This is a genomic window from Rhodanobacter ginsengisoli, from assembly GCF_042657065.1.
Lineage (GTDB): Bacteria > Pseudomonadota > Gammaproteobacteria > Xanthomonadales > Rhodanobacteraceae > Rhodanobacter > Rhodanobacter ginsengisoli.
Genome location: NZ_JBHSNF010000001.1, coordinates 114735 through 172405, shown reverse-complemented (window position 1 = coordinate 172405; position 57671 = coordinate 114735). Strand labels below are relative to the sequence as shown.

Genomic DNA, 57671 nt, shown 5'->3' with positions numbered 1-57671 from the left:
GAGATCCTGGCGAAATGGCTGCGGCGCCAGCACACCCTGGGCAGCGGCAATCTCGAACCCACCTCATGGCGCTTCGCGCCGCTGAAGACGCAGGGCCCGGTGGTGTTCACCGGCGCCAGCGGCAAGCTGGCCGTGGCCCGCGCGGCCGGCCTGACCGGCATCCGCCAACTGAACGATCACGGTGACGGCACCGCCACCTACGCGATCGACCTGTCGCGCTGACCGCCGCGAAGCGACCGCCGTGGACGACCGGGTGCCCGCGCACCCGGTCGTCCACGGCGGCCAGTTGTTCAATCCGAGACGGCCAGCACGCATTCGTCCGCGCCGCAGCTGCGGCAGCAGACGGCGAATATCGACAGGCTTTCCGACAGCAGGGCCGGACCGAGCAGCCCCTCGAGATAACCGCCGAAAAACCGGCAGCCGGAGTGGCCGTCTTCGGTGCACAACGGGCTGTTGCGAATATGCAGCTGACCGCCCTGCTGCTCGATCTCCACCAGCGCGGCCAGCGCGGGGACGCCGATGCGTTCGATCGCCTGGTGCAGATCGAGTCCGGCACCTGCCGCGTGGTCGCGCTCGAATAGCCACGCCCCCGTGCGCTGCCCGACCAGGGCGAGCGATGACTCACGCGAGGCCTCGGCCACCGCGTGTTCCAGGGTCTGCAGCCACGGCAGGATCTGCGGATAGTCACGGGTCAGGCCCGGCAGCACTTTCTCGACCGCCTCGATGTCCGGACCCAGCGGGATCATCTCCACGAACGCGACCTCGGCCTCGGCCACGGGCGCTGGCGCGGGCGGCGGGACCGCCGCGGGCAAGGACACCGACAGGAGCTCCGCCATGAAATCCGCTTCCGGGGGCAGCGGTTCGGCCGCAGCCGCCGGCGTGGCGACGGGGTCGGGCACTACCGGCTCATCGATCACCGCGGTCGCCACCACCGGTGTCGCTGCGGTCAGGGCGGCCGGCACCGGGACGGCGGTCGGCCAGGCCATCCGGCGAGCCGCCGCGAAATGCGGCTTCGTCTCGCCTTCCACGAACGCCGATATCTCGAAACTGATGATGCGCTCATGCGCATCCAGCGCCGCTTCGAGTGCACGTTGCCTGCGTGCGGGTCCGCGCACGACGATCGTCAGCAACATGCCATTGGCATCCTGCGTCAGGCGTTGCCGCTGCAGGGTGAAGCCGCTCTCGAGGACGGACCGGCCGACGTCGATCAGCAGACCCTCCCGTCGTTCCGAGAGTGTCTGAATTTCCAGCTCGATCATCAGTCCCCCTGTATCACGATGCTGGTGAATCGGATTTGCCGGACACCTTAGATGGTTTTCGCGAACGGGAAACTTGATGCAGTTCAAGATTTTCGCACTACAGCCGGACTCTTTGGCGGGCAAGGCACGATTTGTGCTGGAATCCTCGTTGCGTCGCAGCTCACGGCTGGCAGCGTGGCGTCTGCCCATGTCCGGCCTCTGTCGTGGGACGGCGCCCGCACCAAAATGGCCCCCCGCCTGCTGTCGTCCCCGATCCACGGCCCCGACCGGGCTCTCCACGTCAGGAATGCGCCCCGAATCCCTCGCAGGCGATGCGCGCGGCCCCCTCACCACGCCCATCCCTGCTGCGGTCAATGTATTAATATGAGTACTATTGCTCTGAACAACTCATGGTGTCGCTGCATGGAACTGCAATCGGTCGAGCACGGGCAGCCTTTGCCCTTGTTGCACGATCCCTCCGATTTCGAAGCATTCGTGCGGATACAGCGCGAGGGGCTGGTGCGGTTTCTGCGTCGCCGCACACCGCTGGAAGAGGATGCCCAGGATCTCGCTCAGGAAAGCCTGGCGCGCCTGATACGCTACCGGGGGCACGCGCCGACGGCGTGGGCATCGCTGCTCTACCGCATCGCGATCAATGCCCTCAATGATCGTCTGCGCCGGGCTCACACCCACCGTGAAGCCCGACACACCACGCTCGACTCCGACCTGGCGGAACTGGCCTCGTCGGAACCGTCGCATGAACAGCGGATAGCCACACAACAGGAGCTGGCAGTGCTGCAACATGTCTTGCTCGGCCTGCCGCTGCGCTGCCGCCAGATCTACCTGTTGAACCGGATCGAGGGAATGAGCTATACCGAGATCGCCGATCATTGCGGCATCAGCGTCAAGGCCGTGGAGAAGCACATCAGCAAGGCACTCAAGCTGCTGCGCGCACGCCTGGCACCATTCAACCGAGAGATTCCCCGGCCATGACCCACATTCCACCTGCTCGTGGCTCGACCGATGTCTCGCTGAGTGCCGAGGAGTGGCTGGCGCGACTGTTCTCGCCGGACAGCGGTGCGCATGACAGCGAGGTCTTCGAGCGCTGGCGCGGGGCCGACCCCGAGCACGCCGCGGCGTATGCCGAAGCCGAACGCATCCACCGCAATGCGGCGTTGCTGTCGACCGATCCGCTGTTGCGCGCGGCGACCCGCGCGGCCCGTCGCGACACCGCCCATCAATCCAGCCCGCCCCAGCGTCACATGTGGCTGCTGGCTGCCGGGATCGCCGCCTGCCTGTTGCTGACCATCGCCCTGGTCAGGCACAGCGGGGTCAATGCGGGGAAAGAACAGCATTACGCGAATGCCGTCGGCCTGCCGCAGACCTTGCGACTCGCCGACGGCACGCTGCTGCGGCTGGATGCCGAATCGGCGGTCACGGTTCGCCTCGGCGCGGAACAACGCGTGGCAACGCTCGAGCATGGCCGCGTCGAATTCACCGTGGCGCACGATCCGCAGCGGCCGTTTCTGGTGCGCGCGGCCAACAACACCATTCGTGACATCGGCACCATCTTCCAGGTCAGCCGTGACGAGGATGGCGTGACCGTGGGACTGCTCAAGGGCAAGGTCGCGGTGACCGGCGGCAGCGGCAACCTGCAGTGGACCAGCGAGCTCAAACCGGCCCAGCAGATCCACATCGATCAGAGCGGCGTGGCGGGTACCGTCGCCCCGCTCGACCTGACTGCCGCGCGAGGCTGGACCCGCGGCGAGCTGGCATTCCGCGAACGCCGGCTGGGCGATCTCCTCGATGAAATGAACCGCTACTCGGAGACCCAGTTGCGGCTGGGCGACCCGTCGCTGGCCGGACTGGAAGTAAGCGGCAGTTTCCATGCAGGGGATCAGGATGCCCTGGCCAAGGCGCTGGCACGTGGCTGGCAACTGCGCGTGACACGGACTGCTGCGAACGAGCTCACCCTGCTGCCGAACGACGCGCAACGGCATCCCTGAACCTGAATGGGCCGGACGGGAACTTGCCGGCCTTCACGCGCCCGACTTCGACGGGCGGCGTTGCCTTGGCTGGCACTCTGCCTGCTGGGATTCTGCACGATCCTGCATGCCGCCGACAGATCTTCGGGTTACCGCATCGCCGCAGGCTCGCTCAACGAGGCACTGCGCGCGTTCGTGCAGCAGAGCGGAACCCAGCTGCTGTACCCGCCCGAGCTGACCGCGCGACGCCGCAGCAAGGGAATTGAGGGCCGTTTCAGTCCGTCCCGGGCACTGGATCTCCTGCTGCGCGACACAGGATTGCAGGCCGAGGCGGTCGCACCCGACGCCTATGTGCTGCGGCCGGTCCGGCAAGTCGCATCCCGCATCGCCAGGCCTCCCCCGCACAAACCCGCGGAACGCCACCCCACCGAACTGGGCTCGGTCGAGGTCACCGGTACGCACATCCGTCGTACCGTGCTGGAGACGGCGGCGCCGCTGACCATCATCGACCGCGCGCAGATCGAGCACAGCGGTTACCAGACCCTGTTCGAACTGCTGCGCTCGCAACCCGGCATCCGCGTCAACAGCACGCCGGTGGCGATGATCGATGGCACCGCCTTCCAGAACAACGGGCTGTCCGGCGCGATCGGTGCCGCCGCCGTGGACCTGCACGGTCTGGGCCCCACCGCCACGCTGTTCCTGATCGACGGCCAGCGCATGGCCGGCTACGGACTGGCACAGGGTGAATTCGGCCTGGTCAACGACCTGGACAGCATTCCCCTGGCACTGATCGAGCGGATCGAGGTGCTGCGCGACGGTGCCTCGGCGGTCTACGGTTCGGATGCCATGGCCGGCGTGATCAACATCATCCTGCGCAAGCAATTCAATGGTGCCGCACTGGATGGAAACACCGGTGTCTCCGCGCATGGCGACGCGCGCCAGCATCGCACCACGGCGACTTTCGGCACCACCACGGCCAGCGGCGGGCACCTGCTGTTCAGCGTCGACGATCTGGAGCGGCAGCCGCTGCTCGGACGCCAGCGTGCGTGGGTCGCGGACGCGACGCGTGCGGCAGCGACGACGACGAAGGCCAACACCGACTTCTTCTACTTCGACAACGGTCAGATCAACCACGCCGGTGGACAGCCCTGCACCCAGTTCCAGCCGGACGGCCCGTGCAGCACCGATGCCGCCAGTCAGACCAGCTTGCAGACCCGGCTGGAAAGCCGCTCCCTGCTGGGTCATTTCGATCATCCCATCGGCCAACTCTCGCTCTACCTGGGCTTCCGCTGGACGATGCTTCGCCAGCACCAGCAGATGGCGCCGGCGACGGAACAGCTGCTGCTCAGCGACACCGACCACCCCGATGATTCCCGGCAACTGACCTATGCCTTCAACGATGTCGGACCGGTGCGCGACGTCACCCAGTCGCACAGCAGCCAGCTGACCCTTGGCCTGAGCGGCTCGCCGGGTGCCTGGGACTGGGACGTGCATCTGGATGGCCAACGCAATGCGGGCACCGACCGCGTCTACGGCCTGTTGCGCACCAGCGTGCTCGATCAGGCACTGAGCGACGGCAGCTACCAGCTCGGCTCCAGCGACAACCCGCCCGAGCTGCTGGCCCGGCTGTCACCCACCTTGTTGCGCACCGGCCGGACCAGCCAGACCGGCATCAGCGCGCATATCAGCGGCCCGCTGGGAGACTGGCCCAGCGGCACGCCATCGCTGGCGGCCGGCATCGAGGGCTACCGCGAACGGCTGGTCGACCATCCCGATCCGCTGCTGATCCACAACGATGTCTTCCAGTTCCAGTCACCGTATACGCGCCATGGCGACCGCTGGATCTCCGCCGCCTACCTGGAGCTGGAGGCGCCGCTGGGTCGACGGGTGACCGCGAACCTGGCCGGTCGCGTGGACCACAGCAGCGGCTTTGGCTGGGCCGCCTCGCCCCAGCTCGCGCTGAAATGGGACATCTCCAGCATCGTCAGTCTGCGTGGCACGCTGGCACGCGGCTATCGAGCACCGACCCTGCCGGAACTCGATCGCCCGCAGGCGCTGACCCCGAGTGGCGTCGTGGTCGAGGTGCCCAATGTGTTGCTGCCCTGCCGCGATCCGATACCAGCGAGCGCCAACACCACGTTCTGCACGTTGCGGCTGGACACCGTGGGCAATCCGGGACTGCGGCCGGAACGATCGCGCAGCATCACGGTGGGACTGATACTGGCGCCGACGCCCGCGCTGGGCATCGCACTGGACGTCTTCCAGATCCGCCGCTCGCACGAGATCAATTCGCTGCCGGTCTCCTACGCACTGGAACATCCGGACAGTTACCCCGAGTTGTTCCAGCGCGATGCGGCAGGCGTGTTGAATGCATTCGACCAGCAGCTGGTGAACCTTGGCCATACCAGCGTGCGCTCGTACGACCTCGATGCGCACTACCGCCTGGAAACCGGCCGCTTCGGAGATTTCAACTTCAATCTCAGCGTGGACTGGCTGGCCGAACTGCGGCGGCAGACCCACCCCGGTGCGGCGATGGTGTCGTTTGCCGGTTTCGCCAACCAGCCACGCACCACCGCGCTCGCCGGGCTGGAATGGGAAAGGGGGGACTGGAGCAGCACCGCCAACCTGCGCTACACCGGTCACTATGCTTTCGCGCCCCACTCGAACAGCCCGATCACCTGCCCCACCGCCCAGCAACAGATCGGCCACTGCACCACGCCAGCGTTCACCGTGCTGGATCTCGACCTGGAGTACGCCGGCATCCGGCACTGGCGATTCGGTCTCAACGTGCACAACGCATTCGATCATCGCCCGGTCTACTACGGCAACCCCTTCGCGGGCTACAACCCCGCCTTCGACGACGTGGTCGGACGCTATTTCCTGCTGAGCTTCCACTACCGCAGCCAGCCGCCCGGTTGAGCCTGGCCCGCGGTCGGGTAGGGTAACCGCGCGTTGTCGCGGCCATGTCGGGCATGCCTGTCGGCTCCGCCCGCGTTCATTCGCGCCGATCGAGCAGCGGTGCAACGATCTGTTGCAGCCGTCCAGACGTCCATTCCGGCTGACTGTCCTTCCAGCCATCGTCCACCAGCGTCCCGGCGCGGTCGATCACGAAGCTCACCGGCAGACGCCAGATGCGACCGTAGCCCGGCACATGCGGATCGCCGAGCAGGCCGACCGGAAAGCTCAGCGAGCTCGCCACGGTGCGCACCTGCGCAAGTTCGTCGGGCGAATCGAGACTGAAACCGAGCACGACCAGACCCTGCGCCGCGTGTTGCCGCGCATAGCGCGAGAGCAGCGGCAACTCCTCGCGACACGGCTCGCACCAGGTGGCCCAGAACGTGACGATCACCACCTTGCCGCGCAGGTCGCCGCTGGCGATGTGCTGGCCGTCGAGTGTGGTCAGGGTGATCGGCGGTGCCGGCTGTCCGACCACCAGACTGTTCGCCCGGGCGATCGGGCCGGCCACGCACAGCAGCACGACCGCACAGGTCAGCTGCAGCCAGCGATGCTTGCGACCGGGCCGGCGCATGATCACAGCGCCATGCTGACGCCGACGGTGCCGGTCCAGCGGGGGAACAGCTGGTAACCCGACAGCCGGCTGTAGATCGGCACCTGCACGAAGGCGTAGGCCTGGATGTTCCTGCCGAGCGTGGCGCTGATTCCGGGGCTGAGGTAGGCCACCGTGCCGGCCGAATCGGTGCGGTCGGCCAGCGCACCCTGGTCGGCGCCCTTGTGCTGCACATTGATCTGCAACTGCGGCACCCAGTTCGCGTGCGCCTCGTAGCGCAGCCCGAGGCTCATGCTGGCCAGGTTGCCCGGCCGGAAGTCGGCACCCGGCGCATCCAGGCGCTGCGACACCGCGGCCTGGAACTGGCCGTTGACGAAGGCATCGAAATCCTGACTCACCGGCTGGTAGTAGTAGGCCCCGACGATCAGGTCGGTGCTGCCGGTGCCCGCCTGCAGGCTGGTGTCGAGCGCCTCGCCCCGCGCCGGCCCGGACCGGAACGAGGTCGGATGCCCGACCACCGTGCCACCCTCGGTCTCGCCGCCGTAATCGCCGGTGGCCAGCTTCACGCCCATCTGTACGCCGAAATTGTGGGTGGGCAGAAAGCCCTGGTAGCTGGCCAGCAACTTGACGTCGCCGATCCCGGACACCCGGGCGCCACTGACCTGGTCGGGCGCCGTCTGGGCCGCGACATAGGGCTGCTCGTGGTCGCCGTAGGTGGTGTGACTACGCAACACATAGGGCAGCACCAGGTTGAAACCCCAATCGGCATTGATCCGGTAGGCCACGCCGAGATTGATGTAGCGGCTGATCGTGCCCTTCTCGATCTCGCCGCCACCGGCCAACGGATCGGACGGCTGGTCGACCACCTGTTGCGGTGTCGCCTTGCCGCTGCCATGACGCAACTGGCTCTGGTCGATGAAGGTATCGTCCAGGTTGAGGCGCCAGCCCGACTCGGTGGTGTAGCCGGTCGCTGCATCGGTGCTCAGGGTGCAACCGCAGGTGGCGCAGGCCCGGGCAGCCACCGGCATGCCACCGAGTGCGACCACGCCGAGAACCGCGGCCCAGGTTTTGATGGCCATGTGCAAGAGGGATCCTCCCGTGAAAGCGCAAGCGTGCGCCCAACCCGGGATCGGGGTCCAGACTTTGCCGTGTGGCATATCGGCGCAGAGCCGGTGCCGATGGCCCAAGGCGGATTGCACCAAAGCCGATCGCACGCTTTTCCAAGCGGCAATCATTGTGCCGCCATGCGATGGATATGAGAAAAAGTTGCAAATGTATCTGTTGACCGCGGCTCGGCAATCGCCTTATGGTCGGAGCCATGTCGCCGCTTTCCACGCCAGCACGCATGCATCCCGCTCCGGCTTTCGCCGGCGCCGCATCGTTGTCGATCGGCGTCAACGCGCTTTCTCTCGCCACCACGATGACCACCACGACCACGATTACCACTTGGTCGGGGTGGGTGTCCGTGCGCGAATAGGTTCTCTACTACGCAACGGCCCCGCCCTCGACGAGGCGGGCCGGTGCACACTCCACGCACAAGCCGATCCGCCAGCGAGCACGGGCCTCTCTGGAGGTCATCGTGAACATCTGTGCATCCCCACTTGCCGAACACCCGCATCCGCTGCTGCCCTGCCTGTCGTCGTCGGCGGCAACCACGCGGCGGCGCCAGCTGGCGGTGGGCGTGATCGGCCCGGGCCGGGTCGGCAGCGCCCTGCTCGAACAGCTGCGGGCCGCGCAGCCGCGACTGGCGCGCGACAGCGGACTGGAGCTCAGGCTTTGCGGCGTGGTCGCCAGCAAGCGCATGTGGCTGGACTGCGACGACGCCGAACTCAACGGCCGTCATGGTGGCGCGCAGATCTGGCGCCCGAATGACCTGGACGCGTTTGCCGCCCATGTCCGCGGCAGCGACGGTCGCGATGCCCTGCTGATCGACTGCAGCGCGAACGACGACGTCGCCGCGCACTATCCCGCATGGCTGGCCGCCGGCATCCACGTGGTGACGCCGAACAAACTGGCCGGCAGCGGTCCGCTGGATCGCTGGCAGGCGATCCGCGCCGCCTGCGTCAGCGGCGCCCGTTTCCGCTACGAAGCCACCGTATGCGCCGGCCTGCCGGTGGTGCAGACCCTGCGCGACCTGCTCGATACCGGCGACGACCTGCTGGCGGTGGAGGGCATGTTCTCCGGCACGCTGGCGTGGCTGTGCAATCGCCACGATGGCCAGCATGCGTTCTCCGCCCTCGTGCGCGAGGCGCATGCGCTGGGCTATACCGAGCCGGACCCGCGCGATGACCTGTCCGGCACCGACGTGGCGCGCAAGCTGGTGATCCTGGCGCGCGAGGCGGGCTGGCCGCTGTCCATGGAGGATGTCGATCTGCACAGCCTGGTGCCGCCGGCACTGGCCGCGCTGCCGCTGGAGGAATTCATGCAGCGGCTGGAGGAACTGGATGCGCCGATGGCGGCCCGGCTGGCCGAAGCCCGCGCCGAAGGTGGCGTGCTGCGCCACGTGGCGCATCTGGATCGCTACGGTCGCGCCAGCGTGCGCCTGGTGGTATTGCCGACCAGCCACGCGTTCGCGCACAGCCGGCTGACCGACAACGTGGTGCAGTTCAGCACCCGCCGTTACTGCGATAATCCGCTGTTGGTGCAAGGCCCGGGTGCCGGGCCGGAGGTCACCGCCGCCGGCGTGTTCGGCGATCTGCTGCGTATCGCCGAATCGCTGGCGGTGCAGGCATGAACGCCGGCATGCTGCACGGTGACCTCATGCACACCGCCTTGCTGGAACCCGCCATGGCGTCACCCCGCAACAAGCCCGACCGACTCGCCTGCGCGTTCTCACCGGCCAGTGTCGGCAACGTCGGGGTCGGTTTCGACCTGCTCGGCCACAGCGTGAGCGGTGCCGGCGATTGCGCCGAAGTACGCCGCATCGACGAACCGGTGGTGCGTATCGCGGCGATCCGCGGCTGCGTCAGCGAGCTGCCGACCGACCCGCGGCAGAACACTGCCGGCGTCGCCCTGATGGCGCTGCGCAAGGCGCTGGGACTGCAACACGGTTTCGAGCTGGTGCTGCACAAGGGCATCGCCCTGGGCTCGGGCATGGGCGGCTCGGCCGCCTCCTGCGTGGCCGCGCTGGTGGCGGCCAACGCGCTGCTGAAGCAGCCGCTGCCGCGCGAGGCGCTGTACGGCTTCGCGCTGGACGGCGAGGCCGTTGCCAGCGGCAGCCGCCACGGCGACAACCTCGGCGCGATGCTGCTGGGCGGGCTGGTGCTGGCCACCCACGAACGACTGCTGCGCATCCCGGTGCCGGCCGAGTGGCATTGCGCGCTGGTGCATCCGCACGTAGTGCTGGAAACACGCAAGGCGCGCGCGGCACTGGCCGGCCATTACGCGCTGGGCGAGTTCGTGGCGCAGAGCAGCAACCTGGCGCTGGTGCTGGCCGGCTGCTATCGCGGCGACGCCGCGCTGGTGCGCGAAGGCCTCGAGGACGTGCTGGTGGAACCGCGCCGGGCCCCGCTGATCCCGAACTTTGCACGGGTGAAGCAGGCCGCGCTGGATCATCACGCGCTGGGCGCCAGCATCTCCGGCGCCGGTCCCAGCGTGTTCGGCTGGTACGACAACCGCCAGGATGCGGAGGCAGCCAGTGGCGCGATGCAGGCGGCGTTCGCCGAAACCGGACTGGACAGCGATGCCTGGGTCTCGCCGATCGATGGGCCCGCCGCCACGCTGATCGACTCGCTCGACGAGGTCCATGCGTGAGCAGGCTCCCACCGCTGCGCTATCGCAGTACCCGCGATGCCACGACGTTCGTGCCGATCAGCCAGGCGATCGCGGCCGGGCTGGCGCCGGATGGCGGCCTCTACGTGCCCGAATCGCTGCCCACGATCGACCCCGCCGCGTTCGACCCGCATGGCCGCCTGGCCGATACCGCCGCCACCTTGCTGGCGCCGTTCTTCGCCGGCGATGCGCTGGCCGACGCCTTGCCGGCGATCTGCGCGGAGGCGTTCACGTTCGACGCACCGCTGCGCGCCCTGCCCGCGCATCCGCACAGCCTCCTGCTGGAGCTGTTCCACGGCCCGACCTCGGCGTTCAAGGATTTCGGCGCGCGGTTCCTGGCCGCCTGCCTGCGCCGGATGCCGCGCCAGGACCAGCGACCGTTGACGATCCTGGTCGCGACCTCCGGCGACACCGGCGCAGCGGTGGCTGCGGCGTTCCATCGGCAACCGGGCCTGCGCGTGGTGATCCTGTACCCCGACGGACGGGTCTCGCCACGCCAGGCGCATCAACTGGGCTGTTTCGGCGACAACGTGCAGGCGCTGCGGGTGGCCGGCCGCTTCGACGACTGCCAGCGCATGGTCAAGGCCGCGCTCAACGACGAGGCGTTGCAGGCGGACGTGCCGCTGTCCTCGGCCAACAGCATCAGCCTGGGCCGCCTGCTGCCGCAGATGAGCTACTACGCCCACGCGGCCCTGGGCTGGTGGCGCGAACACGGCACCCCGCTGAACTTCATCGTGCCCACCGGCAACCTCGGCAACGCGATGGCCTGCCTGTGGGTGCGCGCGATGGGCTTGCCGGTCGGCGAAGTGGAGCTCGCCTGCAACGCCAACGCCACCCTGCCCGACTACTTCGCCGGCGCCGACTACGCACCGCGCGAGGCGGTCGCCACCATCGCCAACGCGATGGACGTGGGCGCACCCAGCAACTTCGAACGCCTGCGCTGGACCTTCCCCGACGAGGCGCGACTGCGCCAGCTGCTGCACGCACGCAGCGTCGACGATGCCACGATCCGGCAGACCATCGGCCGGCATGCCCGCGAGCACGACGAAGTGGTCTGCCCGCACACCGCCACCGCGATGCACCGGCTCGACCAGCTGCGTTCGGCAGGCAATCGGCTGCCCTGGGCCGTGGTCGCCACCGCCCACCCGGCCAAGTTCGACAGCGTGGTGGAGCCGCTGATCGACCGGCCCGTCACTCTGCCGGCCGTACTTGCCACGATGTTGGGGCGATCCGCATCGGCCCAGGTACTGGCCGCCGAGGAGCAAGCGCTGCGGGCATGGCTGCTGCGTTAGCACCGCTCGTGCGGCACGATCCGGCATCGCGAAGACGGCCGCGAATCCTGTCTGTGATAGGTTGCGCGACTCGAATGCACGGAGGATCAGGATGTCCATGAAGGCCAGCGCCACGCTTGCGATCATTGTCAGTCTCGCCACGTTATTGGCATTCGCCGGGCTGATCCCGCTCGGGCGGTGGCACGACGAATACCTGGCCCTGCACGACTACCATCAAGGGGGTGTCGGGTTTCTATGGGAACGGCTGCTGCACTGGAGCCCCCGTCCGCTTTCGGAACTGCTTATCTATTTTTACAGCCTGACCGTCTACCACGTCGGCTTGCCGTTGATCGGCGCGTTTATCGCACCATTCTGGATACTGCTGGTTGCAGCCATTCTGTGGCCGGTACTGCGCGGAAGGCAGGGGCTGCTCCCCGCGTGCGTGCTATTGGCCATGCTGCTGCTCGGACATCCCGTCGCCGAAGTCTTCTACTGGCCTTTCGGAGTTGTCGCCTACCTGCCCACATTGACCGCCGCCGCCATGCTGCTGGCGCTTGATTGGGGTGGCTGGATGGAAACCCCCACTGGCAACATCTGGAGGTTCGTGGCACTGACGACGGCAGCGGCAAGTTCCGAGGTTGGCGCACTGTTCACCGTTCTCTACATCGGACTGCTGATCGCCAGTGGAAGTCTGGAAAAGGCGCGCCGCAGCCTGATTTTCGCCATTCCACTGCTGTTGTCGCTGGCCCTGCTCTATCTCCAGTACACCGGGCGCGTAGCGAAGGGCAACGAAGTTTTCGGGGATCCCGCCGTGGCACATCACCCGGGGAAAGCCCTGCTTGCCGTCGGCAACCATATGTTTTTCAACTTGCTCAGAGGCGACAACAGGCATCACGCAGCGGCCCTGCTTGCCGGCCTGGCGACCAAGCTGCTGTTCCTCGCCGGCGCCTACCGGGCCATGTCCGCGCGCCGCCAGGACGACACCAGCCCGCGGGCCCAGCGCATGCGCATGGTTTTGGTCGTCGCCTCGCTGGCCACGGCAATCCTGATCATGGCTGCGGCGCTCTATAACTTTGGATCGCTCTGCTGCGAACGACACGACACCATGCGCCAGGGTTACGTGCTGGTGGCACTGGGGTCGCTGGCGACCTACCTGGCCATCCGCTCACCCAGCCGCCGTGCCCACCGCGCCGGGCCATTGCTGCTGCTCGCGTTGCTGATTCCGTTGGCTACTGCTGCGCCCAGGCTGATGACGGAATACCGCGATTACGCCACGGTGCGCCGGGCCAGCAGCGAGACCTGGCAATCCGGCCGAGCGGCCGGCCCGAGCATGCAGGTTACCCAGACCATGCCCGGGCCGATCGTCGGCGGGCTGCGCATCGAGCCGGGCGTCTACCACCGTATAGCGCAGGCCAACGATGATGTGCACTGGATGCTGCCTTTCTTCGACAAGGAAGCGGCCATCGTCACGGCACCCATCAATGCACCACACGATGCGAAGGCACCGCAGCACGGCGCCACATCGGCACCCGGCAAACAATGATCGCCGGCTCATCGCCGTGGCGTCGCCTCATTCCCAACATCCTGATACGGACATCTGGACGTCCAAAACCGGGGCTTCAAACAGATTTCAAATGAAACTGTTGACGGCGGCTCGCAAGCTGCCCTATGGTCGGTTCATGTCGCAACGCAACAGCCACCGCAGCAGCGCCGATACCTACCGTCCTCCGACGGTCGAGGCCCTGCTGCCGGCCGTCGGCACGCTCCTCCTTGCTCTTGTACTCGTACTCCTCATTACCAACGGAGGTGCGGGCTGAGGGCATGTGTCCAGGTAGATAGAAAATAACCTGAAGACTCCCAAAAAACCCCGCACCGGCAACGGCGCGGGGTTTTTTGTTGCCCTCGGCTCGCATCACGGAGCCATTCAATGAATCCCGAATCAGATGTAGCGGCATCCCCCTCCGGCAGCGTCCGCGCTGCGGCCGAGCGTGTACGCATCTTCGACACCACCCTGCGCGATGGCGAGCAGGCACCCGGATTCTCGATGGACCGGCGCGCGAAACTGCGCATGGCCCAGGCGCTGGAGGCGCTCGGCGTGGACATCCTGGAAGCGGGCTTTCCGCAAGCCTCGCCGGACGATTTTGCTGCAGTTGCGGAAATCGCCGCCACCCTGAAAACCACCACGGTCTGCGGTCTCGCCCGTTGCCAGCATGGCGACATCGACGCCGCGGCGCGTGCGCTGGAAAAGGCGCGGCATTCGCGCATCCACGTGTTCCTGTCGACCAGTCCGCTGCACCGCGAACACAAGCTGGGCATGAGCAAGGCGCAGGTGCTGGACACGGCGGTGGCGGGCGTCGAGCGGGCACTGGGCCGGTGCAACGAAGTGGAGTTCTCGGCCGAGGACGCGTTGCGCACCGAACCCGAATTCCTGGTCGAGGTGTTCAATGCGGTGGTGGCCGCCGGCGCCACCACGCTGAATGCGCCGGACACGGTCGGTTACACCACGCCATCGGAAATCGTCGAACTGTTCGAGTACCTGCGCCGCCATGTGCAGGGAGCGGATCGGGTGATTTTCTCCAGTCACTGCCACGACGACCTGGGCATGGCCGTGGCGAACAGCCTGGCGGCGGTGAGCGCGGGCGCGCGCCAGGTCGAATGCACCATCAACGGCATCGGCGAGCGCGCCGGCAACGCCGCGCTGGAGGAAGTCGTGATGGCGCTGAAGGTGCGTGCGCCGCGCTTCGGCGTGGACACCCGCATCGACACCCGCAAGCTGTTTCCCACCTCGCGCCTGCTGACCCGGATCACCGGCCAGGCGGTGCCGCGCAACAAGGCGATCGTGGGCGACAACGCGTTCGCACACGAGGCCGGCATCCATCAGCACGGCATGCTCAAGCACCGCGGCACGTACGAGATCATGCGCGCGCAGGACGTCGGCATCGCCGAAACCCGGCTGGTGCTGGGCAAGCACTCGGGCCGCGCCGCGCTGCGCCAGCGCCTGCAGGTACTGGGCCATGCGCCGGACGAGGCGGCGATGGACGCGATCTTCGCGCGCTTCAAGACGCTGGCCGACAAGAAGCGCGAGATCCACGACGAGGACCTGGACGCGATCGCGCTGGGCCACGATCCGGACGCGCTCGGCCCGTGGCATCTGCTGCAGCTCAACAGCGCCACGCATCTGGGCGGCAGCGCCTCGGCCTCGGTGAAGCTGGCCCACGACGATGGCCGCGAAGCCAGCGAGGCGGCGATCGGCGACGGTCCGGTCGACGCGGTGCTGCGCGCGATCGAGCGCGCCACCGGCAGCGAGCTGGAACTGACCGACTTCCTGGTGCGCGCCGTCAGCGAGGGCGGCGATGCCCAGGGCCAGGCCCGGCTGACCGCGCGCCATGCCAAGCGCGACTGGCGCGGCCATGGCGTCAGCACCGACATCGTCGAAGCCACCGCGCTGGCCGCGCTGGCGATCGTCAACCGCATCGAGCGACAGACCCCGGCCGCCCCGCCGGTGGCCGTCGCCCACCTGTGATCACGAGGATCCCCGCATGAACACCGCCTTCCTGTGGCACAACGGCCAGTTCAAACCCTGGGCCGAGGCCACCTGCCACGTCAGCACGCACGCCCTGCACTACGGCTCCTCGGTGTTCGAGGGCGAGCGCGTGTACGCGACGCCGAAGGGCCCGGCCTACTTCCGCCTGGCCGAACACACCGCGCGCCTGTTCGAGTCGGCCAACGTGTACGGCATCGAGATCGGCTACAGCCCGGAGCAGATCAACGCGGCGTGCCTGGAGCTGATCCGGGTCAACCGGATGGCCTCGGCCTACGTGCGGCCGATCGTGTTCCGCGGCGCCGGCGGCCTCGGCGTGCTGCCGCAGGAAGGCGCGCCGGTGGACGTGGCGATCATGGCGCTGAACTGGGGTGCGTACCTGGGCGAGGCGGTGGAGAAGGGCGCCGACGTCTGCGTGTCATCGTGGAACCGGCCGGCGCCGAATACCCTGCCGAGCTGGGCCAAGGCCGGCGGCAACTACCTGTCCAGCCAGCTGATCGCGGCCGAGGCGCGCCGCGGCGGTTACGACGAGGGCATCGCGCTGGGCCACAACGGCCTGCTCAGCGAGGGCGCCGGCGAAAACCTGTTCCTGGTCAAGAAGGGCAAGCTGCTGACCCCGCCGACCAGCGCCGGCATCCTGGCCGGGATCACCCGCGACTCGGTGATCGCCCTGGCGGCCGACCTGGGTCTGCAGCTGGAAGAGCGCGACCTGCCGCGCGAGGCGCTGTACAGCGCCGACGAGATCTTCATGACCGGTACCGCCGCGGAGATCACCCCGGTGCGTTCGGTCGACCGCAAGAACGTCGGCAACGGCACTCCCGGCCCGATCACCCGCGCGCTGCAGCAGGCCTTCTTCGGTCTGTTCGACGGCCGCACCGAGGACCGCCGGGGCTGGCTGGAATATGTGGATGTCGTGGGCGCGATCGTCCCCGACCGCGAAGGCGAAAATCCGGCCAGCCACGGCCCGTCTCTTCATCAACAACCCGCCCCCATGGAGATCCCGGCGTGAGTGCGAAAACCCTGTTCGAAAAAGTCTGGGACGCGCATGTGGTCGTGCCCGAAACCGGCGACACGCCGGCGGTCCTGTATGTCGACCTGCACCTGGTGCACGAGGTCACCTCGCCGCAGGCGTTCAGTGAATTGCGCGAGCGCGGGCTGAAGTTGCGCCGGCCGGACCGCATGCTGGCCACGCTGGACCATTCCACCCCCACCCTGCCCAGCAACCCCGATGGCAGCCGCCCCTACGCCAACGCGCAGGCGCAGGCGCAGGTCACCCAGCTGGAAACCAACTGCCGCGAATTCGGCGTCGAGCTGCACGGCTGGGACAGCGCCGATCGCGGCATCGTGCACGTGATCGGCCCCGAGCTGGGCGCCACCCAGCCCGGCATGACGATCGTCTGCGGCGACAGCCACACCTCCACCCACGGCGCCTTCGGCGCGCTGGCGTTCGGCATCGGCACCACCGAGGTCGGCCACGTGATGGCGACGCAGTGCCTGCTGCAGCGCCGGCCGAAGACCATGGCGATCCATGTGGACGGCCATTTGCCGCGCGGCGTCGGGGCGAAGGACCTGATCCTGCACATCATCGGCACGATCGGCGTCGATGGCGGCACCGGCTACGTGCTGGAGTACCGCGGCGAGGCAATCGAGGCGCTGTCGATGGAAGAGCGCATGACCGTGTGCAACATGTCGATCGAGGCCGGCGCCCGTGCCGGCCTGATCGCGCCGGACGACACCACGTTCGCCTGGCTGCAGGATCGGCCCCGCGTGCCGCAGGGTCGCGACTGGGAGGCCGCGGTCGAACGCTGGCGCAGCCTGCGCACCGACGACGGCGCCCGCTACGACCATGAAGTGCGCATCGACGCCGCTGCGGTGAAGCCGACGGTCACCTACGGCACCCACCCGGGCATGGCGATCGCGATCAACGCGCCGGTGCCGGCCGCGACGAACGCGCAGGAGCGACGCGCGCTCGACTACATGCAGAGCCAGCCGGGCCAGCCGATGCAGGGCACGCCGGTCGATGTGGTCTTCGTCGGCAGCTGCACCAACTCGCGCCTGTCCGACCTGCGCGAGGCCGCCCGCGTGCTGCATGGCCGGCACATCGCCAGCGGCGTGCGCATGCTGGTCGTGCCGGGCTCCGAGGCGGTCCGCCGCGACGCCGAACGCGAAGGCCTGCACCAGGTGTTCCTGGCCGCCGGTGCCGAGTGGCGCGTGCCCGGTTGCTCGATGTGCATCGCGATGAACGGCGACCTCGCCCAGCCCGGCCAGCTGGTGGTGTCGACTTCCAACCGCAATTTCGAGGGTCGCCAGGGCAAGGGCGCGCGCACGGTGCTGGCCAGCCCCGCTACCGCGGCCGCCTCCGCACTGGCCGGGCGGATCGCCGATCCGCGCGAGTACCTGGTGGAGGTGGCGGCATGAAAGCTCATGCTTTTCTTCCTCTCCCCCGCGGGGAGAGGACCGAGGTGAGGGGACACGCTCGCGCCGTGCTCGTATCGGAGCGCGCTTCGATGAACTTCCTGGCGAGCACCCACCCCTCATCCCAACCTTCTCCCCGTGGGGGAGAAGGGGCAAACGCAAGAAGCGAGGAGTTTCATTGATGCGCCCGATCACCCGCCTGCACTCCCGCACCGCCGTACTGGCCGACGAGAACATCGATACCGACCGGATCATCCCGGCGCGCTTCCTCACTACCACCACGCGCGATGGCCTGGGCAAGCTCTGCTTCCACGACTGGCGCTACCGGGCCGACGGCAGCGACAACCCGGCCTTCCCGCTGAACCAGCCGCAGGCGCAGGGCTGCTCGATCCTGGTCGCGGGCCGCAACTTCGGCTGCGGTTCCTCGCGCGAGCATGCGCCGTGGGCCCTGCTCGACTACGGCATCCAGGCGGTGCTGTGCAGCGAGATCGCGGACATCTTCCGCGGCAACGCGCTGAAGAACGGCCTGCTGGCGATCGCGCTGGAGGAGGCCGAGCACCAGTGGCTGCTCAGGCATCCCGGCATCGAATTGTCGATCGACGTGCGCGGGCAGTTCATCGCCCTGCCCGACGGTGGCCGCATCCCGTTCCGGCTGGAACCGTTTGCCCGCCACTGCCTGCTCAACGGCATCGACCAGCTCGGCTACCTGCTGCAGCACGCCGATGCCATCACCGACTACGAACGACAGCACCAGGAGCTGGCCGCATGAAAGCCCATATCGTCACCCTGCCCGGCGATGGCGTCGGTCCCGAGGTCACCGCCGCCGCGGTGGCCGTGTTGAAAGCCGTCGCCGCGCGCTACCAGCACGCGTTCTCCTTCGATGAACAGCTGATCGGCGGCGCCGCGATCGATGCCTGCGGCGAGCCGCTGCCGGGCACCTCGCTGGCCGCCTGCCAAGCCGCCGACGCGGTGTTGCTGGGCGCCGTGGGCGGACCGAAGTGGTCCGACCCGAACGCCGCGGTGCGGCCCGAGCAGGGCCTGCTGGCGCTGCGCGCCGCGCTCGGGGTCTACGCGAACCTGCGCCCGCTGCAGGTGCATCCGGCGCTGGCCAACCTGTCGCCGCTGAAGAACGAGAAACTCAGGCACGTCGACGTGCTGTTCGTGCGCGAGCTGACCGGCGGCGCCTACTTCGGCGCGAAGACGCGCAGCGCCGATGCCGCCACCGACGAGTGCCGCTACACCGTGGGCGAGATCGAGCGGGTGGTGCGCCGCGCGTTCGAGCTGGCCCGCGGCCGGCGTCACCAGCTCACTTCGGTCGACAAGGCCAACGTGCTGGAGACCTCGCGGCTGTGGCGCAGCACGGTGCAGCGCCTCGCCGCCGACTACCCCGACGTGAAGGTCGAGCACCAGCTGGTCGACTCGATGGCGATGCTGCTGCTGACCCAGCCGAACCGCTACGACGTGGTGGTCACCGAGAACCTGTTCGGCGACATCCTCACCGACGAGGCCGCCGCGCTGGCCGGCTCGCTGGGCCTGCTGCCGTCGGCCTCGCTGGGCGACGGCAAGGCCGGCCTGTACGAACCGATCCACGGCTCGGCGCCGGACATCGCCGGCCAGGGCGTGGCCAATCCGGTCGGTGCGATCCTCTCCGCCGCGATGCTGCTGCGCCATTCGCTGGAGCTGGAGACGGAGGCCGCGCTGATCGAGGCCGCGGTCGACCAGGTGCTGCGCGACGGCCCACGCAGCCGTGACATCGGCGGCAGCGCCGGCACGGCGGAAATGTGCGGTGCCGTGCTGGCGGCGATCGCCGAACACGCCGACAACAACGCCGCGTTCTTTGCCGGGATACGCGCATGCGGCTGAGCGCCACCACCCCGGCTCGCGCGACCCTTTTCCCAAGCGGACACAGGGACGTGTCCGTATTTTCTGCCGCCCCCCGTGTGCTTCCGGCAACGGATCCACTGCGCGCGCCCCCGCGCCGCCAGACCGCATCCGCCTCGCCAACCTCCCCGGCACACGGGGGGCGCTTTTTTTCTTGCCTTTCGATCAACACCACGGCGAGCACCCATCCCTCATCCGCCCCTTCGGGGCACCTGTATTCGGTGCCATCCATGGCCCTCACCCTTCGGGCGGCCTACGCCGCACAAATTGGCAATCCTGCCAATTTGTCTCCCCGGACGGGAGAAGGGATTCTGTCCTTCGGAGATTTTTGATGCGCAGTGACCTGATCAAGAGCGGCCCCGACCGCGCTCCCGCCCGCGCCATGCTGCGCGCCACCGGACTCGACGACGAGGCGATCGCCCGGCCGCTGGTGGCGGTGGTGCATACCTGGTCGAACGTGAGCCCGTGCAACCTCAACCTGCGCGAACTGGCCGAGCACACCGCCGCGGGCATCCGCGCGGCGGGCGGCACGCCGATCGAGTTCAACACCATCGCGGTCACCGACGGCATCGCGATGGGCACGCCCGGCATGCGCGCGTCGCTGATCAGCCGCGAGGTCATCACCGATTCGATCGAGCTGGCGGTGGACGGCCACTGCCTCGACGCGATGGTGGTGCTGTGCGGTTGCGACAAGACCATTCCCGCTGCGGCGATGGCGCTGGCGCGGCTCAACATTCCCGGCGTGGCGCTGTACGGCGGCAGCATCGCGCACGGCACCCACGACAAGCATCCGATCACCATCCAGCAGGTGTTCGAGGCGGTCGGCGCGCATGGCGCCGGCAAGATCGACGACGCCGAGCTGGCCGCGGTCGAGCGCGACGCCTGCCCGGGCGCCGGCGCCTGCGGCGGCCAGTTCACCGCCAACACGATGGCGATGGTGCTGACCACGCTGGGGCTGTCGCCGATGGGGTTGAACGACATCCCCGCCACCCATCCGGCCAAGGCCGCGGCTGCGTTTCGCTGCGGCGAGCTGGTGATGGAGTGCCTGGCCGCCGGGCGCAAGCCGCTGGACCTGCTCAGCCGCACCTCGTTCCGCAACGCCGCGCGCATGGTCGCCGCCACCGCCGGCTCCACCAATGCCGTGCTGCACTTGTTGGCGATTGCCCGCGAGGCGGGCGTCGAATGGAACCTGGAGGATTTCGAGCCGGCCTCGGTGCACACCCCGGTGATCGCCGACCTGCTGCCGGCCGGGCGCTATACCGCGGTCGAATTGTTCGGCGCCGGCGGCAGCGCGCGGGTGGCGCAGGAGCTGATCGCCGCCGGCATGCTGGAGGACGCGCCCACGGTCACCGGCCGCAGCCTGTTCGCCGAAGCCGCGGTCGCGCCGCGCGCCGACACCCAGGACGTGGTGCATCCGGTCGGCGCGCCGCTGAAGCCCCGCGGCGGCTACTCGATCCTGTACGGCAACCTGGCGCCGCAGGGCTGCATCCTGAAGATCCCCGGCAAGAGCGGCCAGTTCGAGGGCAGCGCGCGTGTGTTCGAGAGCGAGGAGGAGGCGTTCGCCGCGGTGCAGGGCGACCGCATCAAGGCCGGCGACGTCATCGTGATCCGCAATGAAGGCCCGGCCGGCGGCCCCGGCATGCGCGAGATGCTCGGCGTCACCGCCGCGCTGGTCGGCCGCGGCCTCGGCAACGACGTGGCGCTGATCACCGACGGCCGTTTCTCCGGCGCCACCCACGGCTTCATGGTCGGCCACATCGCGCCGGAAGCCGCCCGCGGCGGCCCGATCGCCCTGCTGCGCGACGGCGACTGCATCGTGATCGATGCCGCCCGGCGCGAGCTGCGCACCCCGGCCGAGCTGGAGTCGCGCCGCGCCGGCTGGCAGCCACGTGCACCGAAGGTCACCCACGGCGCGCTGGCCAAGTACGCGTATCTGGTGGGCTCCGCCTCCGACGGCGCCACCACCCGGGCACCGGCCCCGCACACCGTTTCAGCCATCCATCCGTCCGAATCCACCCCGAGCAAAGTCACCGAAGGAGTCACCGCATGAGCACCAACAGCAACCCGAACCCGCTGGCCAAGGCCCGCATCGCCGTACTCGGCTACGGCAGCCAGGGCCGCGCCCACGCGCTGAACCTGCGCGACTCCGGCCTCGACGTGGTGGTCGGCCTGCGCCCGAACGGGCCGACCTGGCACAAGGCCGTCGCCGATGGCCTGACGGTGGTCGAGCCGGCCGAAGCGGTGAAGGGCGCCGACCTGGTCGCCGTGCTGACCCCGGACATGGTGCAGCCCACGCTGTACAAGGAAGCGATCGAGCCGAACATCAAGCCCGGCGCGGCGCTGCTGTTCGCCCACGGCTTCAATGTGCACTTCGGCCAGATCGTGCCGCGCGCCGACATCGACGTGATCCTGGTCGCGCCCAAGGGCCCCGGCGCGCTGGTGCGCAGCGAGTACGAGCGCGGCCGCGGCGTGCCGTGCATCTGGGCGGTGCACCAGGACGTCAGCGGCCAGGCCGAGGCAAAGACCAGGGGCTATGCCGACGGCATCGGCGGCGGTCGCGCGATGATCATCAAGACCGACTTCAAGGAAGAGACCGAGACCGACCTGTTCGGCGAGCAGGCGGTGCTGTGCGGCGGCGCCAGCGAGCTGGTGATCGCCGGTTTCGAGACCCTCACCGAGGCCGGCTACCAGCCGGAGATCGCCTACTACGAGGTGATGCACGAGCTGAAGCTGATCGTCGACCTGTTCTACGAGGGCGGCCTGACCAAGATGCTGCAGTTCGTCTCCGAGACGGCCCAGTACGGCGACTACGTCAGCGGCCCGCGGGTGATCGATGCCGGGGTGAAGGCCCGCATGAAAGACGTGCTGCGCGACATCCAGGACGGCACCTTCGCTAAGAACTGGACCGAGGAGTACAAGGCCGGCCTGCCCAACTACAAGCGCCTGAAGCAGGCCGATCTCGACCATCCGATCGAGCAGGTCGGCGCCAGGCTGCGCGCGCAGATGCCGTGGCTGCAGCCGACGGCGGCCGCAGCCACCACCGCGCCGCTGAAGAAGGTGGGCTGACACCCGGCCGGTTGCCGCGCCGGCGCGACGTGCCGGCGCGGCGGTTCACGGCAGCCCGGCTGCCGTGGGCTCAATCAGGGCGGCCTCGATCGGGGCCGCCTCACCCAGGGAATTCCGCATAGTGACCACGCAATTGCTAAAGGCACCACCCGCGCCCCGGCCCGCCGTCAGCGGCCCGCCGACGCACGCGCTGGCCCACCAGTCGATGAGTGGCGCCGAGCTGATCGTGCAGGTACTGGCCGACGAGCATGCGGCCGCGCTGTTCGGCTATTCCGGCGGCGCGATCCTGCCGGTCTACGACGCGCTGTTCCGTTACAACGCCGAACATTTGAATGCCGACGGCAGCGAGCCGATGCCGCTGATCGTGCCGGCCAATGAACAGGGTGCCGGCTTCATGGCCAGCGGCTTTGCCCGTGCCTCGGGCAAGGTCGGCGTGGCCGTGGTGACCTCCGGCCCGGGCGCCACCAACATGGTCACCCCGGTGCGCGATGCGATGGCCGACTCGACCCCGATGGTGGTGATCTGCGGCCAGGTGCCGACCACCTCGCTGGGCAGCGATGCGTTCCAGGAGGCGCCGGTCAGCAACATCATGGGCGCCTGCGCCAAGCATGTCTTCCTGGTCACCGACGCGGACGCGCTGGAAGCGACCCTGCGCAGCGCGTTCGAGATCGCCCGCAGCGGTCGCCCCGGCCCGGTGGTGGTCGACATTCCAAAGAACGTGCAGAACGCGCCGGTACGCTTCGACGGTAACAGCCGGCTGCCGTTGTATGGCTACCGCGCCCGGCTGCGTGCGGTCGAGGAGGCGCATCTGGACGACGAGGCCTGCGCCGCATTGTTCGCCGCGCTGGGCGCCGCCCGGCGGCCGCTGATCTATGCCGGCGGCGGCGTGATCCTGGCCGAGGCGGCACCGGCGCTGCGCGCCTTCGTCGATGCGTTCGGCCTGCCGGTGACCACCACCCTGATGGGGCTGGGCGCACTGGACACCACCGACCCGCTGTCGCTGCACATGCTGGGCATGCATGGCACCGCGTTCGCCAACTACGCGGTGGAGGACTGCGACTTCGTGCTGGCCCTGGGCGCGCGCTTCGACGATCGGGTCGCCGGCGTGCCGGACCAGTTCGCCCCTGGGGCGAAGTTCATCGCGCAGATCGACATCGATCCGGCCGAGATCGGCAAGGTCAAGGCGGTGCACTGGCATCACGTCGGCCCGCTGGCACGCAGCCTGCAGCGGCTGACCGAATACGGCATCGCCCACGGCCAGCAGAAGGAGCGTCCGGCCTGGCATGCCCACATCGCCGAACTCAAGCGCAGGCACGCGATGAACTTCGACCGTGACAACCCGCTGATCCAGCCCAACGCGGTGATCGAGGCGATCAACCGGCTCACCGACGGTCGCGCCATCATCAGCACCGGCGTGGGCCAGCACCAGATGTGGGCGGCACAGTATTTCGACTTCCGTGCCCCGCGCCACTGGCTCACTTCCGGCTCGATGGGCACGATGGGCTTCGGCCTGCCCGCCGCCGTCGGCGCGCAATTTGCCCGGCCCGGCGCGCTGGTGATCGACATCGACGGCGATGCCAGCATCCGCATGAATATCGGCGAGCTGGAAACCGTCACCACCTACGACCTGCCGGTCAAGGTGGTGGTGCTCAACAACGTCGGCGACGGCATGGTGCGGCAGTGGCAGAAGCTGTTCTTCAAGGGTCGCTTCGCCTCCTCGGACAAGAGCCTGCACCGCAAGGATTTCGTCAAGGCGGCGCAGGCGGACGGCTTTGCCTGGGCGCGCCGGCTGGAGCGCAAGGAGGACCTGGCCGAGACGATCGCCGAGTTCCTCGCCTTCGACGGCCCCGCCTTCCTCGAGGTGATGATCGATCCCGACGCCGGGGTGTATCCGATGGTCGGCCCGGGCGCCACCTACGCGCAGATGATCACCGGTGATTTCATCGCGGCGCGCACGGAAGCCGCCGGCACCGACGATCCCGCCAACGACATGTTCTGAACGATGGCCGGCTGCCGTGCCGGCCATCGCCCGACCGCCCCGAGGTTCCCATGAAACACACGCTCTCGATCCTGCTGCAGAACGAATCCGGCGCCCTGGCCCGGGTCGCCGGGCTGTTCGCCGCGCGTCACTGCAATATCGATACGCTCACCGTGGCCGCCACCTCGGACCCGGCGATTTCGCAGCTGACCCTGGTGCTGCAGGGCGACGACGCGATGCTTGAGCAGATCCTGCGGCAGACGCGCAAGCTGATCGACGTGCTCGATGCGCGCACGCTGTCGCTGGTCAACAATGCGCAGGAGGATCGGCCCGTCCTGGCCGGCCGACCATGAACTGCCCGGCCACCCACCTCGATTCGGTCGCCGTGGAGGCGGACGCGCCGATCGGGGCCGCGGAAGTGCTGGCGCGTGCCCGGAGCGCGCGGGTCTACGACGTCGCCCGGGTGAGCCCGCTGGACGAGGCGCCGCTGCTGTCCGCCCGGCTCACCCGTCGCGTCCTGCTCAAGCGCGAGGACCAGCAGCCGGTGTTCTCGTTCAAGCTGCGCGGCGCCTACAACCGGATGGTGCAGCTCGACGCCGGTCAGCGCGCGCGCGGGGTGATCGCCGCCTCGGCCGGCAACCATGCCCAGGGCGTGGCGCTGGCGGCGGCCCGGCTCGGTATCCAGGCCACCATCGTGATGCCGGTGACCGCGCCGCAGGTGAAGGTCGACGCGGTGCGGCGGCTCGGTGGCAACGCGGTGCAGATCGTGCTGAGCGGCGACTCGTACAGCGACGCGCAGGCGACGGCGGCGCAGCTGCAGGCCGAGCGCGGCAGCCTCTTCGTGCATCCGTTCGACGACATCGACGTGATCGCGGGCCAGGCCACGGTCGGGCTGGAGCTGCTGCAACAGCACCCCGGGCCGCTGCAGGCGGTGTTCGTGCCGGTGGGCGGCGGCGGACTGCTGGCCGGCATGGCGGCCTGCATCAAGTCGTTGCGGCCCGAGGTGCAGGTGATCGGCGTGCAGATGGTCGACTCGGACGCGATGGCGCGCTCGCTGGAGGCCGGCGAGCGGGTGCTGCTGGGCGAGGTCGGCCTGTTCTCCGACGGCACCGCGGTGAAGCAGGTCGGCTCACTCAACTTCGCACTGTGCCAGCGCCATGTCGACGCGATGCTGCGGGTGGACACCGACGAAATCTGCGCGGCGATCCGCGACATCTATCAGGAAACCCGCAGCGTGCCGGAGCCGGCCGGCGCGCTGGCGCTGGCCGGACTGAAGCAGTACGCCGCGGCCCATCCCCCGGCCGAAGGCGCACTGGTCGCGGTGGTCTCCGGCGCCAACATGAACTTCGACCGGCTGCGCTTCGTCGCCGAACGCGCCGAGCTCGGCGAGCAGCGCGAGGCGATATTCGCGGTGACCATCCCGGAGGAGCGCGGCAGCTTCCGCCGCTTCTGTGCCGCCCTGGGCAAGCACAGCATCACCGAGTTCAACTACCGCATCGGCGATGCCAGCTCGGCGCATATCTTCGTCGGCGTGCAGATTGCCAGCCGCGACGAACGCGAGGCGCTGGTGGCGGCGTTCCAGGCGCAGGCCTTCGACGTGCTCGACCTCACCGACGACGAGCTGGCCAAGCTGCATCTGCGCCACATGATCGGCGGGCGCTCGCCGCTGGCGCGCGACGAGCTGCTGTACCGCTTCGAATTTCCCGAGCGACCCGGCGCGCTGGTGCGTTTCCTCGACCAGCTCCACCCGGACTGGAACGTCAGCCTGTTCCACTACCGCAACCATGGGGCCGATTACGGCCGCATCCTGGTCGGCATCCAGGTGCCCGCGCATGAACTCGTGCTGTTCCAGCGCTTTCTCGCCAGCCTGGGCTACCCGCATCGCAACGAGAGCGACCACCCGGCCTATCGCCTGCTGCTGGGCAGTTGAGCCGCCTGGCCACGCCACCCACTCAGAACAGGTCGATCGCGCCCGGGGCCATAGTCTGGCCCACCGCGCCGGAAGCCCTCAGGCTCTCGTAGCCGTACGTGCTGTTGCGACCGTTGTTCTTGGCGAAGTACAAGGCCTTGTCGGCGCGATCGAGCACGCTGGCAGGATAGTCGTGCACGCCGACGTGGGCGTAGCCGATGCTGACGGTGACCAGGCCGACCTGGGGAAAGGCGTACTCGGCGACGCGCTGGCGGAAGCGCTCGAGCACGGCATGCACCGTGGCCTCATCGGTCGCAGCGAACAGGATGACGAATTCTTCACCGCCAAAGCGGAACAGCACGTCGCTGCGGCGGAAGCAGGCACGCATCTGCTGGGCCAGCAGCAGGATCACCTCGTCGCCATAGATATGCCCGTAGGTGTCGTTGATGTGCTTGAAATGGTCGATGTCGAGAATCGCCAGCCATACCTGCGGCGCTCCCGCGGACGACGGGCCGGGCCGGGAGGGCTCCGGCTCCGCCACCGGGGGCTGCGTCGATTCATGCTGCTGCAGCAGCCGCTGCAGCTGACGCTCCAGGCTGCGCCGGTTGTACAGCCCGGTCAGCTTGTCGCGCTCGCTCTCCTGCAGCAGGCCGGTGTAGTTGGAGTAGATCCGCGCAAAACCATCGACGAGAGGGCGGCTGGTAGCGGGAGGCATGCAGCTGTCCAGCTCCAGCGCGCCGATCGCACGACCATCGCGCAGCATCGGCACGGTCAGGCGATGCATGCCATGGATCATTTCGGTGTGGACTTCCAGCTGCTCCATGCAGCGATTCACTCGCTCCAACGCGGGTTCGGCCGCATGCGGCTCGATCGCCCGCAATTGATAGTGACCCTGTTCGTCCAGCGCGCACTGCACGATGCTGTCCACGTGAGTACCGCCAACGGCCCGTTTCACCAGGGACACGCTCTGCGCCGACGACAACTCGGCCAGCGACAGCGCCAGGCTGTGATCGAGGGCATCGATATCGCGATGATGGGTGAACGCCGCCACCGAATCGAGCAGGCGCGAATGCGCGAACAGGCTGGCTCCTGCCGCAGGAGCGGCCGCGAGGGGCACGGCCTTGCTCACGGCATCATCGGCAGCTTCAGGGAAAAACGACGACGCGGAATCCCTTTCAGTTGTTTCGCACTCGACCATCGGTGTTCCAGGCGCCGGGACCGTGACGCTGGTCCCGCGCTTGCGCGGCGCCATCCAATGCGGTGTCGCCCAACCGAGCTATCGGCCGCTGCGCGCCGGGCTTTAGCCGTCCGGCGCCGACGGCTGCCGCATGGAGCTCCCGCGAGTGACCCATCGCGCGGTTCGGGGCGCTTCGGCGCGCTAGACTCCACTGCATGGCCCCTACTTCCCGCAAACGCCAGCGGCGCAGCGCCGCGCCTCCATCCACCGCCCGGCCGCGGCCCGGCATGCCAAAGCCCGCCAGCGGGACCTCCGCGCAACCGGCCGACAGTTCCAGCCACGCCACGCGGGTGCTGCACTGGCTGCTGCGCAAGCTGCCGCCGCGCTATCGCGAGAAGGCCCTGGATTACCTGGTACTGACCCGGATGGATCGCCCGGTCGGCGCGCTGCTGTTGCTGTGGCCGACCTGGTGGGCGCTGTGGCTGGCGGCCGGCGATTTCCCGCCGTGGAAGCCGTTGATCATCTTCACCCTGGGCGTGTTCGCGATGCGAGCGGCCGGCTGCGCGATCAACGACTACGCCGATCGCAAGCTCGACCCGCAGGTGGCGCGCACGGCCGAGCGGCCGATCGCCGCGGGCCGGGTCAGCCCGCGCGAGGCCTTGCTGGTGTTCGCCGCGCTGCTGCTGTTCGCCTTCGTGCTGGTGCTGTTCACCAACCGGCTGACCATCGAGCTGTCGTTCGCCGGCGCCGCGCTGGCCGCGCTGTACCCGTTCAGCAAGCGCTACACCTACATGCCCCAGGTGGTGCTGGGCGCCGCGTTCGGCTGGTCGATCCCGATGGCGTTCGCGGCGGTGTCGAACACGGTGCCGCCGCTGGGCTGGCTGCTGTTCATCGGCAACATCCTCTGGTCGGTGGTCTACGACACCGAATACGCGATGGTCGACCGCGAGGACGACCTCAAGGCCGGCGCGAAGTCCACCGCGATCCTGTTCGGCGACGCCGACCTGCCGATCCTCGGCATGCTGATGGGCACGTTCCTGCTGGCGATGCTGTTCGTCGGCCAGCGCGCCGCGCTGGGCTGGCCGTACTGGCTCGGCCTGCTGATCGCCGCCGGGCTGTTCGGCTACCAGCACTGGCTGATCCGCGACCGCCTGCGCGACGCCTGCCTCGCTGCGTTCCGCCACAACAACTGGTTGGGCCTGACCCTGTGGGTCAGCATCGTGCTGGCGCTCGCGCTGCGCTGATACCACCTGTAGGAGCGCACCCTGTGCGCGATGCTTTTGGCGTCGTGACGAAAGGCGTCGCGCACAGGGTGCGCTCCTACGCGCTCCTACCTCGCGGTGCTCGTGCCAGCGCCCACACGTCGATCCTCGCCACGCCCGCGCGCCTGAGCACCCGCGCGCACTCGGCCACGGTCGCACCGGTGGTCATCACGTCGTCGAGCACAGCCACATGTGCGGGTAGCACGGTCCCCTCTCGCAGCGCGAAGGCGCCGCGGACATTTCGGCGGCGATGGGTTGCGTCGAGCTCGGTCTGTGCCTCGGTGGCGCGTATCCGTTGCAGCAGATCGTGACGCATCGGCACACCCAGCCGGCGCGCCAGCGGCCTGGCCAGTTCCAGCGACTGGTTGTAGCCGCGCCGGCGAAGCCGGCTGCGGTGCAGTGGCACCGTCAGCAGCAGTTGCGGCGACACGGTCGGGCAGGGCTCGCGCTGCCACAGTGTGGACAGCACGCGGCCGGCCGCCAGGTCGGCGCCGAATTTGTAGCGGGATTCCAGCCGATCCAGTGGCCAGCCATAACGGAAAGGCACCCACGCCGCATCCCACGGTGGCGCCCGGCGCACACATTCGCCGCACAGCGGCGCCGCGCTCGCCAGCGGCAGCGCGCAACGGGCACAGCAAAGGCGGTTGCGCGGCAGTTCGGCATTGCAGTCCGCACAGAGGTCGAGGCCATCGGCGCCCGCCGCGCCGCACAGCAGGCAACGCAGTGGCAGCACGAAATGCCGCCAGCCTTGCCAGAGGGTCATCAGCGCCTCCGTGCGCATGTCCGCTCAGCCGGCCGGCTTGTACAGCGCGGCGTCGAGGATCGACCACAGGTGGATCAGCCAGCCGAGCAGCACGATCCACAACAGCGCGGCCAGCACGAACATGATGACCGCCATCAACAGGCGTCCCTGCACCAGCTGGCCCAGTCCGGGAATGAAGAAGCTGCAGATGGCTGCGAGCACGTTGCCGGTACTGCCCTGTCCTTCACTCATGCCATCCGCTCCCCATCCGCCATGCCGATGCCCCGATGGTAGCGGCTGCACGGCGATCATGCCTCGTCAACCATTCCACCGCGTATCGAGTTGACACGCCCCGGGCCGGCTTCCACACTTCCGCGCCTCACGTCCGGGAGTTGCCGTTCCATGCTCGACACCACCATCCGCCACGACTGGACCCGCGCCGAGGTGGCCGCGCTGTTCGACCTGCCGTTCAACGAGCTGCTGCATCGCGCGCATCAGGTGCATCGCGCGCTCCATGACCCGAACGCGGTGCAGGTGTCCACCCTGCTCTCGATCAAGACCGGCGGCTGCCCCGAGGACTGCGCCTACTGCCCGCAGGCGGCGCGCTACGACACCGGCGTGGCGGCGCAGAAGCTGATGGAGATCGACGAGGTGATGGAGCGCGCCCGCGCGGCCAAGGCCGCCGGCGCCAGCCGCTTCTGCATGGGCGCCGCCTGGCGCGGCCCGAAGGACCGCGACATCCCCAAGGTCGCCGCGATCGTCAGCGCGGTGAAGAGCCTGGGCCTGGAAACCTGCGCCACGCTGGGCATGCTCGGCGACGGCCATGCGCAGGCGCTGAAGGACGCGGGGCTGGACTACTACAACCACAACATCGACACCGCGCCGGAGTTCTACGGCGAGATCATCCACACCCGCGAATACCAGGACCGCCTGGGCACGCTGGAGCAGGTGCGCGACGCCGGCCTGAAGACCTGCTGCGGCGGCATCGTCGGTATGGGCGAGACGCGCGACCAGCGCGCCGGCCTGCTGCAGGCGCTGGCCAACCTGCCCGCGCATCCGCAGTCGGTGCCGATCAACCAGCTGGTGCCGGTACCCGGTACGCCGCTGGCCAACGCCGACAGACTCGATCCGTTCGAGTTCGTGCGCGCGATCGCGGTGGCCCGGCTGCTGATGCCGGCCTCGGTGATCCGGCTCTCCGCCGGGCGCCAGCAGATGGACGATGCGGTGCAGGCGCTGTGCTTCTTCGCTGGCGCCGGCTCGATCTTCTACGGCGAGAAACTGCTGACCACCGGCAATCCGGACGTGGCGGCCGACCGCGCGCTGTTCCGCCGCCTGAACCTGCATCCGATGGAAGTGGTCGAACACGCCGGCACCGTGCATGCCGACATCATGCAGACCGACGACGCGGTGGCGGGCCAGGCGGGTTGCGGACAGGGTTGTGGCTGCTCGACCGCGGCCTGACCTGCTGCAACGTCTGGCCGTCCAGACGGCCGAACGCGAGCAGGCCCACCTGCTGCGCCGACTGCGCACGATCGAACAGGCCGAAGGCCCGTGGCTGCAGACGGGCGGCCGGCGGATGCTGTCGTTCTGCAGCAACGATTATCTGGGGCTGGCCCGGCACCCGCAGCTGATCGCCGCACTCACCCGCGCGGCGGCGCAGGAAGGCGTCGGCAGCACCTCCGCGCACCTGATCTGCGGCCACCGCGCCGGGCACGCGCGACTGGAACAGGCGCTGGCCGCGTGGACCGGCCGCGAACGGGCGCTGCTGTTCTCGACCGGCTACATGGCCAACCTCGGCGTGCTGCAGGCGTTGCTGGCACCCGGCGATATCTGCGTGCAGGACAAGCTCAACCACGCCTGCCTGATCGACGGCGCGAAGCTCGGCGGCGCCGAACTGAAGCGCTATCCACATGCCGATGTCGGCGCCGCCGCACGCCAGCTGGGCAGCCGTCCCGGCGCCGCCGCGCTGCTGGCCACCGATGGCGTATTCAGCATGGACGGCGATGTGGCGCCGCTGCGCGAGTTGGCGGCCTTGTGTGCGAAAGAGCAGGCCACCCTGCTGGTCGACGATGCCCACGGCCTGGGCGTGCTCGGCCCGCGCGGCGCCGGCAGCGTCGGCGCCGCCGGCCTGGGCCAGCACGAGGTGCCGCTGCTGATGGCCACGCTGGGCAAGGCGCTGGGCTGCGCCGGCGCATTCGTGGCCGGACCGGCCGCCTTGATCGACGGCCTGATCCAGTTCGCGCGGCCATACATCTACACCACCGCGATGCCGCCGGCGCTGGCTGCCGCCGCGCTGGAAGCGGTGCAGCTGGCGCAGGCGGAAGACTGGCGGCGCGACCGGCTCGCCGCCCTGATCGCGCGCTTCCGCCGTGGTGCCGAGCAGCTCGGCCTGCCGCTGATGGCCTCCACCAGCGCGATCCAGCCGCTGCTGCTGGGCCACGCCGACGCGGCCGTGGCGGCGATGCAGGCGCTGGACGCGCAGGGCCTGCTGGTCAGCGCGATCCGTCCGCCCACCGTGCCGGCGGGGCAGGCGCGGCTGCGCATCACGCTCTCGGCCGCGCACGAGGAAGACCACGTGGACCGCCTGCTGGGCGCGCTGGAAACCCTGCGGTTGCCCCGCCGTTCAAGCTGATCCCGACCCGCCACGTATAATGCCCCGCTTGCTTCCGCGATACCCACGCATGTCGATCGTCAACATCTCCGCCTACAAGTTCATCAGCCTGGACGACCTGCCCGCGCTGCGCGAGCGGCTGCTCGAGCGCTGCGAGGCGCTGGCGCTGAAGGGCACGATCCTGCTGGCGCCGGAGGGCATCAACCTGTTCCTGGCCGGCTCGCGTGAGCAGATCGACGGCTTCATGGCGAGCCTGCACCAGGACGCGCGCTTCGCCGATATCGAGCCGAAGGAATCGCTGTCCGACCGCGTGCCGTTCGGGCGCATGCGGGTGCGGCTGAAGCGCGAGATCATCACCATGCGCCTGCCCACGATTCGCCCCGAGGGCGGTCGCGCACCGGCGGTCGACCCGGCCACCTTGCAGCGCTGGCTGGACCAGGGCCACGACGACGCGGGCCGCGAGGTCGTGCTGCTGGACACGCGCAACGACTACGAAACCGACGTGGGCAAATTCCCGCAGGCGATCGACTACCGACTGGCCAGCTTCACCGGCTTTCCCGCTGCCATCGCCGCCGACCGCGCACGCTACGAAGGCAAGACCGTGGTCTCCTACTGCACCGGTGGCATCCGCTGCGAGAAGGCCGCGCTGCACATGCGCGACCTGGGCATGCAGCACGTCTACCAGCTCGAAGGCGGCATCCTGAAATACCTGGAGCAGACACCGGCCACGCACTGGCAGGGCGGCTGCTTCGTGTTCGATGAGCGGGTGGCGGTGGACCAACAGCTGCGACCCGCGGCTCTGCCCCCTCTCCCCTGCGGGGAGACGACTGCATGGATGCAGGAGGTAGAGCAATGCAGGGAGCAATTGCCGAGGGCTGGGGTGAGGGGCCACGCTGGCGATGAGGCTGGATCGGAGCGTGCTTCGAGCAACTTCCCCGCGAGCACCCGCCCCTCACCTCAATCCTCTCCCCAAGGGGGAGAGGAAGCGAACGCAACAAGCGCGGCGCCTGATGGAGTCACGGCATGACCCTGCATATCGACCGACGTGGAAACGGCCCGGTGCAGCTGGTGCTGATCCACGGCTGGGCGATGCACGGTGGCGTGCTGCGGCCGCTGGTCGAGGCGCTGGCCGAGCGCTGCACGATGCATGTGGTCGACCTGCCCGGGCACGGCTATTCGCGCGACTGCGGCCTGCCGCTGGAGCCGCACGCCTGCGTGGCGGCGATTGCCGCCGCGACGCCGCCGGCGATCTGGCTGGGCTGGTCGCTCGGTGGACTGGTGGCGCTCACCGCCGCGCTCGATCTGCCGCGGCACGTGCAGGCGCTGGCGATGCTGTGCGCCACGCCGAAGTTCGTGCGCGACGCCGGCTGGCCGCATGGCAGCGATGGCGCGCTGGTGCACCAGCTGGCCAGCGACCTGGAAACCGACTACCGCGCCACGCTGGATCGCTTCCTGACGCTGGAGACCCTGGGCAGCGCCGATCCGCGCGCCGAATTGCGCCAGCTGCGCGAGCTGGTGTTCGCCCGCGGCGAGCCGGACCTGCGCGTGCTGCAGGAAGGCATCCACCTGCTGGAGAGCAGCGATCGCCGCGCGGCCCTGCCCGACCTGGCCGTGCCCAGCGCATGGATTGCCGGACGCCGCGACCGGCTGGTGCCGCCGCAGGCGATGGCCTGGTCGGCCAGCCAGTGCGGCGGGGACTACCGCGAGATTCCGCAGGCCGGCCACGCGCCGTTCTTCGGCCACGTCGAGGCGCTGGTGCAGGCGCTGGAGCCACTGTTCGCGGGGCAACGCGCCGGCCTTGCTTCCATGAGTTTTTCCGATGAATGAATTCCATCTCGACCGCCGCCAGGTGCGCCGCAACTTCAGCCGGGCGGCGACCACTTACGAACAGCACGATGTGCTGCAGCGCGAAGTGCAGACCCAGCTGCTGGAGCGGCTCGATTTCTACAAGGAGCAGCAGCCGGCGCGGGTGCTCGACGTGGGCGCCGGCACCGGTCGCGGCAGCGAGCTGCTGAAGCAGCGCTACCCCAAGGCCGAGGTGATCGCGATGGATCTGGCGCTGCCGATGCTGCGCGCCGCCAAAGCGCACAGCAGCTGGCGCCGGCCGTTTGCGCGGGTCTGCGCCGAAGCCAGTGCGCTGCCGCTGGCCGACCACAGCGTCGACGTGCTGCATTCCAACCTGTGCTTCCAGTGGATCGACGACCTGCCCGCGCTGTTCGGCGAATGCATGCGCGTGCTGAAACCCGGCGGCCTGATGGTGTTCTCCAGCTTCGGCCCGGACACGCTGAAGGAACTGCGCGCGGCCTGGGCCGAGGCCGACCAGCAGCCGCACGTGAGCCGCTTCCTGGACATGCACGACGTGGGCGACGCGATGCTCGCCGCCGGCCTGCGCGACCCGGTGCTGGACGTGTTCCGCTACACCCTCACCTACAGCGAGCCACGCAAGCTGCTGGTGGAATTGCAGGGACTGGGCGCCACCAATGCGGACCAGACCCGCGGGCGCGGCCTCACCGGCAAGAGCCGTTACCGCCGCATGCTGGCCGCCTACGAGACGATGCGCGAGGACGGCCGCATCCCGGCGACCTGGGAAGTGGTCAGCGCGCATGCGTGGGGTGCGCCGGTGGGCCAGCCGCGACGGGTCAGCGGTGGCGGCGAGATCGCCAGCTTCTCGATCGACAGCCTGCGCGGTTCGCGCCGCTGAACCGATCCGCGCCGCGCATCGGTTGATGCGTGGCGCGGCGGATGCTCAGGGCCGCTCTTGCGATGCTTCGGAGGCCTGCTGACGGAGCTGATCCGCAGCCGGCACCTTCACCGCGGCCAACCCGGCGCTGCGCAGACTGCGATCGAGCGCGGCCAGCTCGTTCTGGCGGATTCCCTGCCACAGCGCCAGGGCCTTGCCGTAGCGCGCCTCGCCGGCCGCAGCCACCTGGCGCTGGCCGTCGGTGGGGGCGCGGTCGGCGCCTTCCACGTCGGTGGCGATATCGGTCAGGCCGTCGTTGATCGCGCGCAGGTTGAGCGCGTTCTCGCCGCCGCCGCTGACCAGCGGCGCGGTCTGCTGCAGCAGCGCCTCGACCGACTGGCGCTGCGCGGCGTGGGCGGCATCGCCGGTCAGCTTCGCATCCAGTGCGGTCAGCTGCTCGCGCACGGCCTGCACTTCGCCGTAGCTCTGCCACACCTTCAGCAGGCTGGCGCCGAGGTCGCGCGACAGGGCCAGCCCGGCGCTCAGGTCAGCCCGGCTGACCCGGGTTTCGCGCGGGTCCATCGTCACCACCAGCGGCGCCCGATAGGACTTGCCGTCGACCTGCAGCACCAGCTGGTAGGTGCCGGGCAGTGCCAGCGGCCCCTCCGGTGTCACCGGGGTATCCGAATCCCAGCTGGTGGAAATGCTGTAGCCGTACTTGATCGCCTGCGGGCGCAGGTAGCGCAGGTCCCACACGAAGCGATGCGCGCCGGCGCTGGCCGACAGCGGGGCGCCGGGGCGCAGCCAGCCCTTGGCGAAGTAACGATCGGCGTCCAGCTCGGCCGGCCGGTCGGCGCTGGAGAAACGCCGCACCAGCGCGCCCGCGCTGTCGCGGATCTCCAGCGTCACCGGGCCTTTCGCCGCGTGGGCGAGGCGGTAGTCGATCACCGCGCCGGCCGGCGGGTTCTGCCCCAGCGGGGTTTCCGGCGGCAGCGGGGTGTCCTTGTTCTCGTTCGCGCGCACGCGCACGGCCGGGGCCGGCGTATACAGATGCGCCGGGGCGCGGGCGATCGCGGCGCTGACCTGGCGCAGCGGCGTCACGTCGTCGAGCACCCAGATCGCGCGGCCCTGGGTCGCCACGATCAGGTCGTTGCCGTGCACCAGCAGGTCGCGCACCCAGGCGGTCGGCAGGTTGCGCTGCAGCGACTGCCAGTGGCCGCCATCGTCGAAAGAGACGAACACGCCCTGGTCGGTACCCGCATACAGCAGGCCGGCGCGCACCGGATCGGCGCGCACCACATCGACGAAGCTGGTCTTCGGCAGGTTGGCGGAAATCTCGGTCCAGCTGGCGCCGTAATCGTGCGTGCGCCACACCTGCGGGCTGAAGTCGTCCCGCCGATGGGTGTCGACCGCGGCATAGGCGGTGCCCGGCTTCAGCGCGGAAACATCCAGCGTGCTGATCTTGGCCCACACCCGCAGCCCCTTCGGGGTCACGTCGTGCCAGCTCTTGCCGCCGTCGCGGGTGAGCTGGACCAGGCCGTCGTCGGTACCGACCCAGATCTCGTCGTTGTCCGACGGCGAGGGCGCGATGCTGTAGATCACGCCGTAGCCGCAGTCGCGGGCCTCGGCCGCGCTCGGGTTGCCATCGCAGTGCGTGGCGCCGGCGCGCTTGCCGTTCAATGCGGGGCTGATCACGTCCCAGTGCTCGCCCTGGTCGGTGGTGCGGAACAGCACCTGCGCGCCCATGTACAACGGATACGGCGGCTTCGCCGCGAACGCGATCGGGGTAATCCAGGTGTAGTGGTACTTGTAGTCGGTGGGCCGCTCGCCGTAGCTGTTGACCGGCCACGGCGTCACGTTCTGCACCACGCCGGTCTGCCGGTTCCAGCGCGACACGCGCCCGCCCAGGCCGGAGCCGAACACGATGTTGGCGTCGGCTGGATCGGGCAGGTCGTAGTCGCGCTCGTCGCCACCGACCGGGTGCCAGTCGCGGAAGCTCAGCGCGCCGTAGTCGCTGCGGCTGGCGAGGCCGACCGTGCCGGAATCCTGCTGGCCGGAATAGATCCAGTACGGGAACTCGTTGTCGGTGGCGAGGTGGTAGAACTGGCCGGTGGGCTGGTTGTACCAGCTGCTCCAGCTCTCGCCGCCGTTGAGGGTGACTACCGCGCCCTGGTCGCTGGCGGTGATCATGCGGCGCGTGTCGTTCGGGTTGATCCACAGGTAGTGGTAATCGTCGCCGCCGGGCGCGCCCTTGAACACCTCCCAGCGCTTGCCGCCGTCGCTGGAGACGCGGATCGACTGGCCGGCCGAATAGATCCGGTCGCGATCCTTCGGGTCGACCGTGATGCGGCTGAAGTAATCGTTGGCCAGCCAGTCGGCGTGGCTGGTTGCCTGCCAGCTGGCGCCGCCGTCGTCGGACCGGTAGAGGCCGCTCTGCGCCGGTGCGCCCGCGTCATTGACCACCGCGTAGATCCGGCCGCCGCTGGCGGTGGCGATACCGATGCGACCGAGCTCACCGGCGGGCCAGCCCTTGCCGCCCAGGCGCGTCCAGCTCACGCCGCCATCGCCGGATCGATACAGCGCGCTGCCCGGCCCCGCGTTCGGCTGGAAGTACGACAGCCACGGGTAATTGCGCACCTGCCACGCCGCCGCGTAGACGATCGCGGGGTTGGCCGGGTCGGCCGCCATGTCGACGATGCCGGTGTTGTCGTCGATGTACAGGGTCTGCGTCCAGCTCTTGCCGCCATCGGTGGAACGGAATACCCCGCGCTCGTGGTTCGGCCCGAAGTAGTGGCCCAGCGCCCCAACCAGCACGGTGTCCGGATGCCGCGGATCGACCAGGATCCTGCCGATATGCCGGGTCGCCTCCAGCCCCACGTGCTGCCAGTGCTTGCCGCCATCGGCCGAGCGATACACGCCGTTGCCCGCGCCCACGTCGTAACGCGCGGCCACCTGGCCGGTGCCGGCGTAGACCACGTTCGGGTCGGACGGCGCCACCGCCAGTGCGCCCACCGACGAGGCCGGCTGATGATCGAACAGCGACTGCCAGGTGCGGCCCGCGTCGTTGCTCTTCCACACCCCGCCTCCGGCGGTACCGATGTAGAACGTATCCGGCTGCGCCGGCACCCCCGCCGCCATCGTCGCCCAGCCACCGCGGAACGGCCCGAGCTGACGCCATTCCAGCGCACCGGTGACGCTGGCGGGGATCGGCGCTTCGGCCGCATGAAGCTGGCTGGCGGCAGACAAGACGAATGCGCTGATCAACGCGACGGAACGGAATGCATGGCGAATCGGCATGAAGACACCTTCAACTGGCGATGGCTGAAACGAGTTGCTGACGATACTCCGCGAGATCCCCGCGGTGTTCGGATCATGGTCAAGCTGGCGCGGATGGCAACTCGAAATCCAGCAGCGCGCTCTCGACCAGGCTGCCCAGGTAGACCATGCCATGACGGCGACAGGCGCCGGACCGTTGCCGGGTCTGCCAGCCCACTCGGGGTTCGATCGATCAGAACGTGTAATTGAGCGAGGCGCCGACGCCGTAGTCCGGGCTGCCATTGGCCATGCCGGCGAGCGCGTAGCTCTGCAAGCGGAAACCGTGGCTGAACTTGTGCTTCCAGTAAGCCGCCACTTCGCTTTGCGTTGCACCCCCCACGGAGATGCGCTCGCGGTAGCTGTAATACATGCCCAGATGGTCGTTGCCCGCCACCCGATAGTCCACGCCCGCGTTGGCATTCATGCCGTTCTTGAGCTTGATGTACGGCGAGCTGCCATAGCTCATCCAGCCCACGCCGCCGAACGGCGTCCACTTGCCGAGGACCTTGTAGCTGTCCACGGAAAGGCCGTAGTCGTTCTGGCCCGTGCCCAACCCCTTGTTGACGTCGGCCGTACCGAATTTCACCTTGCCGGTGAGATCGAGAGCGAAGCTGCGGTCGGCGCTGGACAGCAGTGCATAGCCGGCCGAGGCCACGACATCTCCAAACCCGGAAGCCGACGTGGCGGCCCTCGATGTGCTGCCGCCGCTGGAGGACCCACCGCCCAGAAGATCGCCCAGGCCGCGCCCCAGCGGATTGCTGTTGTCGACCGGGCCGGTGCCGGGGATGACGCTACCCGAACCACGGATGTGGACATACGGGACGGTGAGCGTGAGGGTCCAGCGGTCAGTCCGGTAAGCGGCCGTGAAAGGGGCCGACCAGATATCGGTGGTGGTGTCGCCGCCATAGTCGCCGCTACTGAAGTTGGCGCCGGTGTCGATACTGAAGTGGTTGGTCGCGTGTGCGATCGGCACGCCGATCAGCAGCAGGCTGCCGAGCAGCATCCGGCTCGTGTACTTGTGCATGCCGCGGGTCTCCCTGATGAATTCACGGGGCGGGCCCGGCTTCTCGCCGGGCCCGCAAGGGCACTGGGTCGGGGTAGATCAGCCGGCCGGACCGCCAGGCGATCGGGACGCCGATGGGTCAGTGCTGCTGCGCGCCGGCATCGGCGCTCGCACCACCATCGGCCTGCGCCGACGCGGAGATGCCATCCCGCGCCGAACCGTGGACGCCCGCCCGACCGCTGGCGTGGCCCGCGCCGGTCGCAGTGGACTCCGCGCCTGCGGCGGGCGTTGCCCGGGTGCCAACCGCACTGCCGGCGTGACCGCTCGCGTTGCCGCTGGCAGCGCCCGAACCCGACAAGTCGACCGGGGCGTGTGACAACGCCGTTTTCGCTGATTGCACGCCGGTAGCGGCCGTGCCCCGGGCGGCATGCACCGAACGCTGCGCGCGGCCGGACGCGTTGCCGGCTGCATCCTGCACCCGGCTCACTGCGCCCCGCGCCCCACTCTTCGCGCCCGAGGCGGCGGCACGCGCCCGACCGAGTGCCTGACCTGCGCTGCTGGAAGCGGCATCGCGCGCGGCGGCGGCATCGATTCCGCCAGCCGCGGAGCTGCCCAGGGCAGCCGCACCGTTCAGCGCGGCATCGCCGTTCGGCCCGGCGCTGGCACCGGCCGCCCCGGTGAGTCCGGTGGCGGTGGCGGCGACGGCCGAGCCATGCGCCTGGCCGACGTCACGCGTTGCTGTGTCCGTCGCCGACGCAGCGACCGAAGAGGCGCGCCCGCGCAGGCGTTCAGCGCGATGCTCCGCGCCCACGCGGTTGATGTCGGGTACATTGACTTGTCCCGCGCCATGCACGGCACCACCGATCTGGCCACCGACCTGGCCCATCGCGGAATTCATCGGGCTGGTCAGCCCACCACCCAGTCCACCGCCGAGCGCGCCGCCGCCCAGCACCTGGGCATGCACGGGCACGACGATCGCCAGCGCAAAGGCACCCGCGATCAGGGTCTTGTTGAGGGTCTTGTTGAGGGTCTTGTTGAGGGTCTTGTTGTTGAGGGTCTTGTTTCGCATGAGGGGACCTCCTGCCGGCGGTACATCCGCGGCTTGCAAGGTCCATTACGTCCGGGCTCCCGGGATCCTTCCCTGGCACAAGACCACATTCGGTTTTCGTTCAGTCTCAGGGTGACAGCAGGCCGTAGCCGTAGCGCGGGTCCCGGCCAGGAGCGCCGAGATCGCGGGCCTCGCTGGCCAGACGCTGCACGACCCGGGCGGCGGCACCCTGGCGCGGCGCGCTCAGCAACTGGGCGGCCCTGCGCGCCACGATCGGTGACGCGAACGAGGTGCCGCGCATCGCATGCCGGCCGTTGCCGACCAGACCCGACGCGCAGAAGGCGACCTGGTCGCCACTGCCCGACTCGGGCAGCACGCGATCGTGTGCATCGACACCGCTGACCCCGATCACGCCCGGATAGGCCGCCGGAAACAGCGGCGGCGCCGCCGGTCCATCGTTGCCGACCGCCGCGACCAGCACATGCCCGCGCGCGATCATCGCCTGCACGGCGCGCGCGAGTACCGGGTTGTCGGGACCGACCAGGCTGATATTGATCACCGGCACCCCTTCGCGTGCCATCCAGGCCAGCGCGTCGACGAGATTCGAGGTGGTGCCGCCGACCTTGTCGCCACACCACAGGTCGGCGGCGTACAGCGTGTCCGGATCACCCTCGACGAGGCGCGCGGCCACCGCAGTGCCATGCCGCGATATCGCCGCCGTCGCGCAGCCATGCTCTTCCATGCTTACATGCGCCAGCGCCGGGTCGGCCGGGTCGACGCCGCCGTCGATCAGTCCCACCCGCCGCGGCATCGCCGTGGACGGCGTGGTTGCCGAAGTGTTTTCGCCGACGGCATGCCCATCGCCCGCGGGCAGGTACAGGTGCTGGTAGGTGAACGCCGCAGACGGCACCGCCTGCCGCAGGGCACGCATCGCCCTGGCCTCGCTGCGCCCGCGGGTGTCGTGCAGGACCACCAGGTTCAAACCCAGCGATGCGTCTGCAGGAGACGGGGTATCGGCGGTAAAACCTTGCGCCTGCAGTGCCGCCAGTTGCGCGGGCGTCGGATCCATTACCAGGAATTCCCCGCGCAGCACCGGATTGCCGTGCGGGTCTATCGCCACGCGCCGGGGTTCCTCCCGCCGCAAGGCATCGATTTGCAGCTGTCGGGTCAGCGCCCGGGTCGAACGCAGCAGGTCGTCGAGACGCGGCATCGGCGCGACGGAAGGCAGGCCGGGCAACCCCACACCTGGTATCTGCGCGCCCGGCAAACCCCGCACCGCACCGAGCACTTGCGCCCCCGCAGGCGCCGCACCGAGCAAGGCGAACCCGATGACCAGCAACGAGATATGCAACGAAGATGGGCGCGGCATGGGCATGACGAACCTGATCGGAAGCGGAGAGCCCGGATGCTAGCATTGAGCGAATTTACGCTTCCGAACCGCGCCACCAGGTGCGAGGGAAGGAATTGCTCCCCTCAAACGTACTGGAAAGGTCATACGTGGATCCGAGCCAAACCGTGCGCGAAGGATTGCTCCCGCTGCTGCCTCGCTTGCGTCGCCTGGCGCGGGCCCTGGCAGGTCAGGTCGCCGACGCCGACGATCTGGTGCAGCTCGTGCTGGAGCGCGCACTGGCTCGGGCGGAACAGTGGCGGCCGGACGCCGCGCTGGACAAATGGGTGTTCGCGATTGCGCGCAACGCCTGGCGGGATGAACTGCGTGGGCGCGGCCGGTCGCAAAACCTGTTCGCGCCCGAGGAAGCCGGAGTCACTGCAGCAGACGGCGCCAGTACACCCGCACAGACGCTGGATCTGGCGGCGGCGCTGGCGACGCTGCCGCCGGATCATCGCGAGGTGGTGGCGCTGGTGCTGGTCGAAGGACTGTCGTACAGCGAGGCCGCCGAGCTGTTGGAGGTGCCGGTGGGAACCGTCACCAGCCGTCTGGCGCGTGCCCGCGCCTCCCTGCAAGCCCATCGTGGGAAGGACGCATGAATCCGATCGACGACGACACATTGCAGGCCTACGTGGATGGCGAGCTCGACGCGGCGGGCGCCGCGCGGATCGACGCCGCGCTGGCGCACGACGATGTGCTTGCCCGCCGAGTGCAGCAGGCGCGCGCATTGCGTGCGCAGCTCAAGGCCGCGTTCGATCCGGTACTCGACGAGCCGGTGCCGGCACATCTGTCCGCCTTGTTGCGGCCGACCTCCGCGCAAGCCACCCCTGCACCGGCAGCTCACCCGACGCACTCCGCCCGCCGCGGATTTGGCGCAGGCCGGCATCGCGCCCGGCGTCGCTGGTGGGTGCCGGGCGCCGCGGTGGCCGCGTCGATTGCCGTGCTCGCGGTGGCGCTGTGGTGGAAGCAGGGTAACGAGCTGGTACGAGTGCACGACGGCCAGCAATTCGCGGCGGGCGCGCTGTCGAGGGCGCTCGACCAGGACCTGGCCAGCGCCCCCGATCCGCATGCGTCGATCGCCATCGGCCTGAGTTTCCGCAGTGCCGATGGCAACATCTGCCGCACCTTCGTCCAGCGCACCCGGCCAGCAATGGCCGGGCTCGCCTGCCATGAGGCAGCCGGCTGGTCGCTACCCGTGATCAGCGCGGCTGAAAAGCCGGCGGGCGGCGAACTGCGACAAGCGGCGAGTGCGCTGCCACTGGCCGTGCAGGCGGCGGTCGATGCGCGCATCCGGGGCGAGGCGTTCGATGCGCAGCAGGAGCGCGCCGCACGTGATGCCGGCTGGCGCTGAGTCCGCGACCAGCGCGCGACCGGCTGCTGTTCCGGGTCGATGCGTGCGCCGCGCAAGCATCGACGATCACAGCGCCAGGCGCACTCCCGCATACCAGGAACGCCCCAGCGCCGGCTCCAGCCCGGTCTGCCAGACGCGGTCGTAGTACCGACGATCGGCGAGATTGCTGACGCCGGCGAGCAGGGTGAGGTGGCGGTTGAGCTGCCAGTCGCCGGCCAGATCCAGCACGGTGTAGGCCGGAATGCGCGCAGGCAGGTAGCTGTCGCCGCTGCCGCGCGACTGGTCGGAATCCTGCCAGTATTGCGCGGCCGAGGAGACCGCGGTGAGGCTGAGCTTGAGGCGCTGTTCCACGCGCCAGGTCACACCGGCCTTGAGCAGATGGCGCGGTGCGTAGGCCGGGGTCTTGCCGACCTGGCCGGGGATCGCGCTGGCAGTGAATCGCGCATTCAGCAGGCTGGCGCTGATGAACGCTTCCAGATGCTCGCCATGCTCGGCCCGTGCGCTGCGCGCCAGCAAATCGTAGTTGAGCTGCCCCTCGAAACCGCGGCTGCGGGTGTCGCCGCTGTTCACCTCGATCACGTCGGTGGCGTTGATGTGCTGCGCCTCGATGCGGTTCCTGAAGTCGATCCAGAACACGCTGACGTCGTAGTACAGGCCGGTCACCGGCACGCCATGCACACCCAGCTCGTACGACAGCGACTTCGACGGATCGGGCGCGTGGCCGGGCACGATGTTGGCGAACGGCGAGGCCATGTCGAAGTAGCGCAATGGACGCCAGCCCTGCGACACGTTGAAGTAGGTCTCGTTGCCGTGGCCGAAGTCGTTGCCGATGCCCAGCCCGAACAGCGGCACCGTGCGCGCGTCTGCCTCATGAATCAGCGGACGGCTGAGGAACGGCGGCCTGACGCTTTCGTCGACCGCCACCCGCTCATGCTCCAGCCGCACCGACGGCACGATGTGGAAGCGATGCGGCAGGCGGAACACGTTCTCGGCGAACACCGCCGCATAGTCGGAACGGCGCGACTGCCGCAGTCGCGGCGTGCCGCTGCGGTCGTAGTGGTCCGCGTAGAGATTGCTGCTGGTCCACTGCCGGAACGGATCGTCACCGTGGAACAGCGTGGTGCCGACGGTGAAGGCGTTGCCCTGGCCCCACTTCCTGCGCAGGCGCAGGTCGGCGCCGCCGGTGCGGAACTGCTCGTCCTGCACGGTGGTGCTGCTCGGTGGCGGCTGCGGCGCCAGCGCCCCGCTGGCCGAGCGGCTGGCCAGATCCTGATACGCGAACCACAGCTTGCCCTCGAACAGCCAGCCGTCGGCGAACTCGTGGCGGTGGCCGAGCACCAGCTGGTCGCGGCTGACCCAGTCGCGGTTGTATGGCGTCGGCGTGGCCCGCGGGTTGACCTGCCACTGCGGATAACCCAGCCGGCCGGCATCGCCGGAGGCCGCGTCGATCACATGCAGGTCGAGCCACCACAGCTGCCTGTCGTCCGGGCGATAGCCGACGTACAGATCGGCCTGGCGCATCTGCGAGCCGGCGTTCGGACGGCTGCCGTCGCTGCCTACATAGGCGGCATCGGCGCGATAGGTCCAGCGCCCGCGGCTGCCCTCGACCGCGTTGTAACTGGAATACAGCCCGTGGTTGCCGACCACCTGCTCGCTGCTGACGGCCAACGGGGCGCCGAGGGCGGGACGGCGCGACACCAGGTTGATCACCGGCGCCGGCTCGGGCCCGTACAGCAGGCTGGAACCGCCGCGGATCAGCTCGACCCCGGACAGGCCCTGGGTCAGCGGCATCGCGTACAGGGTGGGAAAGCCGATCCAGTCGCTTTGCAGCGGAATGCCGTCCTGCATCACCAGCACGTATTCCGATTCCTGCGGATTGCCCAGGCCGCGATAGCCGAGGTTGAACTGGGTCGGCGTGGGCTGCTGCGACACCTGCACCCCGGGCGAGCGCGCCAGCAGCTGGTCCAGGTTGTTGCCGATCACCGTGGGCTGGTCGGCCAGATGGGTCACCGTGGTTTTCTTGGTCACGGTGATCCTCGTGCCGTCGACCTCGGGCAGCATGTGTTCGAGCTTGGCCTTGAGCGTCTCGCGCCAGCTCTCGGCATGCACGTCGACCGGCGCCAGCTCGGTCGACGATTTCGTGGCGGATGACGCCGCCTGCTGCGCCGGTGCCGCGGCGGAGACGAGCGCCAGGGCGACAGCCAGCGGCAGCAGAGCGTGGCGCGAAATCGACATGCGTAACCCCGATAAAAGTCCAGCCGCACGTTATCACCCAGCGCGCGGCGATCCGCCATAGGCCAGAGGTTTACCCGCCGCACCGTCGCCTGGCGCCCGCCAGACGCGTAGTCTTCGCAGCTGTCGCATCGCTCCACCGTTGCGCAGGGGCACATGTGACGTCCTGGTCGGCCGCGATGCGGCCAGCCGCAGCCCGCTGCCGGCGGGTGACACCAGAGGGAGGTCTGGTTCCATGCGTATGTCCATGCTGCTGTCCGTTGCCGCACTGTTCGTCGCCACCTCGGCCCATGCGCTGAGTCCCGACGAGCTGGTGGCGAAGAATCTCGAGGCCCGTGGCGGCCTCGACAAGATCCACGCGATCACCACGCTCAAGCTCGAGGGCAAGATGCGCATCGGTGGCCAGTTCGAACTGACGTTCGCGACCTACCAGAAGGCGCCGGACTCGATCCGCAACGAGGCCACCATCCAGAGCCTGACCCAGGTGCAGGCCTGGGACGGCAAGGACGCGTGGCAGATCTCGCCGTTCCAGGGTCGGCGCGATCCCGAGAAGATGTCCGACGACGACGCCCGGCCACTGGCCGACGACGCCGCGATCGGGGGCCCGCTGGTCGACTGGAAGGCCAGGGGCAGCACGCTCGACTACCTCGGCACAGAGGACATCGACGGCACCGAGGCGCACAAACTCAAGGTCACCCTGAAGAACGGCGACATCGAATACGTCTATCTGGATCCGGATTACTTCCTCGAGATCCGCACGGTCAGCCAGCTGACCGTGCGCGGCACGCATGTCGAGTCGGTCACCGACTACGGCGACTACGAGAAGATCAACGGCGTGTACTTCCCGTTCTCGATAGCCAGCGAGACCAAGGGCGGCGGCGATTTCGGCAAACAGCAGCTCACGGTGACGAAGGCCGCGGCCAATGTGCCGATGGACGACAGCCTGTTCACATTCCCGGCCAGCACCGGAACCGGCCACGGAACGGAAGGAGCGAAATGATGAAACAGTTCAATCGCAAACCCGTCGCGAGCCCGATCCTCGCCCTCGCCCTCGGCCTGATACTTGCCGCCGGCGTCTGCAGCGCCGCACCGGCGCAGCCCAAAGCCGCTCCCGCCCGTTTCGATGCCGGCGCGATCTCCGGTCTCGGCGCCCGCAATATCGGCTCGGCCACGATGAGCGGGCGCATCGCCGCGCTGGCGGCGATGCCGGAGAAGGACGGCAAGCTGCTGATCTACGTCGGCGCGGCCAGCGGCGGCGTATGGAAGTCCAGTGACGGCGGCACCACGTTCAAGCCGGTGTTCGACAAGCAACCGGTGCAGTCGATCGGCGACATCGCCATCGACCCGACCCGGCACGACACCGTGTGGGTCGGTACCGGCGAGTCGTGGACACGCAACACGGTGTCGATCGGCGACGGCATCTACAAGTCCACCGACGGCGGCGAGAGCTGGTCGAACATGGGCCTGAAGCATTCCGAGCGCATCGCGAAGATCGCGATCGACCCGCACGACGGCAACACCGTGTACGCCTGCGTGCCGGGCAAGCTGTGGAGCGATTCGGCCGATCGCGGCCTGTACAAGACCAGCGATGGCGGCAAGTCGTGGAAGCTGGTACTGAAGGGGCGCAACCTGTCGACCGGTTGCGCCTCGGTGGCGATGGATCCGAAGGACCCGAACGTGCTGTTCGCCGGCATGTGGGATTTCCGGCGCAAGGGCTGGACCTTCCGCTCCGGCGGCGAATCGCCCACCACACCCTCGGCCAGCGGGCTGTTCCGCTCCGGCGACGGCGGCAAGTCGTGGACCGAGATCACCAGCAGCGCCAACAAGGGCTTCCCGACCAAGCCGTTCGGCCGCATCGCGGTGGCGGTGGCGCCTTCGAACCCCTCGATCGTCTACAGCCTGGTCGAATCGACGAACTCCGCGCTGTACCGCTCCGATGACGGCGGCAAGACCTGGCAGGCGCGCGACAAGAGCCAGCTGATGGTGTGGCGGCCGTTCTACTTCGCCAATCTCATTGTCGACCCGACCGACCCGGAGCGCGTGTTCAAGCCCGACCTCAACCTGATCCAGAGCCTCGACGGCGGCAAGAGCTTCGCCAACGTCGGCGGCGGCAGCCACGGCGACTCGCACGTGGTGTGGATCGATCCGCGCAACACGAAACGGATCATCGTGGGCGACGACGGCGGCCTGTGGTACTCGCAGGACGGCGGCAACAAATGGTGGAAGGCCAACAACCTGCCGGTGTCGCAGTTCTATCATGTGAGCGTGGACAACGCCGACCCCTACCGGGTCTACGGCGGCCTGCAGGACAACGCCTGCTGGGTCGGCGACTCGGCCTATCCCGGCGGCATCGCCAACGCGCAGTGGGAGAACTTCTGCGGCGGCGACGGCTTCTGGATGTTCGACGACCCGGCCGACCCGGACTACATCTACATGGAGACCCAGGGCGGCACCGTCACCCGCGTGAACCGGCACACGCACGAGGCGCGCGACATCCAGCCCAGGCCGAACTACCACGAGAAGCTGCGCTGGAACTGGAACACCCCGATCGCACTGAGCCCGCACGAGAAGGGCACGATCTACATGGGCGCGCAGTTCCTGTTCCGCTCGCGCGATCACGGCCAGAGCTGGGATCGCATCTCGCCCGACCTCACCACCAACGACCCGAAGAAACAGCAGCAGGAGAAGTCCGGCGGGGTCACCGTGGACAACTCCTACGCCGAGACCTACACCACGATCTATTCGATCAGCGAGTCGCCGCGGCAGGCCGGGCTGATCTGGGTCGGCACCGACGACGGCAACCTGCAGCTGACCCGCGACGACGGCAGGCACTGGAGCAACGTGGTGCACAACATCCGCGGCCTGCCCGCGGGCGAGTGGGTGTCCTGGGTGCAGGCCGACAACGTCGATGCCGGCACCGCCTACGTCGCGTTCGACCGGCACAGCTTCGGCGACATGGCGCCGTACATCTACAAGACCACCGACTTCGGCAAGTCGTGGACCGCGCTGGTGACGCCGAAGCAGGACAAGGGCCTGCGCGGCTACGTGCACGTGGTCCGGCAGGATCCGCTCAAGCCGAACCTGCTCTACGCCGGCACCGAATTCGGGCTGTGGATCTCGATCGACGGCGGCACGCACTGGGCGCAGTTCAAGGGCGGCGACTTCCCCGCCGTGGCGGTGCGCGACATCGCGTTCCAGCAGCGCGACGCCGCGCTGGTGCTGGCCACCCACGGCCGCGGCATCTGGATCGTGGACGACATCACGCCGCTGCGCGCGATGGATGCGAAGGTGTTGGACAGCGAGGCGACCTTCCTGCCCTCGCAACCCGTCCAGCAGCGCATCCAGGCCTACGGCGGCTGGCCCGGTGGCGACGCCGCGTTCGTCGGCCCGAACCCGACCAACGGCGCCGTGATCACCTACTACCAGCGCAGCCGCCATCTGTTCGGCAAGCTGACCATCGAGGTGCTGGACAGCCAGGGCAAGCTGATCGACACGCTGCCGGCCAGCGTGCGGCGCGGCATCAACCGGGTGCAATGGTCGATGCAGACCAGCGCGCCGCGGGTGCCGCCCGCCGCGCAGATCGCCGGCAATTCGGTGATCGGTCCGCGCGTGGTGCCCGGCATCTACACGGTGCGCATGACCAAGGGCAAGGACGTGTTCCAGACCCGGCTCACGGTGGAGCTGGACCGGCGCGACACCTTCTCGGTCGCCGACCGGCAGGCCCAGTTCGATGCGGCCACGCGGGTCAAGCGGCTGTTCGGCGACATGAGCGACCTGGTCGCGCGGATCAACGCGGTGCGTGCAGCGGCGGATGCCGAAGCTGCCTCGCTGCCGGCAAAGGATGCCACCCGCAAGCAGCTGGCCAGCCTCAGCGACGAGGCCAACGCGATCCGCAAGAAGATCGTGGCCACTACCGAGGGCGGCGCGATCACCGGCGAGGAGCGCCTGCGCGAGCACACCGACCAGCTGTACGGCGCGATCATGTCGTACGAGGGTCGTCCCACCGACTACCAGATGAGCTACATCGACACGCTGACCCGCGAACTGGGCGACGTGCAGAAGGCGTTCGCCGATTTCCAGCGCGGCGCGCTGGTCGAGGCCAATGCCGCGCTGAAGGCGCATCGGCTGAAGGAGATCAGCGTGCCGGCAACGATGCCCGAACAGGACGGCGAATCCGGTGGCGGCAAGGAAGGGCTGGAAGCGCTGATGCGCGGAATGGAGCGCGACTGAGGTTTTGGCAGCCGCCCCGCCGGTTCTCCCCGGAGTCACTTCGCTCCGGGGAGAACAACGGTCCTCACATCAATGCCATGAGGATCCGCGACCGGCTCGCGCACCGCGCCGCGCACGGTCTTGCAGCATCGGGAACCGACCCGCTTGACGTGATGGCGTGCCCTTTTCATGCTGCCTGCCAACCCGTACGTAGCCAACCGAAAGACATGAAGATCAATGCAGCGCTGGACCAGCGTGTCGTGGTGCAGTCACTCGACCTGCCCTGGGTGGATTCCCCGGCCGCGGGCATCCAGCGAAAGATGCTCGAGCGCGATGGCGCCGAAGTGGCGCGCGCCACCTCGATCGTGCGCTACGCCCCGGGCAGCCGCTTTGCCACGCACCTGCATCAGCTGGGCGAGGAGATCCTGGTCCTGGATGGCTTGCTTGGTGACGAGCACGGCAGCTACGGGCCAGGCACCTACCTGAAGAATCCGCCGGGATCGTTGCACGCCCCGTATTCCGAAACCGGCTGCACCCTGCTGGTGAAACTGCGCCATCTGGATCCAGCCGACAGCGAACGCGTGGTGGTGGATACAGCGCGGGCATCCTGGTCGCCCGGACTGGTGCCGGGTCTGTCGGTGCTGCCGCTGTCCGAGTTCGGCACCCGGCACACCGCCCTGGTGCGTTGGGCGGCAGGAACACGATTCCAGCCCCATCGCCATTACGGCGGCGAGGAAATCTATGTGATCGAGGGTGTCTTCGAAGACGACTTCGGCACCTACCCCGCCGGCACCTGGATACGCAGCCCGCACTTGAGCGCCCACCAGCCATTCAGCGAGCAGGGCTGCGTCATCTTCGTCAAGACCGGCCATCTGCCGCCGACGGAGCCGACGCAGGCAAGCGCATGACGCCGTGATCGCCGAGGGACAGCGAGCCTCGCTGATTCGACCGAAGCCTTCCAGCGCCGCCATCGCACCAGCGTTCCCGTGCGCCCTCGAAGATGCGATGGTCGTCGGTCGCGGCCTGCGCTCGACGCGCGGACCTGCCGCCACCGGCGCGATCCTGCTCGCCACCTTGCGTGCCTGAGGCCGCGAACATGCATTCGCGGGCACCCGATTTCGCAATTTAATGCGTTCGCAGACAGGACCTTCGTCACTTGCGGCGTGACAAAGGCAGACCTGAGAGTGAAGGGAATGCCTGCGCGTTCAGTCGACCCGCGGCACGCCTCCCCGCCGACCCAACGGAAACAGCCATGTCCCGCACCCGTCATCGCGTACTGTCACTCGCCATCCTGTCCGCCCTCGTCAGCCTGCCTGCGCTTGCCGCCACTGCACCGGCGGCGCCCCGCACGGCCGACAACAAGACGATCGAAAACAAGGGCCCCTTCGCGGAGCTGCATTTCCGCGACCTCGGCCCGGCCGTCGCCGGTGGCCGCGTGGCCGCGGCAGTCGGCATTCCCGGCGATCCGTTGACCTATTACGTCGGCGCCGCCGCCGGTGGCGTGTGGAAGACCACCGATGGCGGCGAGCACTGGAAGCCGATCTTCGAGCACGAGGCCAGCGCCTCGATCGGCGCCATCGCACTGGCGCCCTCCAACCCCAACCTGGTTTGGGTCGGCACCGGCGAGAGCAACATCCGCAACGACATCGTCGACGGTGCCGGCGTGTACCTGTCCACCGATGCCGGCAAGAGCTTCAAGCGCATGGGCCTGGCCGATGCCGGCCAGATAGGCAAGATCATCGTCGACCCGCACGACCCCGACCACGTGCTGGTCGCGGCGCTGGGCCATGCCTGGGGCCCGAATGCCGAACGCGGCGTGTTCGAGACCACCGACGGCGGCAAACACTGGCACAAGACGCTGTTCGTCGATAACCAGACCGGCGCGATCGACATGGCGATGGCACCTGGCAATCCGCAGGTGCTGTTCGCGGCCACCTGGGAAGTGGTGCGCCATCCGTGGAACCTGATCGATGGCGGCAAGGGCAGCGGGCTGTGGCGCTCCACCGATGGCGGCGCGAACTGGGAGAAGCTGACCGACGACCTGCCCAAGGGACCGCTGGGCCGCATCGCGGTAGCCACCGCGCCGAGCGATCCGCAGCGCGTGTATACCCTGATCGAGACCAAGCCGGGCCAGGGGCTGCTGTTCGTCTCGCACGACCTCGGCGACAAGTGGACCGAGGTCAGCGACAACCACCAGCTGGACGTGCGCCCGTTCTACTTCTCGCGCTTCGTGGTCGCGCCGACCGATGCCGACAAGCTGTACTTCATGTCGTTCCACCTGATCCAGTCCGACGACGGCGGCAAGACCGCACACGTGGCCGACAAGGACGTGCATCCGGATCATCACGCGCTGTGGATCGATCCGGCCAACCCGCAACGGATCCTGCAGGGCAACGACGGCGGCGCCTACCTCAGCCAGAACGGCGGCAAGAGCTGGCGCTTCCTCGATGCCTTGCCGATCGAGCAGGATTACATGGTGGCCGCCGACAGCCGCACGCCGTACACGCTGTGCGCCGGCCTGCAGGACAACGCCGGCTGGTGCGGCCCGGCCAGCTCGCTGGCCGACAAGGTGCTGGGTGCGAACGACTGGTTCAATGTGGTCGGTGGCGACGGCGAGTACGTGGTGCCGGCACCGAGCGACCCGAACCTGATCTACAACGACGCCCAGGACGGCGCGCTCAGCGTGTTCCATCGCGACAGCAAGCGCAGCGACTTCATCATGCCGTACCTGCACGGTCCGGGCTTCGTCAACGACCTGCCGCTGACCGAAGCGAAATACCGTTTCAACTGGACCACGCCGATCGCAGTCGACCCGCACGACGCAAGCACGGTCTACGCCGGCGCCAACGTCGTCCTGAAATCCACCGACGCGGGCCTGACCTGGGCGCCGATCAGCGCTGACCTGACCCGCAACGACAAGGCGAAGCAGGCGCTCTCCGGCGGCCCGGTGAACCTCGACCTTTCCGGCGCCGAGACCTACGACACCGTGTTGTCGCTGACGATCGCGCCATCGGATCCCAGGGTGCTCTGGGCCGGTACCGACGACGGGCTGGTTCAGCTGACCCGCGATGGCGGCGCGCACTGGGCCAACGTCACGCCCGCCGGCGCGCCGAAGTGGGCGCGCGTGTATCAGGTCGGCGTGTCGGCCAGCCAGCCAGGTCATGCCTATGTCGGGTTCGACGCGCATGAGCTCGACGACCGTCATGCCTACGTCTACCGCACCGACAACTTCGGCAAGAGCTGGACGCGGATCGACAAGGGGCTGCCGGATGCACCGGTATCGGTGGTGCGCGAGGATCCGGATCACGCCGACGTACTGGTCGCCGGCACCGACACCGGCGGCTGGATCTCGCGCGACAACGGTGGCCACTGGAGCCCGCTCGGCGCCGGTTTCCCGACCGTGCCGGTGGTCGACGTGAAATTCGTGCAGGGCGATCTGGTGCTGGCTACGCATGGCCGCGGGATCTTCGTGTTCGACCACTTCGCGCCGCTGGCCGAATACAGCGATGCCATCGCCAAACAACCGCTGTACCTGTTCACCCCGCGCGCGGGCATCGACTTCGTGCGCTGGTCGCGCGGCGAGGGCGCCGAACCGCTGTACACCGTGCATAACGCACCGGACGGCGTGCTGATCGACTACAGCGTGCCCAAGGCGATCAAGGCGGGCAAGCACGACAAGCATGGCGCGGTCACGCTGACCGTGCGCGACAGCGCCGGCAAGCTGGTCGCCACGCGCTACACCAACGCCAAGGCGGGCGTGAACCGGTATGCCTGGAACATGCATTACGACGGCGCCACCCGACTCGACTTCGACAAGCCGCAGAGCGACGACGAGAACAAGGACAAGGACGGCAACAACTGCCACGGCCCGATCGCGTTGCCCGGTACCTACCAGGTCACCGTCAGTGCCGATGGCCACAGCGCCAGCGAGAGCGTGATACTGAAAGCCGACCCCAACCAGAAGCCGGCGCCCGAGGCCAGGCAGGCGATCCTGCAGCACGCGCTGGCCGCGCGCAACGAACTGAGTACGCTCAACGACATGCTCAACCGGGTCGGCTCGATGCGCACTACGCTGAAACAGTTCGAGGACAAGGCCGGCGACGATGCGCGCTACGCCGATGCGCTGAAACTGGCGAAGAAGCTCGATACCGAACTGGGCAAGTTCCGCGACAGCATCTACGCCCCCGGCGTGCAGCACGATGTGCTCGAGGACGAGCTCAAGCAACTGTCCGACCTGCACGGCAGCGTGCAGGCGCTGGCCGGCTATGGCTTCTCCGACCTGCAGGGACAGATGCCCACGCCGGCCCTGCTGGAGATGGCCCAGCAACTGGACGGCCAGGTCCGCGTCAGGGTCAGTCAGTTCAACGCCCTGCTCGCCGGCGACGTGGTCAGCTACAACCACGCTGCGTATGCGGCTGGCGCGCCGACGCTGATGACGGGTGAGCCGGCAGGGGGCGTCGCTTTCGCCCCATAGCGGGTCTCGCGGGGTCCGGGCCGCGAACTCGGAACGCGACTGGCGAAAGGTGCGGGCCAGGGACCCTCTCGCGTACGGGGAGAGGGTCCCTGGCTTGCTCCCGCGCAGGCATGTCCACGGACCCGGCGACCGCCCGCCTCCGCGCCACAGGAGTAGGCTTGGCCATCAGTTCACGGGAGGCTTGAACCATGTCCCATCGCACCCGCACATTCCTGCTTCTGCTGGCCGGCGCCCTGGCGCTGCCCTGCTTTGCCGAGGCCGCCACAACACCGCCCTCCGGCACCGTCGCGCAACTGCGGCATGCCGTCCAGGGCGATTGGCGCTCCGCCGCGCACAAGGCCCGCGACCGCTACCGCCACCCGGTCGAAACCCTGCAGTTCTTCGGCATCAGGCCGGACATGACGGTGATCGAACTGGATCCCGGCGGCGGCTGGTACAGCGAGATCCTGGCGCCGTTCCTGTACGACCACGGCCACCTGATCGAGGCCGGCTCGCCCAAGTTCGCCGACCGGATCAAGGCCGAGCCCGCCGTGTTCGGCCATGTCGAGAAGGTCGTCCCGTTCACGCCGCCGCTGCAGCTCACGCTGGGCGCACCGGCCTCCGCCGACATGGTGCTGACCTTCCGCAACACCCACGACTGGCTCAACCGCAGCCCCGACACGCTGGCCGCCGCGTTCAAGTCGGTCTACGACGTGCTCAGGCCCGGCGGCGTGTTCGGCGTGGTCGAGCACCGCGCCAGACCGTTCTCGGATGCGGTGGAATCCGCCAGGACGCTGCACCGCATTCCCGAGGATTACCTGATCGCCCTCGCACTGAAGACCGGCTTCCGCCTCGACGGCGTGTCCCAGATCAATGCCAATCCGAAGGATCCCGAAGACATCAACGTGCACCGCCTGCCACCGGACCTGGCCGGCCCCGACAGCGAGCATGCGAAACTCAAGGCGGTGGGCGAATCGGACCGGATGACGCTGCGCTTCGTGAAGCCCTGAGCCGGGGCACGGTCGCAAGCGCGACTGCCGAATCGCCGCCAAGGCGAGGCCGCTGAGTGCTTGCGGCTGCCAGAAGGAACATTCAACGCTCCACCGCCCCACCCGGCAGCTCGCGTGCGCGATGCGCATGCATCATCCGGACCCGGCTGCCCGCACGATCAGCAAGAGTCCGGCCGCGATGGCGACGGCGCCGATGGTTCGCGCGACACGTTCTCCCGCCGGCGCGAGGCGTTCGAGGGTGATGGCTGCCGTCACGCCCGCCATCGCGCGCAAATCCATCACGCCGATGACCAGCAGGATCGCGGTCAGGCCGGCGCAGCAGCAGATGCAATCGAGGCCGAGGCGCAGACCGTGCCGCCACGCCGCGCCGGCGGCCGCGCGCAACCTGCCGCCGTGTCCCGGTGCCGCCCGGCAGCAGGCAAGCCGATGCGCCTTCCACGCAGTGAACTGCAACGCGCCCATGAGCAGGACGACCGCACCGGCCGCGAACGGCACCGCGCGGGCCAGCGCCGGCTGCCGCATCTCGATCGTCGCCAGCGCGGTGCCGAGTGGAAAGACCGCTGCCCCGACCGCTGTCCACATGAGGAAATAGCCCGCGCCCACCAGCACGGCCAGCCACCCCGGATGCCTCGCATCCGTCCGGCCGACGGCCTCGCGATAGCGCCGCAGCATCGGCACCAGCGACGGCAGCATCATCGCCGTCATCATCACCGCCCACATGCCGAGGAACGTTGCCGCAGCGCCCGGCCACGTCTGCCCGCCCGTGCGCATCCACGCCATCGACAGGCGCCAGCCGCCGGGCATCGGCATCCCGCCCATCGCCGACATCGAGGCGCAGCGGAGGACGGTCGCCGTCGCGCTGGCGGCGAACAGCCACGCCGACGTGCCGAGGAAGATCCAGTCGGACGCGCACGCCGGCACCATCCGGCGCGCACCCTGCCGTTCCGCGGTGGTGCCGACGGCGCCCATGAGCCGGCTCAAGCCGCGCCGTACTCGTCGTGGCGGCGCCACCACATGCCCGTCTCGTTACGCCCGCGGGGCGCGCGATCGAGCCACTGGTACATGCCCCAGAGGCCGTCCAGCCCGCGCGCGTAGGTGGAATAGCTGTGGTAGACGACGCCGTCCGCCAGCACGAACGCGCTCATGCCCGGCCGCTCGCGCAGGTAGGTGGACACGTCGGTTCCGGACATGTTGGCGTTCTGCACAGGCGGTGAGGCGTCGCCGGCTTCCTTGCCCATCTTGAACGGAAGCTGCGACGCCGGCGGTTCGCGCCGGTAGTTGTATTCGATGCCACCCTCGCGCTGCTGCCGCTCGGTGAACGAGCTGCTGAAATCGGCGTTGAAATCGCTGCCGAACGACGACGCCCACGGAAACGTCCAGCCCATCCGCTGCCGGTACGCCTGGATCTTCGCGAACGGCGCCAGCGATACCGCCATCAACATCACGTCGTGGTGGGCGAGGTGCGGCGCAAACCCGTTGAAGCCGTCCGCGATCGTCGAGCAGGTCGGGCAGCCCGCGATGTAATCGGGCCCGAACATGAAGTGGTAGACGAGCAGCTGCGAGCGACCGCGGAACAGCTCCGCCAGCGTGGCGCTGCCTTCCTCGGTCTCGAACCGGTACGTCTTGTCGACGCGGACCCACGGCAGCGCCTGGCGCTGCCGGGCCACTTCGTCGCTGCGTCGCGTCAGCTCTTTCTCCGCCGCCAGCAGCTCCAGTCGCTGCTCGAGCCACTGCTCGCGGGTTCCAATGGCGTGTGTTGTCATGACTTCCTCCCGTTGTTCATCGTGTCGATCTCGACCTTGCGGTGCGTGTTTGCACCGGTCGCGTCATTTGGGGTATGCCGGTTCGTGCTCCACGCCATCAGGCGGCGACCGGAGCGTGTCGGGCGAAATCGGCCATCTGCTGGTCCAGTGCCCGCCGGAAGGCCGGCCGCGCCTCGCAGCGCTTGACGTAGGCGTCGAGCAGCGGAAATCCGGCCACCAGCTCGGTGTGCCTGAGGAACCGCAGCACCGTCGTCATCAGGATGTCCGCCGCCGTGAAGCGGTCGACCAGGTGATCGCGCCCGGCGAGCGCGGCCGAGAGTGCGGCCAGGCGTTCGGTCACCGCCGCGACCACCGCGGGACGCCGCAGCTCGACCCACGGTTCGCCCGCATGCAGCAGATCCATCTCCAGCAGGTTCTGGATCGGCGGCTCGACCGTGTTCAGCGCGGCGAACATCCAGGTGAGCACCTCGGCCCTGGCGTGCGCGTCGGCAGGCATCAGCGCCGCGGAGTCCGCCGCGATGCGATGCACGATGGCGGCCGATTCGAACAGCCCGCGCCCGTCCGCCTCGAACGCCGGCACCATCCCGAACGGCTGCCGTCGGCGGTGCGCGGCGGCATGCCGCTCCTGGAAATCGATCAGCTCGACGTCATAGGCCTGACCGGCCTCTTCCAGCGCCCAGCGCACGCGCAGGTCCCGCACCAGCCCCTGCGCGAACGGCGGGGCCCAGCGGAATCCCCAGACAACGATCTTGTTCATGGCAGCTTTCTCCCGTATGGATCGATCGGGTCCGTGGGGGCCGGCGGCCTCAACCAGGGACTGCGGGATAGGCTAGATTCCGGGAACCGGACGGTGGGAGTGACAACT

45 protein-coding genes and 1 pseudogene (1 of these 46 only partly in view) are annotated in these 57671 nt (G+C 68.8%); 32 read left to right on the top strand and 14 right to left on the bottom strand.

The annotated features are described in order from the left end of the window. Positions 1–222, top strand: the 3' end of a protein-coding gene (locus ACFPPA_RS00715; protein ID WP_377316280.1) for a bifunctional 2',3'-cyclic-nucleotide 2'-phosphodiesterase/3'-nucleotidase. 1806 nt of this gene lie to the left of the window's left edge; only the last 222 of its 2028 coding nucleotides appear in the window; its start codon lies off the left edge, out of view; the stop codon is at positions 220–222. Positions 223–290: 68 nt separating this feature from the next. Here ACFPPA_RS00715 and ACFPPA_RS00710 read toward each other — a convergent pair whose 3' ends face one another. Then, complete coding sequence (locus ACFPPA_RS00710) at positions 291–1538, bottom strand: hypothetical protein (RefSeq protein WP_377316278.1); 1248 nt, start codon at positions 1536–1538, stop codon at positions 291–293. Positions 1539–1661: 123 nt separating this feature from the next. Here ACFPPA_RS00710 and ACFPPA_RS00705 point away from each other — a divergent pair, with 123 nt between their 5' ends. Genes ACFPPA_RS00705 through ACFPPA_RS00695 form a run of 3 tightly spaced genes read left to right on the top strand, consistent with a single transcriptional unit; the run spans position 1662 to position 6142 of the window. Continuing rightward, the gene (locus tag ACFPPA_RS00705) at positions 1662–2231 is read left to right on the top strand and encodes an RNA polymerase sigma factor (protein WP_377316276.1); all 570 of its coding nucleotides are present in this window, start codon (positions 1662–1664) and stop codon (positions 2229–2231) included. Then, complete coding sequence (locus tag ACFPPA_RS00700) at positions 2228–3244, top strand: FecR family protein (RefSeq protein ID WP_377316274.1); 1017 nt, start codon at positions 2228–2230, stop codon at positions 3242–3244. Before ACFPPA_RS00705 ends, ACFPPA_RS00700 begins: the two co-directional genes overlap by 4 nt. A 60-nt stretch (positions 3245–3304) precedes the next feature. Further along, a complete protein-coding gene (locus tag ACFPPA_RS00695) occupies positions 3305–6142 on the top strand; it encodes a TonB-dependent receptor domain-containing protein (protein ID WP_377316272.1) in 2838 nt (945 codons plus the stop codon). 76 nt (positions 6143–6218) lie between these two features. On the opposite strand, the gene ACFPPA_RS00690 is transcribed toward ACFPPA_RS00695, so the two are convergent. Together ACFPPA_RS00690 and ACFPPA_RS00685 are read right to left on the bottom strand one after the other, a co-directional pair. Next, positions 6219–6752 carry a peroxiredoxin family protein gene (locus ACFPPA_RS00690; protein ID WP_377316270.1) on the bottom strand — a complete coding sequence of 178 codons (534 nt, stop codon included), beginning with the start codon at positions 6750–6752 and terminating at the stop codon, positions 6219–6221. A 2-nt stretch (positions 6753–6754) separates the two neighbouring features. Continuing rightward, the gene (locus ACFPPA_RS00685; protein WP_377316268.1) at positions 6755–7810 is read right to left on the bottom strand and encodes a transporter; all 1056 of its coding nucleotides are present in this window, start codon (positions 7808–7810) and stop codon (positions 6755–6757) included. Positions 7811–8310: 500 nt separating this feature from the next. On the opposite strand from ACFPPA_RS00685, the gene ACFPPA_RS00680 reads away from it, so the two are divergent. The 15 genes from ACFPPA_RS00680 (at position 8311) to ilvA (ending at position 26584) form a co-directional block, all read left to right on the top strand. Further along, the gene (locus tag ACFPPA_RS00680) at positions 8311–9465 is read left to right on the top strand and encodes a homoserine dehydrogenase family protein (protein ID WP_377316266.1); all 1155 of its coding nucleotides are present in this window, start codon (positions 8311–8313) and stop codon (positions 9463–9465) included. A gap of 26 nt (positions 9466–9491) precedes the next feature. After that, complete coding sequence (locus ACFPPA_RS00675; RefSeq protein ID WP_377319413.1) at positions 9492–10484, top strand: homoserine kinase; 993 nt, start codon at positions 9492–9494, stop codon at positions 10482–10484. Positions 10485–10498: 14 nt separating this feature from the next. Next, positions 10499–11794, top strand: coding sequence for a threonine synthase (gene thrC / locus ACFPPA_RS00670; protein ID WP_377319412.1), 1296 nt, complete (start codon positions 10499–10501; stop codon positions 11792–11794). A 91-nt stretch (positions 11795–11885) separates the two neighbouring features. Continuing rightward, entirely contained in the window at positions 11886–13316 is a 1431-nt protein-coding gene (locus tag ACFPPA_RS00665) for a hypothetical protein (RefSeq protein ID WP_377316264.1), read from the top strand. A gap of 91 nt (positions 13317–13407) precedes the next feature. Next, positions 13408–13590 carry a hypothetical protein gene (locus tag ACFPPA_RS00660; protein ID WP_377316262.1) on the top strand — a complete coding sequence of 61 codons (183 nt, stop codon included), beginning with the start codon at positions 13408–13410 and terminating at the stop codon, positions 13588–13590. Between the two features lie 110 nt (positions 13591–13700). After that, positions 13701–15296 carry a 2-isopropylmalate synthase gene (locus ACFPPA_RS00655; protein WP_377316260.1) on the top strand — a complete coding sequence of 532 codons (1596 nt, stop codon included), beginning with the start codon at positions 13701–13703 and terminating at the stop codon, positions 15294–15296. A gap of 16 nt (positions 15297–15312) precedes the next feature. Then, positions 15313–16323, top strand: coding sequence for a branched-chain amino acid transaminase (locus ACFPPA_RS00650; RefSeq protein ID WP_377316258.1), 1011 nt, complete (start codon positions 15313–15315; stop codon positions 16321–16323). Beyond that, positions 16320–17732 carry a 3-isopropylmalate dehydratase large subunit gene (gene leuC, locus ACFPPA_RS00645; protein WP_377316256.1) on the top strand — a complete coding sequence of 471 codons (1413 nt, stop codon included), beginning with the start codon at positions 16320–16322 and terminating at the stop codon, positions 17730–17732. The genes ACFPPA_RS00650 and leuC overlap by 4 nt, the downstream gene beginning before the upstream one ends. 178 nt (positions 17733–17910) lie before the next feature. Continuing rightward, positions 17911–18498 carry a 3-isopropylmalate dehydratase small subunit gene (gene leuD / locus ACFPPA_RS00640; RefSeq protein ID WP_377316254.1) on the top strand — a complete coding sequence of 196 codons (588 nt, stop codon included), beginning with the start codon at positions 17911–17913 and terminating at the stop codon, positions 18496–18498. Next, positions 18495–19592, top strand: coding sequence for a 3-isopropylmalate dehydrogenase (gene leuB / locus ACFPPA_RS00635; protein WP_377316252.1), 1098 nt, complete (start codon positions 18495–18497; stop codon positions 19590–19592). The genes leuD and leuB overlap by 4 nt, the downstream gene beginning before the upstream one ends. 349 nt (positions 19593–19941) lie before the next feature. Further along, a complete protein-coding gene (ilvD, locus tag ACFPPA_RS00630) occupies positions 19942–21660 on the top strand; it encodes a dihydroxy-acid dehydratase (protein WP_377316250.1) in 1719 nt (572 codons plus the stop codon). After that, a complete protein-coding gene (gene ilvC / locus ACFPPA_RS00625) occupies positions 21657–22676 on the top strand; it encodes a ketol-acid reductoisomerase (RefSeq protein ID WP_377316248.1) in 1020 nt (339 codons plus the stop codon). The genes ilvD and ilvC overlap by 4 nt, the downstream gene beginning before the upstream one ends. Before the next feature lie 205 nt (positions 22677–22881). After that, positions 22882–24675 carry a biosynthetic-type acetolactate synthase large subunit gene (gene ilvB, locus ACFPPA_RS00620; RefSeq protein WP_377319411.1) on the top strand — a complete coding sequence of 598 codons (1794 nt, stop codon included), beginning with the start codon at positions 22882–22884 and terminating at the stop codon, positions 24673–24675. 50 nt (positions 24676–24725) lie between these two features. Continuing rightward, positions 24726–25007 (top strand): acetolactate synthase small subunit, encoded by a 282-nt coding sequence (gene ilvN, locus ACFPPA_RS00615; RefSeq protein ID WP_377316246.1) that lies wholly within the window; start codon positions 24726–24728, stop codon positions 25005–25007. Then, the gene (gene ilvA / locus ACFPPA_RS00610; RefSeq protein WP_377316244.1) at positions 25004–26584 is read left to right on the top strand and encodes a threonine ammonia-lyase, biosynthetic; all 1581 of its coding nucleotides are present in this window, start codon (positions 25004–25006) and stop codon (positions 26582–26584) included. The genes ilvN and ilvA overlap by 4 nt, the downstream gene beginning before the upstream one ends. Positions 26585–26606: 22 nt before the next feature. Here ilvA and ACFPPA_RS00605 read toward each other — a convergent pair whose 3' ends face one another. Then, entirely contained in the window at positions 26607–27692 is a 1086-nt protein-coding gene (locus tag ACFPPA_RS00605; RefSeq protein ID WP_377316242.1) for a GGDEF domain-containing protein, read from the bottom strand. 398 nt (positions 27693–28090) lie between these two features. On the opposite strand from ACFPPA_RS00605, the gene ubiA reads away from it, so the two are divergent. After that, positions 28091–28984, top strand: coding sequence for a 4-hydroxybenzoate octaprenyltransferase (gene ubiA / locus ACFPPA_RS00600; RefSeq protein ID WP_377319410.1), 894 nt, complete (start codon positions 28091–28093; stop codon positions 28982–28984). Between the two features lie 76 nt (positions 28985–29060). Here the strand turns inward: ubiA and ACFPPA_RS00595 are convergent, their stop codons facing one another. Both ACFPPA_RS00595 and ACFPPA_RS00590 read right to left on the bottom strand, forming a co-directional pair. Beyond that, positions 29061–29765 carry a ComF family protein gene (locus ACFPPA_RS00595; RefSeq protein ID WP_377316240.1) on the bottom strand — a complete coding sequence of 235 codons (705 nt, stop codon included), beginning with the start codon at positions 29763–29765 and terminating at the stop codon, positions 29061–29063. A 24-nt stretch (positions 29766–29789) separates the two neighbouring features. Beyond that, positions 29790–29996: a hypothetical protein gene (locus ACFPPA_RS00590; protein ID WP_377316238.1), complete on the bottom strand. Its 207-nt coding sequence runs from the start codon at positions 29994–29996 to the stop codon at positions 29790–29792. 150 nt (positions 29997–30146) lie between these two features. Here ACFPPA_RS00590 and bioB point away from each other — a divergent pair, with 150 nt between their 5' ends. The 5 genes and pseudogenes from bioB to bioC all read left to right on the top strand — a co-directional run bounded on the left by bioB (position 30147) and on the right by bioC (position 35056). After that, positions 30147–31205 (top strand): biotin synthase BioB, encoded by a 1059-nt coding sequence (gene bioB, locus ACFPPA_RS00585; protein WP_377316236.1) that lies wholly within the window; start codon positions 30147–30149, stop codon positions 31203–31205. Beyond that, positions 31123–32376: an 8-amino-7-oxononanoate synthase gene (gene bioF, locus ACFPPA_RS00580; RefSeq protein WP_377316234.1), complete on the top strand. Its 1254-nt coding sequence runs from the start codon at positions 31123–31125 to the stop codon at positions 32374–32376. The genes bioB and bioF overlap by 83 nt, the downstream gene beginning before the upstream one ends. A gap of 49 nt (positions 32377–32425) precedes the next feature. After that, positions 32426–33163 (top strand): annotated as a pseudogene (locus ACFPPA_RS00575) (sulfurtransferase); the annotation flags it as partial. Between the two features lie 215 nt (positions 33164–33378). Further along, positions 33379–34182, top strand: a complete 804-nt coding sequence (gene bioH, locus ACFPPA_RS00570; RefSeq protein WP_377316232.1) for a pimeloyl-ACP methyl ester esterase BioH — start codon at positions 33379–33381, stop codon at positions 34180–34182. Next, complete coding sequence (gene bioC / locus ACFPPA_RS00565; RefSeq protein ID WP_377316230.1) at positions 34175–35056, top strand: malonyl-ACP O-methyltransferase BioC; 882 nt, start codon at positions 34175–34177, stop codon at positions 35054–35056. The genes bioH and bioC overlap by 8 nt, the downstream gene beginning before the upstream one ends. Positions 35057–35101: 45 nt before the next feature. On the opposite strand, the gene ACFPPA_RS00560 is transcribed toward bioC, so the two are convergent. The 4 genes from ACFPPA_RS00560 to ACFPPA_RS00545 all read right to left on the bottom strand — a co-directional run bounded on the left by ACFPPA_RS00560 (position 35102) and on the right by ACFPPA_RS00545 (position 41770). Further along, positions 35102–38332 (bottom strand): WD40/YVTN/BNR-like repeat-containing protein, encoded by a 3231-nt coding sequence (locus tag ACFPPA_RS00560; protein WP_377316228.1) that lies wholly within the window; start codon positions 38330–38332, stop codon positions 35102–35104. 211 nt (positions 38333–38543) lie between these two features. Continuing rightward, positions 38544–39374 carry a transporter gene (locus ACFPPA_RS00555; RefSeq protein ID WP_377316226.1) on the bottom strand — a complete coding sequence of 277 codons (831 nt, stop codon included), beginning with the start codon at positions 39372–39374 and terminating at the stop codon, positions 38544–38546. 118 nt (positions 39375–39492) lie between these two features. Then, complete coding sequence (locus tag ACFPPA_RS00550; RefSeq protein ID WP_377316224.1) at positions 39493–40422, bottom strand: hypothetical protein; 930 nt, start codon at positions 40420–40422, stop codon at positions 39493–39495. 106 nt (positions 40423–40528) lie between these two features. Beyond that, on the bottom strand, positions 40529–41770 hold the full coding sequence (locus ACFPPA_RS00545) for a S8 family serine peptidase (protein WP_377316222.1): 1242 nt from the start codon (positions 41768–41770) through the stop codon (positions 40529–40531). Between the two features lie 146 nt (positions 41771–41916). Here ACFPPA_RS00545 and ACFPPA_RS00540 point away from each other — a divergent pair, with 146 nt between their 5' ends. Then, positions 41917–42387 (top strand): RNA polymerase sigma factor, encoded by a 471-nt coding sequence (locus ACFPPA_RS00540; RefSeq protein WP_377316220.1) that lies wholly within the window; start codon positions 41917–41919, stop codon positions 42385–42387. Further along, complete coding sequence (locus tag ACFPPA_RS00535) at positions 42384–43139, top strand: anti-sigma factor family protein (protein ID WP_377316218.1); 756 nt, start codon at positions 42384–42386, stop codon at positions 43137–43139. The genes ACFPPA_RS00540 and ACFPPA_RS00535 overlap by 4 nt, the downstream gene beginning before the upstream one ends. A gap of 66 nt (positions 43140–43205) precedes the next feature. Here the strand turns inward: ACFPPA_RS00535 and ACFPPA_RS00530 are convergent, their stop codons facing one another. Then, positions 43206–45374 (bottom strand): TonB-dependent receptor family protein, encoded by a 2169-nt coding sequence (locus tag ACFPPA_RS00530; protein ID WP_377316216.1) that lies wholly within the window; start codon positions 45372–45374, stop codon positions 43206–43208. A 232-nt stretch (positions 45375–45606) separates the two neighbouring features. On the opposite strand from ACFPPA_RS00530, the gene ACFPPA_RS00525 reads away from it, so the two are divergent. The 5 genes from ACFPPA_RS00525 (at position 45607) to ACFPPA_RS00505 (ending at position 55043) form a co-directional block, all read left to right on the top strand. Further along, the gene (locus tag ACFPPA_RS00525; RefSeq protein ID WP_377316214.1) at positions 45607–46371 is read left to right on the top strand and encodes a LolA-like protein; all 765 of its coding nucleotides are present in this window, start codon (positions 45607–45609) and stop codon (positions 46369–46371) included. Continuing rightward, positions 46371–49601, top strand: coding sequence for a WD40/YVTN/BNR-like repeat-containing protein (locus ACFPPA_RS00520; protein ID WP_377316212.1), 3231 nt, complete (start codon positions 46371–46373; stop codon positions 49599–49601). The genes ACFPPA_RS00525 and ACFPPA_RS00520 overlap by 1 nt, the downstream gene beginning before the upstream one ends. A gap of 206 nt (positions 49602–49807) precedes the next feature. Then, entirely contained in the window at positions 49808–50488 is a 681-nt protein-coding gene (locus tag ACFPPA_RS00515) for a cupin domain-containing protein (protein ID WP_377316211.1), read from the top strand. Positions 50489–50832: 344 nt separating this feature from the next. Then, the gene (locus ACFPPA_RS00510; protein ID WP_377316209.1) at positions 50833–54054 is read left to right on the top strand and encodes a VPS10 domain-containing protein; all 3222 of its coding nucleotides are present in this window, start codon (positions 50833–50835) and stop codon (positions 54052–54054) included. A 188-nt stretch (positions 54055–54242) separates the two neighbouring features. Then, positions 54243–55043, top strand: coding sequence for a class I SAM-dependent methyltransferase (locus ACFPPA_RS00505; protein ID WP_377316207.1), 801 nt, complete (start codon positions 54243–54245; stop codon positions 55041–55043). Positions 55044–55175: 132 nt separating this feature from the next. Here the strand turns inward: ACFPPA_RS00505 and ACFPPA_RS00500 are convergent, their stop codons facing one another. From ACFPPA_RS00500 to ACFPPA_RS00490, 3 genes are all read right to left on the bottom strand, one after another. Then, positions 55176–56012, bottom strand: coding sequence for a DUF2182 domain-containing protein (locus ACFPPA_RS00500; protein ID WP_377316205.1), 837 nt, complete (start codon positions 56010–56012; stop codon positions 55176–55178). An 8-nt stretch (positions 56013–56020) separates the two neighbouring features. Beyond that, positions 56021–56806, bottom strand: coding sequence for a DUF899 domain-containing protein (locus tag ACFPPA_RS00495; RefSeq protein WP_377316203.1), 786 nt, complete (start codon positions 56804–56806; stop codon positions 56021–56023). Positions 56807–56903: 97 nt separating this feature from the next. Beyond that, a complete protein-coding gene (locus ACFPPA_RS00490) occupies positions 56904–57563 on the bottom strand; it encodes a glutathione S-transferase family protein (RefSeq protein ID WP_377316201.1) in 660 nt (219 codons plus the stop codon). Positions 57564–57671 lie beyond the last annotated feature (108 nt).

What these genes read in the sequence shown, in the direction of transcription:
- ACFPPA_RS00655 (WP_377316260.1), top strand. Translation starts at nt 13,701, where the DNA reads ATGAATCCCGAATCAGATGTAGCGGCATCCCCCTCCGGCAGCGTCCGC.
- ilvN (WP_377316246.1), top strand. Translation starts at nt 24,726, where the DNA reads ATGAAACACACGCTCTCGATCCTGCTGCAGAACGAATCCGGCGCCCTG.
- bioF (WP_377316234.1), top strand. Translation starts at nt 31,123, where the DNA reads ATGCCGACATCATGCAGACCGACGACGCGGTGGCGGGCCAGGCGGGTT.
- leuD (WP_377316254.1), top strand. Translation starts at nt 17,911, where the DNA reads ATGCGCCCGATCACCCGCCTGCACTCCCGCACCGCCGTACTGGCCGAC.
- ilvC (WP_377316248.1), top strand. Translation starts at nt 21,657, where the DNA reads ATGAGCACCAACAGCAACCCGAACCCGCTGGCCAAGGCCCGCATCGCC.
- ACFPPA_RS00505 (WP_377316207.1), top strand. Translation starts at nt 54,243, where the DNA reads ATGTCCCATCGCACCCGCACATTCCTGCTTCTGCTGGCCGGCGCCCTG.
- leuB (WP_377316252.1), top strand. Translation starts at nt 18,495, where the DNA reads ATGAAAGCCCATATCGTCACCCTGCCCGGCGATGGCGTCGGTCCCGAG.
- ACFPPA_RS00660 (WP_377316262.1), top strand. Translation starts at nt 13,408, where the DNA reads ATGAAACTGTTGACGGCGGCTCGCAAGCTGCCCTATGGTCGGTTCATG.
- ACFPPA_RS00490 (WP_377316201.1), bottom strand. Translation starts at nt 57,563, where the DNA reads ATGAACAAGATCGTTGTCTGGGGATTCCGCTGGGCCCCGCCGTTCGCG.
- ACFPPA_RS00675 (WP_377319413.1), top strand. Translation starts at nt 9,492, where the DNA reads ATGCACACCGCCTTGCTGGAACCCGCCATGGCGTCACCCCGCAACAAG.
- ACFPPA_RS00690 (WP_377316270.1), bottom strand. Translation starts at nt 6,752, where the DNA reads ATGCGCCGGCCCGGTCGCAAGCATCGCTGGCTGCAGCTGACCTGTGCG.
- ACFPPA_RS00495 (WP_377316203.1), bottom strand. Translation starts at nt 56,806, where the DNA reads ATGACAACACACGCCATTGGAACCCGCGAGCAGTGGCTCGAGCAGCGA.
- ACFPPA_RS00520 (WP_377316212.1), top strand. Translation starts at nt 46,371, where the DNA reads ATGAAACAGTTCAATCGCAAACCCGTCGCGAGCCCGATCCTCGCCCTC.
- ACFPPA_RS00590 (WP_377316238.1), bottom strand. Translation starts at nt 29,996, where the DNA reads ATGAGTGAAGGACAGGGCAGTACCGGCAACGTGCTCGCAGCCATCTGC.
- ACFPPA_RS00545 (WP_377316222.1), bottom strand. Translation starts at nt 41,770, where the DNA reads ATGCCGCGCCCATCTTCGTTGCATATCTCGTTGCTGGTCATCGGGTTC.
- bioB (WP_377316236.1), top strand. Translation starts at nt 30,147, where the DNA reads ATGCTCGACACCACCATCCGCCACGACTGGACCCGCGCCGAGGTGGCC.
- ACFPPA_RS00510 (WP_377316209.1), top strand. Translation starts at nt 50,833, where the DNA reads ATGTCCCGCACCCGTCATCGCGTACTGTCACTCGCCATCCTGTCCGCC.
- ACFPPA_RS00535 (WP_377316218.1), top strand. Translation starts at nt 42,384, where the DNA reads ATGAATCCGATCGACGACGACACATTGCAGGCCTACGTGGATGGCGAG.
- bioH (WP_377316232.1), top strand. Translation starts at nt 33,379, where the DNA reads ATGACCCTGCATATCGACCGACGTGGAAACGGCCCGGTGCAGCTGGTG.
- ACFPPA_RS00530 (WP_377316216.1), bottom strand. Translation starts at nt 45,374, where the DNA reads ATGTCGATTTCGCGCCACGCTCTGCTGCCGCTGGCTGTCGCCCTGGCG.
- ACFPPA_RS00685 (WP_377316268.1), bottom strand. Translation starts at nt 7,810, where the DNA reads ATGGCCATCAAAACCTGGGCCGCGGTTCTCGGCGTGGTCGCACTCGGT.
- ACFPPA_RS00525 (WP_377316214.1), top strand. Translation starts at nt 45,607, where the DNA reads ATGCGTATGTCCATGCTGCTGTCCGTTGCCGCACTGTTCGTCGCCACC.
- ACFPPA_RS00650 (WP_377316258.1), top strand. Translation starts at nt 15,313, where the DNA reads ATGAACACCGCCTTCCTGTGGCACAACGGCCAGTTCAAACCCTGGGCC.
- bioC (WP_377316230.1), top strand. Translation starts at nt 34,175, where the DNA reads ATGAATGAATTCCATCTCGACCGCCGCCAGGTGCGCCGCAACTTCAGC.
- ilvB (WP_377319411.1), top strand. Translation starts at nt 22,882, where the DNA reads ATGAGTGGCGCCGAGCTGATCGTGCAGGTACTGGCCGACGAGCATGCG.
- ACFPPA_RS00705 (WP_377316276.1), top strand. Translation starts at nt 1,662, where the DNA reads ATGGAACTGCAATCGGTCGAGCACGGGCAGCCTTTGCCCTTGTTGCAC.
- ilvD (WP_377316250.1), top strand. Translation starts at nt 19,942, where the DNA reads ATGCGCAGTGACCTGATCAAGAGCGGCCCCGACCGCGCTCCCGCCCGC.
- ACFPPA_RS00500 (WP_377316205.1), bottom strand. Translation starts at nt 56,012, where the DNA reads ATGGGCGCCGTCGGCACCACCGCGGAACGGCAGGGTGCGCGCCGGATG.
- ACFPPA_RS00555 (WP_377316226.1), bottom strand. Translation starts at nt 39,374, where the DNA reads ATGCACAAGTACACGAGCCGGATGCTGCTCGGCAGCCTGCTGCTGATC.
- ACFPPA_RS00550 (WP_377316224.1), bottom strand. Translation starts at nt 40,422, where the DNA reads ATGCGAAACAAGACCCTCAACAACAAGACCCTCAACAAGACCCTCAAC.
- ACFPPA_RS00665 (WP_377316264.1), top strand. Translation starts at nt 11,886, where the DNA reads ATGTCCATGAAGGCCAGCGCCACGCTTGCGATCATTGTCAGTCTCGCC.
- ACFPPA_RS00700 (WP_377316274.1), top strand. Translation starts at nt 2,228, where the DNA reads ATGACCCACATTCCACCTGCTCGTGGCTCGACCGATGTCTCGCTGAGT.
- ACFPPA_RS00595 (WP_377316240.1), bottom strand. Translation starts at nt 29,765, where the DNA reads ATGACCCTCTGGCAAGGCTGGCGGCATTTCGTGCTGCCACTGCGTTGC.
- ilvA (WP_377316244.1), top strand. Translation starts at nt 25,004, where the DNA reads ATGAACTGCCCGGCCACCCACCTCGATTCGGTCGCCGTGGAGGCGGAC.
- ACFPPA_RS00515 (WP_377316211.1), top strand. Translation starts at nt 49,808, where the DNA reads ATGAAGATCAATGCAGCGCTGGACCAGCGTGTCGTGGTGCAGTCACTC.
- ACFPPA_RS00560 (WP_377316228.1), bottom strand. Translation starts at nt 38,332, where the DNA reads ATGCCGATTCGCCATGCATTCCGTTCCGTCGCGTTGATCAGCGCATTC.